Here is a 57,671-nt window from a genome sequence, read left to right as displayed (position 1 = left end):
TAGAAGCTGTCCGCAAACAGGACATTTCGCCCTTTGCAGCCTTTCTGGACTGTTTCCCTGGTGGCTCAATAACAGGTGCTCCGAAGTTGGAGTCAATGAAAGTGATTGCTGAACAAGAAAAGTATGCTCGAGGAGTGTATTGCGGAAGCATCGTTTATTTATCACGTCACGGGCGGTTTGACAGCAATATCGCAATTCGCACTATTACCGCGCGCAATAATATACTTCATTTATCGGCAGGTGGTGGAATAGTCATTGACTCCGATTGGGAAGATGAATACTGTGAATGTTTAACGAAAATTGCTGCGATAACCAATGTCCTCACCTAAATCGAAAGACAGACTAAATCAGACCGCATCTGTTCTGGTGTTACACGAATTATCAAGTGATTCTCTTGTGCTAACCGTACGCAGTTTAGATTTGAAAATGCACCCAGGAGAAGTATGTTTTCCAGGTGGGCGCTGGCAAGAGGGCGATGACAATTTGCTGGCCACAGCATTTAGAGAATTGCATGAGGAGCTGGGGATTGGCTCTTCTAGACTGGTACTCCTAAAAGCAATGCAGCCAGAATCAACTCTTACAGGGTTTATTATTCACCCCTGGCTAGCGGCGATTGACTCTTTACATCCTTATTTAGCTGATCCTAAAGAAGTTGCAGATGTTATTTTTTTACCCATAAAACAGGTTAGGGACTCGCAAAATTACCAACGTATCAAATTGAACCGCGAGGGAATTAATTTTACGAGCTGGCAATATACAGCGAGCAATCATTTCATATGGGGAGCAACGGTCCGCATTATGCGACAACTCATTGAAATTTGAGTTCAGTCAAAGAAGATTTTGCAGAACTCTAATTTTAGCGAATGAATTCAGCCAGGAAGGTACTCGAAGGTTGTACCTTCCTAGGTGATGAAGAATCGTGGTTTACGCTGCGTCTGCTTCTTCCGTCTTAAGGGCTCGCCTTAGAATTTTGCCCACATTGGTTTTCGGAAGTTCATCATAAAATTCTACTACCTTCGGAATTTTATAGGCAGTGAGATGTTCACGGCAGTGGGCGATGATTTCTTCTTCAGTTAAATTGGGATCGCGCTTGACAATGCAAGCTTTGACTCGCTCACCCGACTCACTGTCCTGAACTCCGACCACGCCAACCTCAAGGACTCCAGGATGCATGCTGATTACTTGTTCGACTTCATTGGGATAAACATTGAAACCTGAAACGTCAATCATGTCTTTCTTGCGGTCCACTAAATAGATGAATCCATTTTCATCCATTTGGGCAATATCCCCAGTTTTTAAAAAGCCATCTGCTGTAAAAACAAGTGCTGTTTCATCGGGGCGTTGCCAGTAGCCTGCCATCACTTGTGGGCCTTTAATGCAAAGTTCTCCAGGCTCACCAAAAGAAACATCCTTTCCTTCATTATCACGAATTGCAACATCGGTAGAAGGCAGGGGAAGGCCGATGCTGCCATTGTAATCATCAAGATAAAGGGGGTTAATCGTGGCTGCAGGACTTGTTTCAGTTAAACCGTAGGCTTCAAGAACCCGGGATTTGGTTTTTTCCTTCCATCTCAACGCAACGCTTTTTTGTAAGGCCATGCCGCCGGCCAAAGCAAGTTTAACCTTTGAAAAGTCGATTTCATCAAACTTGGAGCAGTTCATCATGGCATTAAACAAGGTGTTCACGCCCGTAATGGCTGTAAAACCACTGTTTTTGATTTCATCAATAAAATGAGGAATATCACGGGGATTGGTAATTAAAATATTTTTGGCACCCGCTCTTAAAAAAGTTAAGCAATTAGCGGTTAATGAGAATATATGATAGAGAGGTAATGCGGTGATGATGATGTCTTCACCATCAATCGCTAAGGGTTTAATCCAGGCAGAAGCTTGAAGCACATTGGCTATCATATTTCCATGCGTCAAAATGGCGCCTTTAGCGATACCTGTTGTACCTCCAGTGTATTGCAGGAAGGCTATGGATTGGTGATCCAGGTGATGAGACTCTAAATACCCTTGCTTCCCCTGAGTCAAAGCATCATTAAAACGAACAGCCTGGGGCAAATGATAAGAGGGGACCATCTTTTTGATGTATTTAACGACGGCATTAACTATGATTCGTTTAAATGTAGGGAATAAATCGGCTACTTCTGTGATGATGATGTGTTTGAGTTTAGTATGTGGCAAAGCCTTTTCAACTGTTTTTGCGAAATTGGCAAGCACAATAATTACTTCCGCACCTGAATCATTCATTTGATGGGCAACCTCATCCGCCGTATAAAGCGGGTTGGTATTAACCACTACATATCCGGCACGCAAAATGGCAAATAAAATCACAGGATATTGCAACAAGTTGGGCATCATAATCGCAACGCGACTGCCTTTTTTTAAACCAAGTTGCTGAAGGTAAATGGCAAATTCTCGACTGATTTTATCCAGTTCTGCGTAAGTTATGGAGCTCCCCAAATTCTCATAAGCCACTTTGGATGCAAATTTCTGGCAGGATTCCTCAAATAATGCAACCAGGGATGAGTATTCATTGGCATCAATTGTATGAGGAACATCCTTTTGATAATGCTCTAACCAAACTTTCTCCACTTCGATATCCTTCTGTTATTAATCCCCTCATGTTAGTATAAACAAAAAACAGGGTCATGGATATCGCGATTATGGTCGATAATTTATTGAAATCTCAGGCATTTAAACTTAAAGGAAGATTATATACCTTTACCGTTTTGCAATTGCTTAGTTCAGATGGCCAGCTTTTTGCTAACCAACTGACTGAAATCATTCGAAAAGCGCCAAAATTGTTCGACAGAACGCCAATCGTTTTAGACTTTGGCTGCCTGGAATCTGAACAAATTGATTTGCAATTTCTATGTCAGTGCTTGCGAGAGCATAATTTAGTTCCAGTAGGGGTTCAGAATGCAACTCCCTTGTTAACAACCCTGGCGCAATGTCAGGGGTTGGCGGTATTACACGCTTCTGCTACCCACGATAAATCACTTCTCGAGGAACAAGTTGAAACGGCCGCGGCCGAACCCATTAAAACCAAGCTGCTGACCACTCCAGTCCGCTCTGGGCAGCAAGTGGTGAGTAAGGGTGGTGATTTGATAATCACCGCGTCAGTCAGCCATGGTGCTGAGTTGCTGGCCGATGGAAATATTCATATCTATGGCACGTTGAGAGGACGAGCTTTGGCAGGAATCTCAGGCGACCAACAGGCAAGAATTTTTTGCCAGGCGCTTGAAGCGGAACTGGTTTCAATTGCGGGCTTTTATCGTCTAAGCGATGCCATTGAGCCGCACGCAGGCCCTTGCCAGATTTATTTGCAGGATGAACATATTCATATCGAACCTATATGCTAGAAGCTGTTTTTATATCTGACTTGCATTTGCATCCCAAAGACGAGGCGATTACCGCCCGTTTTATTTCATTTATCGACTGGGCTAGCACAAATACCAAGAGCCTTTATATCCTAGGTGATTTTTTTCACGCTTGGGCAGGTGATGATGATATGGATGAATGGAGTAAGACCATCGCGCAAGGTCTTAATTCACTGTCTCAAAAAGCAGTTAAAATTTATTATATCCATGGCAACAGAGATTTCCTGCTAGGCCAGTGTTTTGCAGAATTAGCTGGTATAACTATTTTGCCAGAACCCAGCATGTTTCAATGCTCTGAACCGGTAATGCTGGTGCACGGAGACAGATACTGCAGCAATGATAAAGGGCATTGCTGGTTAAGGAAAATTACCAGAAATCCAATCTTTCCTAAAATTTTCTTAAGTTTACCCCTACGTTTCCGTAAGCAAATCGTTAATACGATGAGAATGCGCAGCAAGGGAAACAGCCCTAAGGGTTTGGAGCAAATGGACGTGGTAACAGAGACAATGTTGCAACATCTGAAAGATTGTAATGCAAAAATTGTAATTCATGGGCACATACATAAGCCAGGCTTAAGGAATCATGAGTATAATAATAGTAATTACAGCCAATACGTTTTAAGTGACTGGGACAACCGACCTGAAATTCTCGGTTATGATAAAACATTGGGATTTAGGTTTATACAGCCTGTTTAGCGGGGGAATGATGGCTACTATCAAAAGAAAACTCAAAAGAACTTGGCATGAACTGACCGCAAAAGGTCCAAAGCCGCCTGAATTGACCAAACAGATTATTGAGCAGGCTGAAGACGTTTCTGATCAAAGAATCAATCAATTTAAGAAGGCAAAAAGCCAAAATGTAAAACAGCGGGAACAAGAGCATTTGCAGAAAGATTCTGATGAAAAATATAAAAAATGGCAGGAAAAGCTTGAAGAATTAAAACGAGGTGGGGCGGAAGCTTATGTAGAATGGCAAACGGGTATGGCTCGTATTATGGGGTCCCTACAAGCTTTTGTTGAGTACATGAGTACTTTATGGCCCTGGCAGACAGCTTTACATGTCCCGAGTCCATCCTGGGATAAAGCGGATAGTGACAAACTTGAGGTTACTCCTAACGTCAGTTACAAAGTTGGTCTTGATAATAATGGTTTTTTACAAACCCAGTTAAACATCAAGCATAAGCAAGCCGATGGAACGGTTCAAGACGTGCAAACCACTCCACAACAGGCTGCACTCTTTGATGAGATGTTTGAACGTTGGCTGGAAGAGAATGACCACTCCATCGTTGTTGATGCTCAAGGTCGAAAAACCATTAAAAACGATAGCACTGGCGCCACATTGGATGCGCAGGCTCTAAAAGATTTAAAAACCGATCCAGGCAATGGTTTTCAGTCCTGGTTATCTAATCTGATGGCGATGTCCGTCGATGAAGATTTAGCTCCTCCTTCTCCAGGATTGCAACCTTAATTCACTGCAAAGGCAGGTATTCCACTGTGAAAGCGGAATACCTGATCTTCAGAGGTGATCAATTTATTTTCAATATCAAGAAAAAATTCAACTCGCTCCTCAATGTGGTTTCCATATAATTTCGCAAGAAATAAGTAGTCCTGAAAATGTCTCGCCTCCGATTTAATTAAGGAGGAGTAGAATTTTCGCAGTTGGGCATCTTCAAGCACTGGGATTAAGGCATGGAAACGCTCACAGGAGCGCGCTTCAATGATAGCTCCAACAATTAATTGATCCACGATTCGCTGAACGCAACCGCCTTTTGTGACTTTTCTATGCATTTCTTGTGCGTAGTTAGAAGGAGGCAAGGGCATAAATTGAATGCCTCGTTCTTTCATCAAATCGATTACTTTTTCAAAATGCAATAACTCCTCTCGCGCCAGGGGAGACATTTTAGCGACTAATTCCCTTTTTTCAGGGTATTTACTGATAAAGTTAACCGCAGTGGCGGCTGCTTTACGTTCGCAATGAGCATGATCAATTAAAAGGGTCGGCAAGCATTGGGAAGCCATATCAAGCCATTGCTTTGCTGTGGGAACCCGAAGAAAATCAATCAAGGTTTGTACATCATCGATAACTGGTCTTGGCATCATAAATTAAACTATACTTTTTAAAAATAGAGCGTTATAACACAGACGATTGTAAAATCAAATTGGATGCATATGAGCGAAGAACAAACAGAAAATGATTTATCGGAATGGTTGTCCACCTATGGCCTTATCACTGCAGAACGAATTTTGGAGCGATACAAAATACGCCTTCAACAACAGGATTTGATTCGCGCAATAAAAAGCCCAAATACGTTTTATCACCGTGTGATAAGGATCCCTTTAAAAAATGTTCTTAATGGCATTATTTTGCAACAAGCGCATGACTACCAGGTGTATGCGCAAAAGCTGTTTATCGATTATTTATTATCAGGCGAAACGTCAAAAGGGGAAGATTCTCCAGGAGGGTTCACCCGGGATGATCTGGAAAAGGAGCGGCAAAACTTAATTCAAACTGGCGAAGAATTTCATGAACAGGAGTTATCTCATAATCAATTAATTGCTGAAACCCAAAGAGGATTAATTAAATTGTCTGAGGAATGGCATAAATTCTTGCTGGCTGCAGCTAAGCAATTAAAAACCGAGTTGCAATCGCAAAGCATTTCGACCACCGAAACGAATATCATCCAGGCGTTGAATATTCTTTTGATCATGCAGGATTTTTCAAAAAAAGAGGGGAGTTTACAAGGCGAAAGCTGGTCTCGGGTTGAGGCGATCATCGGACAGCCATTAGCAAATGCTACGCGGCAGAGCTTCATTGGACAGATTAATACATTGCGAGAATTCATCGACGAAACCACCAGTTTTCTGAACAATTATGCCGAAAAAATCAAACAAATGAGTGCAACGGTTCGTGCATTTCGAAAACAGTTTTATAATTTAATTTTGCGAGCGAATGAATTAATTAAGTTGCTGCCTGAATACCGTGTCAATGACGCACAAGTACAGGAAAATCGGGAATCCCTGCTTTTTGATACTGCTATTGGAGAGCAAAGCTAAACATTTATCGTTGATGAATTTGCTTGGATGCAGAATCTATTAGCCAGTTGCCGCATCAATCAGGTATAATGTCGCGCTTTTAATCTTTAGTATAACTGGAGTGCGCTATGGCAAATGAATTAACATTATCCATCATTAAACCCGATGCGGTTGCTAAATCCGTAATCGGTCAAATTTATTCCCGATTCGAAAACGCTGGTTTGAAAGTTGTAGCCGCCAAAATGGTTCATCTTTCTCGAGCTGAAGCTGAAGGTTTCTATGCAGTTCATAAAGAGCGTCCTTTTTTTAATGATTTAGTTTCTTTCATGATTTCAGGTCCTGTAATGATTCAGGTTTTGCAAGGCGAAAATGCCATTGCTAAAAACCGGGATTTAATGGGTGCGACCAATCCGAAAGAAGCTGCTCCTGGAACAATCCGTGCGGATTTTGCTGAAAGCATTGATGCCAATGCGGTTCATGGTTCAGACAGCGCTGAAACTGCTGCTCAAGAAATTGCGTTTTTCTTTGAACCTCATCAAATTTATAAAAGATAAGTTGTTTAGGAGTTGGGATGAGTCAAAAAATTAATCTATTGAACTTCAACCACCAGCAGATGCGCGACTTTTTTAGCGACTTGGGTGAAAAACCTTATCGTGCGCAACAGGTGATGCAATGGGTTCATCAGGCTGGATTTAATGACTTTTCCCAAATGTCCAATTTGGGTAAGACTTTGCGTGAAAAGCTTAATCAGATTGCTGAAATTCGCTTGCCCGAAATTGTAACCTGCCAAAAATCCAATGATGGAACCCATAAGTGGTTGCTTAAGCTGGATTGTGGCAATTGCATAGAGACTGTTTTTATACCTGAAGCGAATCGCGGAACCTTGTGTGTGTCTTCTCAGGTCGGTTGTGCCTTAAATTGCAGTTTTTGCTCCACGGCAAAACAAGGGTTTAACCGCAACCTGTCTACTGCTGAAATTATCGGTCAGGTTTGGCTGGCGGTGAGGGAGTTATCCCAAGAGCAGGGTGCACATGACAAACGCATCACAAACGTCGTTATGATGGGCATGGGTGAGCCACTTCTAAATTTTGATAATGTGGTCGCAGCAATGGACATCATGATGCATGATTACGCTTATGGTTTGTCCAAACGCCGCGTGACCTTAAGTACTTCTGGGGTTATACCGGAATTAAAACGTTTGCGTGAAGTAAGCCCCGTTGCCTTAGCTGTTTCTCTACATGCCCCCAACGATGCTTTGCGCAATGAGCTTGTTCCAATCAATAAAAAATATCCTCTCGCTGAGTTAATGGCTCTTTGCAAAATTTATTTCAAAGATGAGCCAAAAAGACGCGTCACATTCGAATACGTCATGCTCAAGGGAGTTAATGATCAACCTGAGCACGCAGAGCAATTGATTAAATTATTAAAAAATGTGCCAGCAAAAGTGAATCTTATTCCCTTTAATCCATTCCCCATGACACAGTACGAACGCTCTCCACGGGAAACCATTGATGCATTCCGAGAAAAACTGCTTGCCAAGGGCATCAATACGATTACACGTAAAACAAGAGGGGACGATATTGATGCAGCTTGTGGCCAGCTTGCGGGTGAGGTGAAAGACCGGACAAGCCGTTCTGCACGATGGCAAAAGCTTCATTTCGTGCCCACTGACAATAAAATAGAAAGCAAAACCTAGGCATCCCCCTCTTAGTTAAACTAATTCCAGCTCTTGGGTGCAGGCTGTTTCCTAAGTTATTCAAAGTACTCTTGGGTGCACAACATTTGCATCACTCAAGAAGCTACCTTGCAGGGCAAAAAATCTCACATGGTGGCGCAGGATTGTAACTATCAGCCAAATACTCCAATGTTCAAATGAAGCCACCGAGAATTGTAGTGCTCACTACTGATTTGCACCAGTTCAAGTTGAATCAGCTATGACAGCGAGTTATCTCATAAAATGCTTGCCGGCGTTCGCGGGCATGGCAGCTTATTGCCGAATCCAAGATTATTTATTTGAACCTGTAATTATGTTACGGTCATTGAGGTTACAATTAAATAGGAGACTGGATGAGAGCAAGCCATAAGTACTATTTACGAAAATTTAATCGGCAAAATGAGTGGCTCAATGCAAATGCAACTGGAACTTTCGAGCGTGCTCCTGACTCAGAGTTAAACGGTGTATTCGCTTACTTATCTTATAAACCAAGCAAAACATTACTCATTTCAAAACTCCAAGATTATCAAAGTTTCCATCCTGGAATAAATCAATATAATGTTGTGTTAAGACGAAGATCTCTTGGTCTATTTGGCAATTCGAACCAGCCCGCTTCGGATGCGCCGGCTTTCGGTGGGGAGCTTTTGTTACTTAATGGAGACATTATCTTCTGGAACTTCAAAAGTGGAAAATATTCTCTAATGAATCCATCCCTTCATGACGATAGCCCCAATCTTTCACAAGAAATTGATGATTCCGGATTGCCAGCAGAACGTTTTATTAGCATTGATAAAGCCAATGTTTTTGATTCGGTGTATCTAAAAACTTATTTCCTGCCCAATGGACAATTCAGAAATGCATCGGAAGAGTGTGTTCAAATCATTTGTGCAGGATTGGGTTTGAATTACCTAGATAGTCCATGTACGCCACCTTTAGAAGTTTAGACGGCTGCTAATGCATCGGTAAGTGACGTGAAAAAATCAATAACTCGTTTTAAATTGCTGCATTCATGGTTATAATGTTCCATCTTTTTTGCGCTACGTGATGATTGTGTTGAATTTATTGCGCTCAATATTTTTTTTAAGTCTTTTATTTCTTCAAGCTTGCCATGGCCATGAAGAAATAAATGGCGAGCAAGGATTTAAGACAGCAGCAAAAGCTCAAGTGGCCGCAGCGTATAACAGCCAATTAGGGATGGCATACCTGCAACAAGGCGACATTCCCCGAGCCAAGCGCAAATTACTTACTGCTTTGGACTTAAATCCAGGTTCGTCCGATGTGAATGCCTCCATGGCTTATTTCCTTGAAAAAACTGGTGATAGCAAGGGAGCTAAGACTTATTATCAAAGAGCTCTGTCACTTTCTGCTCATAGTGGTGCACAATTAAATAACTATGGAGCTTTTTTATGCCGTCAAGGAGATTATCGCAATGCAGAACGCCTTTTTCTAAAAGCAGTCCAGGATATCCATTATATTAACACTGCAGCAGCCTATGAAAATGCGGGTTTATGTGCCGCAGCCATTCCTGATTACAAGAAGGCGAAACAGTATTTTTTAAAAGCCTTAACCCAGGATCAAAAAAGGAAGCAATCTTTATTAGAATTAGTCAACATAGAATTGAAGCAAAAAAAACCAAAATTGGCTCTTTTGCACCTTCAAAACTATTCAAATCTTTTAAATACTAATTCAGAATTATTGGCTGTGGCTGTAAATGCTGCTCGCCAGACTGGAAACGTTGAACTTGCAGAACTTTATCGCAAGCGTCTTGCAACAATAAAACATTCTAGGGACTATACCGGAGCAAACAATGAATACAACAGCAGCAATGGATGAAGTTCGTAACGAGCACGAAATGCCAGGTATGCAACTGGCTCGAGTACGTGAAAAAAAAGGATATAGTCAAGAATACGTAGCAGGGAAACTTCATCTTAGAGTAAGAATTATTGAGCTATTGGAATCAGATAGCTACGATCAGATGCCTGAGCCTGTTTTCATCAAGGGCTATCTTCGAGCTTATGCAAAGTTATTAGGTATTTCTCATGAACCTTTTTTGACAGCTTTTAATAGCATGCACACTTCTGAAAGAAAGGTCGAGAAAGCATTATGGCAAAGTAAACGAGAATCACATAAAGGAGAGCGTTTACTTCGTTGGCTTACGGGGATTGTAGCTGTCGCGGCAGTGGTGGCAGTTGGTATTTGGTGGCAAAAGAATAAAGACAGCCAGCAAGTCGTTGCCACAGCCAAGAATCCAGCCCCTGAGATCACTGCAAGCAAAGCTGAAAATGACATCAACTTGACGGATATTTCAAAAATGCAAGCCATGTTTACCACAAGCAGCACTACTGGTCAGCTAACTCCATTGGAGAATCAAGGTGGTTGAAAAAATCCAAGCAATTCGAGGCATGAATGATGTACTGCCTTCAGAAACTCGCGCCTGGCGCAATTTGGAGCAAGCCTTTATTCGTTGCATGCATCAATACGGTTATCAGGAAATTCGATTTCCTCATGTAGAAAGCACACAGCTTTTTAAACGCTCCATTGGCGAAGTTACCGATATTGTTGAAAAAGAAATGTACACTTTTGTCGACCTTAATGGTGACAGCATCACCTTAAGACCCGAGGGGACAGCGGGGTGTTTGCGCGCTTGCCTGGAACATGGATTGTTGCATAATCAGCAGCAGAAACTTTGGTATTTGGGGCCTATGTTTCGCCATGAAAAGCCGCAAAAAGGACGATACAGACAATTCCACCAGTTTGGGGTTGAGGCCTTAGGCATTAGTGGAGCTGCCATTGAAATTGAGTTAATTGCACTCTGCCGACGATTATGGAAGACACTTGGTATTGAGCAGCATGTTGAATTGCAAATCAATACTTTGGGTGAGCTTAGTGAAAGGCAAAATTATCGACAACATCTGATTGCTTATTTTAAAGACCGCTTTGAGCAATTGGACGAAGACAGTAAAAGGCGTCTTGAGAGAAATCCGCTGCGTATTCTTGATAGTAAAAACCCACACATGCAGGAATTATTAAGGGAAGCTCCTCAGCTGATGGATTTTTTAGGAGTTGATAGCAAAAAACGCTTCAATGATTTGTGCGAAGGCTTAGAGCAATTAGGAATACCTTATACAATAAATCCATTTCTAGTGCGCGGCCTTGATTATTATGGGCACACCGTGTTCGAATGGGTAACCGATAAATTGGGCAGCCAAGCCACGGTTTGCGCTGGCGGACGCTATGATGTTTTGGTTGAGCAGTTGGGTGGTGAAGCTTGCCCCGCAGTGGGTTTTGCTATGGGAGAGGAACGCTTATTGCTCTTACTAGAAACTTTAAACATTTCTTTGAATGCAGAAAGTCAATTTTCTCTATTTATCATTGCAACCGGTGATGTAGCCATGCAACAGGCACTGTCATTGGCTGAAGTGTTAAGAAATGAAAACAGCAACTGGGAAGTCATTACAAATACTCTGGGCGGCAGTTTCAAAAGCCAATTTAAAAAGGCAGATAAAAGCGGTGCTCATCTAGCCCTAATTTTAGGAGAAGATGAAGTCAGAGAGAGTAAAATAGGCATTAAAAACTTGCGAAAACATGAAGATCAAGTAACTATTCAGCAAGTTGATCTAATCCAATACTTACACAACTATCTGGAAGATAGTAGGAGTTGAAAATATGTCGGTTTACATGACTGAAGAAGAACAGTTGGAAGCAATAAAAAAATGGTGGCAGAAAAACAATACCTTAATTACAGTCATTCTGTCTGTTATTTTGATTGCCATTTCGGGTTATAAGTATTGGTCTTGGCATCAGTATAAAATAAGCATGCAAGCTTCTAACACCTATGAGCAGATGATGGTGGCTTTCTCAAATCAAGATAACAAAAGTGTACGCTCTTATGCAAACCAATTGATTAAAGAATACGGTACAACGGTTTATGCTGACGCAGCCCGCCTTGCCCTAGCCAAAATATATGTCGGCTATGAAAAATATGCCAAAGCACGTGAAACTTTGGAGCAGGTAGCTCAGAATTCCAAAACGAATGCCATAAAACAGGTTGCAAAAATACGCATTGCCCGCCTGTTGGCTGCTGAAAAAGCTTACGATAAAGCTCTTGCTGAATTGACAGAGGTTAATGATGCCGCATACATGCCTATGATTAATGAGTTAAGAGGAGATATTTATGCTGCTACAGGTCAATATCAGCAGGCAATTAACTCTTATAAAGAAGCCATTACCGAAGTTAGGACAAATGGCTTGGGTAATCTTTTCCTGGAAATGAAAACCAATGAATTGGCTTCCCTTGCTCAATCAATGAGTGGGGATAGTAATAAAATCCAAGCTGCCTAGAGAGTAAAAATGAAAACAACAACATTAATTTTTAGCTCACTTATTCTGTTACTACCAGCCTGCACTCATTTAGACAATTACATGCTGGGTAAAGATAATACCCCTACACCTGCTGAATTACAGCCCATTCAGCCAAAGGTGAAACTGAAGCAAAAATGGTCTTTACCTGTAAACGGGAAAACCAGCGCTAATCATTTGAGACTGAAGCCTGAAATTGTTGGTAACAATATCTATACAGCTGATGCAAACGGTTTGGTGGAAGCAGTGAACAAAACCACTGGGAAGGTGATTTGGTCGAAAAAATTACCGAGTGGTATTGTAAGTGGACCTGCTGTATCCCCGGGGTTTATCGCATTGGCAACCGATAAGTCAACAGTACTTCTGCTGAAGCAGGAGGACGGTTCGGATCTGTGGGATGCTAAGGTTTCAAGTGAAGTATTAGCTAAACCCATCATTACCCATGGTAAAGTGATTGCCAAGACAATCGACGGCAATTTATATGCTTTGGATTTGTCTTCCGGCAAGCAATTATGGGTCTCTGAGCATGGAGCTCCAAGCTTAATTCTAAAAGCCAGCTCATCTCCCGTGGTCCTGCCCCAAAATAATATGATTCTCGTTGGTTATTCCGATGGTAAAATGGATGCTGTAGATCTTCAAACTGGGCGATTAATTTGGCAAAGAAGCATTGCCTATGCGAGTGGTGCAAGCGATGTTGAACGCTTGATTGATATCGATGCGGATCCCATTGTGCGAGGGAATATTGCCTATCTGGCCAGTTATCAAGGTTACGTAGGCGCACTTTCATTGACAGATGGTGAGTTTTTATGGCGAAAACCCGCTTCCGTCTATAAAAACATGGCTATTGATGACCATGCCTTGTATCTTACGGATAGCGAAGACGTCGTCTGGTCCATTAACCGACAAAATGGACAGGTCAACTGGAAGCAAGTGGGATTAAAGGCCCGTGGCTTAACGGAACCGGTGGTAATGGGTAGTCGTCTCATCGTGGGAGACAAGACTGGGCTTATCCATGTTCTAGCTTGCAGTACTGGTGATTTTATCTCCAGAGAACAGCTCGGTAGTGCCATAACGACCACACCTTCGATCTCCAATGGTAATATTTATGTCATGACTAGTAATGGTCGATTAAATCGTTTTTCTGTGAGTTAATGCATGATTCCTGTTATTGCCCTGGTAGGGCGCCCTAATGTGGGTAAATCGACATTATTTAATCGATTAACCCACACTCAAGATGCCTTGGTTGCTGATTTTCCTGGCCTCACTCGTGATAGACAATACGGTCAAGCATCTTATAACCAAAGATCATTTATTGTGATCGACACAGGAGGTGTGGGGGTTGATGATTTGGCTGTGGATGCCTTAATGTCAAAGCAATCCGAAATGGCTTTGGAAGAGGCTAACATTGTGCTTTTTCTAGTCGATGCAAGAGCAGGATTGACTGGAGTTGATGAAGAAATTGCAATTCGTCTTCGAAAAATCAATAAACCCATTTATCTTGTGGTCAATAAAACCGATGGATTGAATGAGGAAATTGCTTGCTCCGAATTTCAATCGCTTGGCTTTTCAGAGGTACACCCCATTTCAGCGGCCCATGGCCGGGGAATGAATTCTTTATTAGGCATTCTAACCGAAGATTTTGAGCCAGTTGCTGTTGATGAGCCAGAAGAAAAGTCGATTAAAATAGCCTTCGTTGGCCGACCTAATGTGGGTAAATCCACCTTGATCAACCGTATTCTTGGCGAAGAACGCGTGGTCGTTTATGACATGCCAGGTACAACGAGAGATAGCATCGCCATTCCATTCACGCGAGACGATAAAGCATACACGCTAATTGATACAGCAGGAATTCGCCGGAGAGCAAGGGTTGACGAAAAAATAGAAAAATTCTCGGTAATTAAAACCTTGCAATCCATTAAAGAAACACATGTATGCATGATGCTCCTGGATGCTCGTGAAGGTCTGACTGAACAAGATATGCATTTGTTAGGCTTCATTATTGAAGCAGGGAAGGCTTTGGTAATTGCAGTAAACAAATGGGATGGTCTGGATGAGGATCATAAAGAGTCTATCAAAAACGAGCTTTCTCGTCGTCTGCATTTTGTACAATTTGCCAAAATTAGATTTATTTCAGCTTTGCACGGCAGTGGAGTAGGTCTGCTATTTAAGGATATAGAGCAAGCCTATGCCTCCGCGATGCAAGCTTTTTCAACGCCTAAATTAACGCGTTTGTTGCAAGATTTAGTCGCACAGCATTCTCCGCCTTTGGTACAAGGACGAAGAATCAAGCTCAGATATGCACACGCTGGCGGACATAATCCGCCAGTCATTGTTATTCATGGTAATCAATTGGATTCTTTACCAGACAGTTACAAACGTTATCTCAACAATGCCTTTGTTCAACATTTAGGTTTGATTGGTACTCCTTTAAAGCTGGAGTTCAAAGGTGGCGTCAATCCATTTAAAGACAAAAAAAATAAGTTAACGCCAAGACAAATTCAAAAGAAGAAGCGTTTAATGAAGCGAGTAAAGAAAAAATAGCATAAGATTTTGCTACTTAATAACAGCTGCGGACTCGCTGATTTACTGCCTGATCAATCAAGCTAAAGCATCGGCTCGCAGCGTTAACACATCGCAAGGTGCATGGTGAAGCATGGCATAGGCTGTACTACCAAGAAAAGCAGGTACGGCACTCGGATTATGGCTCCCTAGGATAATTAATTGACAGCCGAGGGACTTCACTTTATCGAGAATATGCGCTTTGAGTGAACCAATTTCAACGTGCTGTTGCTCTGCAGGGATGTTAAGAGCCTCACCCAGCAAAGTCATTACCGTTTGCGCATCATCTTTTACCGGATTAGCTAACTCTGCGAAACCAAGTCCTTGAGCCAACTGTAAGCTTGCGGGAGGTTCAATGACGTGAAGTAAATGAAGTTTGGCATTAAAATGTTTGGCAATTTCAACTGCTTTTTTACATTGATTGAAATGATTTTCGCTTAGGTCCGTTGCGTGCAAAATGGTTGTGTACACGATTCCCTCTCTCAACTATTCCGATACGCTAATTGTAGTAGATAATTCGAAAAATATTAAGAACTTAGCTTCCCTGTTGCTCATTTAATCCTTAAACCCCTGTCAAAATGATTGCCTTCAGGTTTGGATTTTTGCATCATCATTTGTCAAAATTTGGGATGGATTTTTATTCAGCCTTTGATTGGCCGGAACTGGGTTTAGCCCTTTTGTAGAGGTCAGGAGCTAATTCGGACAATGGAATCATGACAAAGTCTCTGGAAAACATTCTGGGGTGGGGGATAATAAGCTGCTTTGTCCTCATTTTCAAAGAACCATAAATTAATATATCGATATCGATGGTCCGACTTCCCCATTTCTCATGTCGTACCCGTCCCTGTGCTTTTTCGATTTCATGGCATTTTTGAAGTAGCATAAAGGGGGTTAGCCTGGTTTTTATCTTGACAACAGTATTGATAAAATCAGGTTGAGCCTTTCTTCCCCAAGCTTTGTTACGATGAAATTTTGCTACTGCCAAAACGTAGGTGTAAGGTAAAGCGCGCAGCGCTTTGAGAGCTAACCTTATTTGTCGCTCTGGCGTTTTTAAGTTACTCCCTAAAGCAAGGTAGCAGAGATTCATTCTGATGAAGTTATCGTTTTGGGTTTACGTTTTTTTCGATTTTTATGAGGCAAAGTCTTTGGAGATAATGCAGCAACCATAGCTGCTTGCTCCTTGGCATCACTTTCCTGAAAAGTGGTCCACCATTGCGCCAGTTCAAGGGATTCATCACCCGCTAATGCCCGCAAGGCAAGAAAATCATAGGCTGCACGAAATCTAGGGTGTTGCAAGAGGTTAAATGCCCGCCCACCAAATCGTTTAGGAAAGCGAAATTGCAACAACCAAATTTCCCGAATAATTTGGCTAAAACGTTTGGGTATGGTAATTACCTTGTTTTGCTCAAAAATAACTTGGGACATGGCTTTTTCAAGAGCGGGTAAAGGGTCTAATCCTTCACTTTCTTGTAAAGCAAGTGCTTGGGCTTTTAATGGAAACCAGAGGAGGACAGCAAATAAGAAAGCTGGAGTGACTGGTTTTTCATCACGAATACGAGTATCTGTATTTTCTAAAGCGATGCCTAATAATGCTTTGACGGGGTACTCGCTAGCAAATAAATTGGCGGTTTGCTCAAACAGATGGGGAAATAAACCATGCTCCACCAAAAGACGTTGAACGGTTTCGGCCTCTCCGCATTGATACAGTTTAGTCATTTCATCAAATAAACGTGAGCCGGAAACATGGCGAATAAGATGACTCAATTTGGGTAGAGGGGCAGCCGTTTCTGGAGCCAGCTCAAAATGCAATTTTGCGCTAAAACGAATGGCTCGTAACATCCGCACGGGATCTTCCTGGTAGCGCTTGTCTGGATCCCCAATTATTCGAAGAAGTCGTTCATGGACGTCATTTACACCACCAGTAAAATCAACGATGGATGCATCATCTATGTTGTAATACAGTGAGTTCACAGTAAAATCGCGGCGCCATGCATCCTCATCGAGTGTGCCATATACATTGTCGCGGACCAGCATTCCTCTTTCATTCGTGTATTGGTGTTCTGCCATCAATTCATTTTCGCTTTCGCTACTTTTGCGAAAGGTCGCCACTTCAATGATGTCCCTGTGGAAAATGATATGAACCAATTTAAAACGCCGCCCAATGATTCTCGCATTTCGAAATAATTTTTTAATTTGGTTGGGGGTTGCATTCGTTGCAATGTCAAAATCTTTAGGGGCTTTTCCGAGAAGTAAATCCCGTACGCTGCCTCCAACCAAATAGGCCTGGAATCCAGCGCTATTGAGTCGGTTCAAGACTTTAAGAGCATTAATGCTAATATCGGTTTTGGAAACTTTATGCTGAGTACGTGGAATAATATAGCTTGCATCGATGGGCTGATGATTGGCCCTGGATTTACGTAACAGCTTTTTGATTAACTTAATTATTGTCGTCACCTTGTAATGGCCACCTAACGCCGCATAAGTATAGCCTAGATCCACAAGAAAGTGAATTATTTACCTTTTGCAAGTTCCGGGAGACAATAGTAATTTTACAGGAAGGCTAAAGTGTAAATATGGAGCTTTTAGATATTCTTCTCAGTCTTTCGGCATTAACCATTCTGGAAATCATTCTGGGGATTGATAACTTGGTTTTTCTATCAATCCTAACGGAGAAATTGCCGAAGGAACAACGTCGATATGCCCGCCGATGGGGATTAACCTTTGCCTGGTTAACTCGTCTTTTGTTGTTAGCATCCGCTATTATGCTTGTGAAATTGACCCATCCCTTTTTTACCTGGGGTTCTTTTTCATTGTCTGTGCGTGATTTATTTCTCTTTGCGGGTGGTACTTTTCTGATTGTTAAAGCGACTCAAGAGATTCACTATGAAGTCGCAGGTTCTGAGGAGGAAAAGGAAGCAAGTCTTTCTTTCCCTAAAAAGAGGGTTACATTTAGAAGTGTGGTGTTTCAAGTGGCTGTGATGGATATTATTTTTTCGCTGGATAGTGTTCTCACGGCTGTTGGTTTAACCAACCATTTTTTCGTCATGGCCTCAGCAATAACTTGTGCAATACTGGTCATGTTGTACGCCAGTGAACCGGTAAGTAATTTTATTGACAAACATCCGACAGTTAAAATGCTTGCTTTAAGTTTTTTAATTTTGATCGGCATGGTCCTTGTCGCTGATGGCTTCTCCTTCCATATTCCCAGGGGCTACGTTTATTTTGCAATGGGCTTTTCTTTAGGAGTCGAATCGCTTAATCTTTTGCGGCGATCTCGCCAACGTCGGCGAAAGAGGGTAAGAGATAAAGATGTTAACGATTAAAGCATTTCATATTATTGCTATGGTGGCTTGGTTTGCCGGGCTTTTCTATCTTCCAAGGTTATTCGTCTATCATGCCGATGCTCAAGACAGCATTAGCCTTGCTCGTTTTAAGGTTATGGAGCGTCGTTTGTATTATGGGATAACTTGGCCTGCAGCGCTGACAACAACCATCTTGGGTTTAAGCCTACTTCTTTTTAATCCGCAGTATTATTTAAGGGCGGGATGGATGCATGCCAAGTTAGGGTTGGTTTTGTTATTGTGGATCTATCATGGATTTTGTGGCTATTATCGAAAACGCTACGCTGAAGGAAAAAACAATAGAAGTGCGAAATTTTATCGCATTTTCAATGAATTACCTACGGTTTTACTCATCGCGATTGTTCTATTGGTGGTCGTGAGGCCTTTTTAAGCTTAATTTTTTAGAAGTTAGAGCTAAAAAGCTCTAATCCATTTCAACCATTTCGAAATCTTCTTTGCCTGCGCCACAATCGGGACAAAACCAATTTTCAGGAACATCTTCCCAACGGGTTCCTGGTTCAATACCGTCTTCTGGCCATCCCTCAGCCTCATCATAGATGAATCCACAAATGACGCAAATGTATCGCTTGTATTCTTGCATAATCTTCATTCAATTTTAAAAGGGCTTAATTTAACGATTGCTTCTTTGATTGTAAAGAGTAAAAGAGCTGCGTTTTGTCAGCTCACTAAAAAAACTGTAAAATATTAGGCTTAGTTCAATGATAGGAAAATCATGACATTTTCACAAAAGCTATTTGCTGAGGCCCAAACTCTAATTCCGGGTGGAGTAAACTCTCCTGTGCGAGCGTTTAAGGGAGTGGGCGGGGATCCCATTTTCTTTAAAAAAGGCAAGGGAGCATATCTTACTGATGTTGATGACAAATCTTACATCGATTATGTCGGTTCTTGGGGGCCCCTTATCCTTGGCCATTGCCATCCCCAAGTTATTAAAGCGGTGAGTGAGGTATTAAACAGTGGGATGAGTTTTGGTGCTCCGACCGAATTGGAAGTGAAGCTGGCTAAGAAGATCACTGAATTGATGCCAGCCATAGAAAAGGTTCGAATGGTTAACTCAGGCACTGAGGCGACGATGACGGCCATTCGTTTGGCACGGGGCTATACAGGCAAAAACAAAATTATTAAATTCAATGGTTGTTATCACGGCCATAGTGACGGATTGCTGGTTAAAGCAGGTTCTGGTTTGCTCACTTTAGGCATTCCTTCAACTCCAGGCATTCCTGCAAGCATTACCGAACATACTTTAACTGCTGATTTTAATCACTTGGAGCAAACTGCTGCTTTGTTTGAGCGTTATAAGGGAGATATTGCTGCAGTTATTTTAGAGCCTATTGCAGGAAATATGGGTTTTGTATTACCCAAACCAGAATTTCTTAAAGGACTTAGACAATTATGCACCGACAACGGATCTTTGCTCATTTTTGATGAAGTCATGACTGGTTTTCGTGTGGCTTTAGGTGGTGCGCAAGCTCTTTATAATATTATCCCCGATTTGACGACTTTGGGGAAAGTCATCGGTGGAGGTATGCCAGTTGGGGCAATTGGAGGCAAGGCTTCAATTATGAGCTGTTTGGCACCTGAAGGGGCGGTGTATCAGGCGGGTACTTTATCGGGTAATCCATTGGCCATGGCTGCTGGATTGGCCACATTGACTGAAATTGAAAAACCTGGCTTTTATGAGCAATTGGCCAATTATTCACAAGCCATGCTGCAGGGGTTGGCTGATATTGTGAATTCCTTCAAATTGCCATTCTGCTATGCTTCTCAAGGAGGAATGTTCGGTTTCTGCTTTAACAGCAAAGACCAGGTACTTGATTATCAAGACGTTGCTGATTCGGATGAGCCTTTGTTCCGACGATTTTTCCACGGCATGCTGGCGAAGGGTATTTATTTTGCACCGTCCATGTACGAGGCTGGGTTTGTTTCAATTGCCCATCAACAGGAAGAGCTTCAATCAACATTAAAGGCAGCCGAATCCGTACTGTCACAGATCCAAAAGGTGACTGCTTAATGAAAAAATATCATGTTTATGGAATCGGTAATGCTTTACTCGATCGAGATGTCAAAGTAGATGAAAATCTTTTACAAGAACTGCTCATTGAAAAAGGCGTGATGACTCTCACGGATGCAGTAAGACATCAGCAGCTCCTGAGTGCTTTAGATGGGAAATTTTGTCACAGTGGCTGCGGTGGTTCGGCAGCCAATACCCTAATTGCGCTAAATCAATTTGGCGGACGAGGATTCTACAGCTGCAAGCTTGCCAATGACGAAGCGGGGAAACTGTTTCTGCAAGAACTGTTTGCATTGGGAATCGAATGCAATTTAGCGTTTGAGGATTTGACGCCAGGTATTACCGGCCAATGTTTGGTATTGGTGACCGATGATGCCCAGCGCACGATGAACACTCATCTTGGTATTTCAGAAACTCTCTGTCCTCAGGTTCTTAATTTTCAAGCAATTGCCGAATCAGAATATCTTTATCTTGAAGGTTATCTAATTACTTCGCCAACAGCCAGAAGGGCATTACTGCAGGCAAGAAGGCATGCTAAAGAAGCTGGAACAAAAGTGGCTTTGACTTTGTCTGACCCTAATATGGTTCGTTATTTCAAACAAGAATTGCTGGCCGTGATAGAAGGGCAGGTCGATCTGTTGTTTTGTAATCAGGAAGAGGCATTGCTCTTTACTGAAAGCCATGATCTTGAAACAGCCATTGCTTTATTACAATCATTAAGCAACCACTTAATTATTACCTGTGGGGACCAAGGAGCTGTTCTGGCTATAGACGGTGAGATTCTAAGAATCCCTACGTTGCCAATTAAGGCCGTGGATACTGTTGGTGCCGGGGACATGTTCGCTGGCGCCTACCTATATGCGATTACTCATGGCTATGCACCGCAGGTAGCGACCGTCCTGGCCAATCGGGCTGCTGCTGAAGTAGTGAGTCAATATGGAGCGCGTTTAAGAGATGAACAGGTCGCGGCAATTAAACGTGAGTTCATTGCAAATAACTACAGTTTAGCCACGGAAAGACAAAGATTGGCAAAGGCCAAGGACAAAGAAACTGAGTTCTAGACTGCACATACTCCAAAAATCCATCTTATTCAGCATCTTCTGAATAAGATGGGTTCTACCAGCAAAATGTAATTAGAATAAATTCACTACAATGTTCTCGACTTTCTGAGCGATTAGTGCTTCCTCATCTCCACGAATAACAAGAATCCTCTTCCCCTTTGCGGAAATGTCAAAGCAATTGCTGTCAACCTTTTGTTGATTAACTTTGTGGTTGAGTTCAAAATCGAGGTGTGAGAGTGGATCAATGACTTTCTCACGAATGATGGACGCGTTCTCGCCCACTCCTCCCGTAAAAATCAAGGCATCAAGATCTGCAATTTGACTGCAATAAGCCCCGATTATTTTTTGTAATGAATAGACATACATATCAATGGCCAAAATAGCCGATTCGTCCTCTGCTGATGCCCGTTCAATTAGGCGACGCATATCATTTTCGTTTGCTATCCCTTTAAGGCCGCTGTTTTTATTCAAGAGGTTATCCACCTCGACAGTACTCATTCCTTGATACTGCAGATACAAGGGGATTGCAGGATCAATATCTCCGCAACGTGTTCCCATGATTAAACCCGCCAAAGGCGTCATCCCCATGGTGGTGTCAAAAGACTCTCCATTTTTTATGAGACAGGCACTTGCTCCGTTACCTAGGTGTAAACTAATAAAATTGCATGTCTCCAAGGGTTTATTTAAGAAAGCAGCAGCGCTTCTCGCGACGTATTCATGGTTAATGCCATGAAAACCATAACGTTTGATTTGATATTTCTGGGTAATCCCTCTATTGATGGCATAATTGTGTACATGAGGAGGTATGCTGTGATGAAAACCGCTATCAAATACAGCGACATGCAAAGCCTGAGGGAAATGTTGTTGGGCGAATTGTATCCCCAGGGCATTGATGGGATTGTGAATAGGAGCTAACTGCGAAAGTTTTTTAATATTTTCCAACACCTCAGGGTTAATGATTGTTGGTAAAAAATAATCATTACCACCATGAACGACCCGGTGGCCAACTCCTTGTATGGGATATTTAACTAAATCTTCTTTTAACTTGTGGGCTAAAGCAGTAAATGCTTCTTCGTGATTCGAAAAAGTGCAGGCTTTGCTTTCTTTTGTTCCTTTATTATCAGTGTGGTGCCAATGGCCACTGATTTCACCTATTCCTTCAATAAGTCCTGAAAGCAGAGAAAGAGTTTGCTCGTGATCGACTTTAAACGCTTTATATTTTATTGAGGAGCTTCCTGCATTGAGTGTTAGTACATTCATTACTTATCTCCTTTAGCCTGTATGGCTGTAACCAAAATCGTGTTTATGATGTCTTCAGGAGTGCAACCGCGGCTTAAATCATTCACAGGTTTATTTAAGCCGAGCAAAACTGGTCCTATTGCCAGAGCGCCTGTTTCTCTCTGCACCGCTTTGTATGTGTTGTTACCCGTATTGAGATCAGGAAAAATTAAAACATTGGCATCACCCAGCAATTTAGAATTAGGCAATTTTTTTCTGGCAACCTCAGGATCAACTGCCGCGTCATATTGAATTGGGCCTTCAACCACTAATTGGGGTTTCAATTGTTTTACAATGTCCAATGCTTTAGCGACTTTTTCCACGCTTTCGCCTTTGCCAGAATGCCCAGAGGAGTAGGATAGTAATGCAACTTTAGGCTTAATGCCTAGATTTTTTGCAATTTGCGCTGCTTGAATCGCAATTTCGGCAAGGGTTTGGCTATCGGGTTCAGGATTAATGGCGCAATCACCATAAATTAATACCCGCGTTGGCATACACATGATGAATACCGAAGAAACCTTATTGACATCAGGTTTTGTTTTAATAATTTCTAAAGCAGGACGAACTGTATCGGCGGTAGTATGGGCAGCACCAGACACCATGCCATCGGCATCACCACAGTAAACCATCATGGCTGCAAAATAATTCACGTCTGCCATTCGTTCAAGGGCGATTGGCAGATTGATATTTTTGTGTTTGCGAAGCTCATAGTATTTTTGAGCGTAAGTTTCTCTCAATGGGGTGGTTTCAAGATCAATGATGTTCACATCCGGCAGATCTAACCCCAAGCGCTTTGCCTGCAGTAGAATTTTTTCTGGTTTGCCGAGAATAGTTAGGTTCACAATCTGACGTTTAAGCACATAATCTGCAGCGATCAAAATGCGGGAATCATCACCTTCAGGTAATATAATATGCTGTTTTAATTTTTTCGCTTTCGAACTGATGTCATGCAAGAATACGGCCGGAGTTAACCTTGGGCTTTTTGTTTTGTCGCTTAATAATTTGAGAAGGGGTTTCACCAGAAATGGCCGCATTGATTCAATGGCTTTACTAACCTTTGCCGGATCAGTACTGCTCAGGCTGAACCTTGCAGTATATAACGTAGTAGCTGTTTCATAAGTTCTCAACTTGGTTAATAAAACCGGAAAAGTATACTCAAGCCCTGATAGAATTTCACGGATAACTGGACCTGGCATTTCACCACCAGTCAAAACAATGCCAGCAATTTTGGGGTAATTGGCTGATTGATCGGCCAGTAATGAACCCAGCAAAACATCAATTCGATCATCTGGGGTGATAATCAACATGCCATTGCGTTCCAGGCGTGATTCCAGAAAATTTCCGACTGTTTTTGCAGCGATTGTAAATTGTCGTACGGGACGATGCAGTTCTTTAGTGCCGGTAATGATTTGGGCATGCAATTTAATGGCTATGTCCCGCATGGAAGGATGGGCGAGTTCATCAAATTCGGGTAAGACTGCAATAAAGGTCAATTCAGGAAAGTTTTTTTCAAACAGTTCCTGGGCTTCTGTTTCCATGGCACTGGGGACACGATTGACAATAACCCCAGTTACTCGTGCATGACTCTTATGACTAATTTCCAAAGCATTTCTTAAAAGGGTCACACTGTGTTCTAACGTTCTGTCTTTTGCTGAAAGGACGAGAATCACATCGCAATTTAATTGCTGAGCGAGCATCAGATTAAATTGATATTCAAATAGATCGTGATCACTTTCAAAATCGGTGCCTTCAAAATAAGTGATCTGGGCATCATTATTTCTATCAGTAAACTCAAGGGCTGCCGAGATCAAATCTGCAGGAGAGTCTCGCATTAGGTCAATCGCTTGACTAATAGACATAAGATGCTTAACCGATTCCTCGTTAATTGCCTCAATCAAAGGAATTTGAGAGTTATCCGACTCTGAAAATAATTTAAAACATTTAAGCGACGTTTGTTGTTCTTTGAGCAAGGAGAGGAATCCTAAAGAAACAAAAGACTTTCCTGGTCGTTTTTCAATCCCGGTTAAATACAGTTTTTTATGCATAACAACCTCAAATTAGCCTGATTGATTACTATAGAACTCAAACACAGAACCACAAAAAATGTAAAGAAAATGCATGCTGTGTTAAGAAACTGAAGGTTTTTGTAAGAAGATTCTATTTTACAGCATTTTCCCCAAATTCGGCGTAGACAGTTAAAAATTTGCGTGTCATATTCGAAGAAACTCAGCTAACAAAGGAGGGCATCTGATGTCTAAAGTTGATAGCAAGAAAGTAGTTTGGAGTGATTTCCCACAAGGAATTGTAGCCTTATTTTTCATCCAGATTTTTTCGACTTTAAGCTTTAGTGTGCTTTACTCCACGTTAGTTCTCTATCTTACTAAAAAACTCGGTATTTCGGTACCGCACGCCAATAATATCATAGGAATTTTCGTTGCAGGTAATTTCGCATTGCATTTGCTGGGTGGTTGTTGCGGCGGACGTTTGCTTTCTAATAGAGCATTATTTTGCTTAGGTATGTTCGCGCAGGTAGTAGGTTGCATATTTTTGGCCACAGAAAGTATCTCCTATTTATACTGTGGTTTAGGGTTCTTTTTGACCGGAAGCGGGCTTAATGTAACTTGCATCAATTGTATGGTTACTCAGCGTTTCCAGGCAAAAGATAGCCGCAGGGAAACTGCATTTTTATGGAATTATGCAGGGATGAATGTTGGTTTTTTTATTGGCTTTAGTTTAAGTGGTTATTTTCAGCTGTCGCAAAATTATTCCCGCTTGTTTTTGTTAAGCAGTGTAGGAAATTTGATTGCCATCTTCATTTGTCTTTACTTTTGGCACAGTTTAACTGATCAAAATACAGCGTTGAGCCGTTTATCCAACTCAGATAAAAAGAGGGCGTCACTGGGCGGAATGATGGTTATTATTGGCCTCCCGTTTATGTTAAGTCAGCTTATTCATTATGCAGATTGGGCCAATAAATTAATTTTAGTCACCGGTGTATTGGTTCTTGCTGTTGCAATCTGCCTTGTTTTTAATCAAGAGTCAAGGTCTGCCCGTGAAAAGTTGCTGGCGTTTGTGGTTCTTATGTTAGTGAGTACCGTTTTTTGGACTCTTTATCAAATTGGACCCATGGGGTTGACCCATTTTATTGAGAATAATGTTCGCCGTAATTTGTCTGTAGCAACGATTGCCCCTCAATGGTTCCAAAATATAAATACCATTTGTATTGTCCTGGGAGGCCCTTTATTAAGCTTGGCGTTTAGCAAGATGCGCTCACGAGGTATGCAGGTGAATATACCCGCACAATTCGCCTTTGCCTTGTTGCTGATTGGCCTTGCTTTTGCACTGCTACCTCTTGGTATTCATAATGCTGATCCGCAAGGATTTGTTTCGCCCGGTTGGATTGTTTTAAGTTTTATCCTGCAAAGTGTTGGTGAAGTGCTCATTTCACCCATTGGTTATGCGATGGTTGGGGCCTTGGTTCCTAATTCCCTGCAGGGAATCATGATGGGAATGTGGATGCTTGCTACGGGCGTAGGTGCTACCTTATCGAGTTACAGCTCCAATTGGATGACTAATGGAAAAGAGAGTAATCTTCCGTTAATAACCAATAATGGGTATAGTAGTGTCTTTCTAGATTTAGGCTTGTTTGCGATTGCTGCTTCGGTGCTTCTATTTTTATTAGCCCCCAGAATTCGTAGCTGGATCAATGACAAGGCAGTGACGGTAGTGGAGGACTGTGCCTCTGTTGCCGCTTAATGAGTAGATGTGTGAGTAATCCTTTTGTCCCAGTAAAAACGGCAAATTTATCCTGGCGTGGTGATTTGCCGTTTTCCCAAGAATTTAATGACATTTACTTTTCTTTCGATGATGGCCTTAAAGAGGCTGAACACGTTTTTATTACTGGCAATCGATTGATTGATCGTTGGCATAATTTGTCTGCAGAAACCTTTGTAATTGCTGAAACGGGTTTTGGTAGTGGTTTGAATTTCCTACTGACTTGGTCTCTTTGGAAAAAGCATGCTCCTGAAAATTCCCGCCTCTATTACTTCAGTTGTGAACAATTTCCATTAACCAAAACCGATTTGGCTCGTTGCCTTAAGTTGTGGCCGCAGCTAAAAACCGAAGCTGAAACGTTATTATTAGAGTATCCAGTCCTTACCCCCGGGTTTCACTTCTTAACATTCGATGATGGCAGAATTAATCTCGTTTTAATGTTGGGTGATGCTTTATCCTGTTATCAGCAACTTGTAGTCTGTGGCGATCCTTCATTAGAGGCAAGATTACGCAATCAATTTATTGATGCCTGGTACTTAGATGGTTTTGCACCTGCTAAAAATGCCAACATGTGGTCAGAGGATTTATTTTATACCATTAGCCTATTATCTAAACCAGGAACAACATTAGCCACCTTCTCCGCGGCAGCATTGGTGAAGCAAAATCTCAGGAAGGTTGGATTTCTGATTGAAAAAATCAAAGGCTTCGGTCGCAAAAGGGATATGATTACTGCAGTATGCAATCAGGAAGCCAAGGAATGCAAAAGAAAAAATCGCATAACGCCCTGGCACCACAATGTATTGCCAAAGATTGAACAGAAAAAAGCCATTGTTTTAGGTGCGGGGTTGGCAGGCTGTTACACAGCTTATGCATTGGCCAAGCGAAATTGGCAGGTTCAATTAATGGATTCCCAATCCGAAGTAGGTCTTGGTGCATCGGGTAATAAGCAAGCTGTTCTTTATCCCATGTTATCAACATATCACTCGCCCTTGACGGCTTTTATGCTGAGTGGATTTTTATTTGCAGTTCGAGAATACAGTAAATTTCTTGGTCAATATGATGTAGGAGAACTATCAGGAATATTGCAGTTGGCCTTTAATGAGACAGAGAAAAGGGCGCATCTCGATTTGAGAGAGTGGCTGGCTAGTTATCCTGAACTAGGACAATTATTGAGTGCTCAGGAAGCATCTGAAGTCGCAGGGATTGACTTACAATGCGGCGGTTTATTTATTCCTCTTTCTGGCTGGATAAACTCTCCTAAGCTTTGCCGGATTCTCTCTGACCATGAAAATATCACTTGGTCACCAAATACTTCCATTGATGAATTAGTTTATCGAGATGGTGGATGGTGGGCCAATGGGCAGTCAGCCGAAGTTTTGGTTATTGCCAATGGCTATCAAGCCAAGCAATTTAAGGAAACCGAATTTTTGCCGCTCAAGCCTATCCGGGGACAAATGAGTTTTATTCAAGCGAGCCCTGACAGTCAACTACTAAAGCTTCCTTTATGTGGTGATGGCCACATTCTTCCTATGTTCGGGAAAGGGCATGCCTTGGGTGCAACTTATCATTTATCCCGCTTTGATTCCGAGTGTTGTCCTGAGGACGATGAGCTCAATCTTGCGAGATTGGAGAAAATTCCCTCAGGATTAACTTGGTCTAAAAAATGCAAAAGCAGTTGGGCTGGTGTGAGAGGTGCAACAACAGATTATTTGCCGATTGTAGGACCTGTTCCGAATAGTTCGGAATTTCGGCAAAGATTTGCCGGCTTGGAAAGCAATGCGAAACGATGGCTTCCTTATGCGGGCCCTTATTACAACGGTTTATATCTTTGTGCGGGGTTTGGTTCAAGAGGTTTAACAACGATACCTTTGGCTGCTGAATGGTTGGCCGCCTCAATTAATAATGAACCTTCTGTATTGCCGCGATATTTGATGCAAGCCTTGTCCCCAGCACGATTTATACGCAAATCAATCATTAGAAAATCTTAGCGAGGATTGTTTTGCTATAAAATCATTCACAATGACAAGTTTTCTTAAGAAGGATTGACTCCTCTAGAACAAAGGAGATTTTCATGGATTATAGGAAAGAGAAATTGACCATTTCATTTATCGCTCCGGAGTCAATTGATCAGGGTTTATGGGGGCAGACTTCACAACGATGTTCTATGTTTCTTGAAAAAGTAAATCGGTTGACAGAGGAGTTTAAGGGTTTAAAGTTGGCTGAGTTTGTTCTTGCCGCGCTACAAGACAGCCACAGGAACTTAGAAATCTCTAATGATATGACGGTAACCAGGCCCTCAAATACTCTTAATTTGGCTTTTAGACAATCAGTGAATCGGCGGGATTCCCCACTTATTAAATGGTCACCTGAAATTCACGGCTCTATAAATTTATAATGCTTAAGCCTTCATCCGGCTAACTTAGGTAAATAAAACTTGCTTATCATCATCTAGACCGTTACTCTTCGCCCAGCTTGAAAATGACGAAGAGGTAGGCTGTGCACGATCTTGCTATTTATCAAATTGACGCTTTTACGGATAAGGTCTTTCATGGAAATCCCGCTGCAGTTTGTTTATTGAATGACTGGTTGAATGATGAACTGATGCAGGCTATTGCCGTTGAAAATAATCTCTCTGAGACCGCATTCGTCATCGAGGATGGCAATGGTTTTCATATTCGTTGGTTCACTCCGAAAGGGGAAATAAGCTTGTGTGGCCATGCAACTTTGGCTGCCGGGTTTGTTTTACATGAACTAAAGAAAACCAAGGAAACGGTCATTTTTTCGAGTTTGAGCGGTGCTTTAGCAGTGCATAAACAAGGAGAGCGCTATACCCTTGATTTCCCGCGCTTAACCTTTCAAGACAGTCGAACCCCAGAAGCCATCATGCAGTGTTTGGATCAACCTTGCGTTGAAATTTATGACAGTGAATTGGATTATCTGGTTGTATTAGCTAATGAATCCCAAGTGTTGCAAACTCAAGTTGACCTTAAAATATTGTCGAGCCTGACAAAGCGCGGGTTAATTATCACTGCGAAATCTACAGAAGCTGATTTCTATTCCCGATGCTTTTATCCCAAGCATAATATTCCTGAGGATCCTGTTACAGGTTCGGCCCATTGTGTTTTGGCACCTTACTGGTCTTCCAAGCTTAATAAAAAGGAATTACATGGAATCCAGGGATCTTTGCGCAAAGGCGAAGTGTTTTGTGAAGTGCTTGAGAATAGGGTTAATCTTTCAGGTAACTGCAGATGGTACATGAAAGGCCATATTATTATTTAACCTCATTGCTCAGGAAAATAGAGTTGCCAGTAAAGAGAGGCTACGTGGCCAATGTGTAAGGGATGGCTAAAGACAGTCTGAAAAATGTATCCTGCGCCAACAGTCAGTCTGTCTGAAGCTTGCTGATCCAGGCTGATAAGAACACGATTTTGAGCGATGGTGGGCGTTATTTCCCAATCTGGTTTATTTAGATTAACAAATATTTCATCAAAAACAACCAAACTGAGTTTATCAATAAGAGGCTTTTTTATTAGCAGTCGCTCACGCAAACGATAACTTATTTCATTTGAATCCTGGCGTGTTCGCTGCTCTAAGCGGGAGCGAAGTAACCACAATGAACCCGGATGGCTATAAGTGCCTTGTTCCCAAAGCCTCATCTCGTGAAGCATGGGTCCTCCCAACGGTTTGGCATTGATTGATGTGGTGCCTAGTGAAAATTGCCAGGACGAGGACCATTGATAGCTGCCACTGAAATTAGTAAGGAATTCTCCAAAAAGGTTATTACGTACAGCTTGCCGTAATTGCGGTTCAAGTTGATAAGAAAATTTACCCATAGTGGTATTTAAACCCAATACCGTCCATATCTTTTCAGTGGTTTGTGCGGCATACAAGGATTTAGGCAAAAAAAATGCAATGCATATTAAAAAATAAACGCTTCTCACGCACACCAATCCTAAATTAGAAAAAATATTCGCTTAACAAAAAAATTGAAACATATAGAACATTAAATTGCTAGTGATTGTTATTTTTGAGATTTTTTAAATTAAACAATTGCAAATTATCATTGCGATCATCCTAACAGCGTGTTAAAAAAGCTGTTCGCAATATCAAGGAGTGAGCTCATGTCTTCCATGGGAAAGCGGTTTAGATCTCTTGTTAAAACTAACTCACCTCTCCAAGTTGTAGGCACAATTAACGCCTATTCTGCAATGCTAGCCGAATCCGTGGGGTGTGAAGCCATTTATTTATCAGGTGCTGGTGTGGCTAATGCTTCCTATGGCTTACCGGATTTGGGAATGACGAGCCTTCCTGATGTCCTTGAGGATGCCCGAAGAATTACCGATGCTTGCTCACTTCCTTTGCTGGTTGATGTCGATACGGCCTGGGGACACGCATTTAATATCGCCAGAACCGTTAAGCTCATGGAGCGAGCCTCTGTGGCGGCCATTCACATTGAGGATCAGGTGCTTGCCAAACGCTGTGGACATCGGCCCAATAAAGCCATCGTTTCAAAACAGGAGATGGGGGATCGGATCAAAGCAGCTGTTGATGCCCGTTGTGACGACAATTTCGTCATCATGGCTCGTACTGATGCCTATGCTGTTGAGGGAATGGCAGCGGCCGTGGAGAGAGCGCAGCTTTGCGTAGAATTAGGGGCAGATATGTTGTTTCCTGAGGCAATGACCACTCTGGAAGAGTATAAAGAATTCTGCTCCCATTTCACTGTACCTGTTTTGGCAAACATTACAGAATTTGGCAAAACCCCCTTATTCTCAAGAGAAGAATTGAAAGAGGCAGGTATTCAATTGATTTTATATCCTCTGAGTGCCTTTAGAGCGATGTCGCAAGCGGCTTTAACGGTGTATCGCAGCATCATGCAAACCGGCAGCCAAAAAGATGTTGTGAATATGATGCAAACTCGAAATGATTTATACAACGTTTTGGGTTACCAGGAGTATGAAAAAAAACTAGACCAATTAATGGAGGTTGAGGATGGTCAATAAATCAGGAGCGGGATTAGCTGGTGTGGTTGCTGGGCAATCCGCTATTGCTACGGTAGGACAAGAGGGTAAGGGGTTAAATTACCGTGGTTATTCAATCTATGATTTAGCAGAACATGCTACTTTTGAGGAAGTGGCTTATTTACTTCATTACGGCCATTTGCCCACGCAAGCAGACCTGGATAACTATGTAAAAAAATTAATGGGGCTTAGAAATCTGCCTGAAGATTTAAAAAAAGTATTAAAGTTAATTCCAAAAAATACCCATCCTATGGATGTATTACGCACAGGCTGTTCAATGTTAGGAACTCTCGAACCCGAAGAGCAATTCTCTCAACAGTATGATATCGCTGATCGGTTGCTGGCTTTATTTCCTGGCATGATGTGTTATTGGTATGCCTATCATTTTCAAGGGAAAGAAATTTCAGGCCTAAGCGATGAGCCCAGTACCGGTGGCCATTTTCTAGCTCTTTTGCATGGCAAGAAACCCAGTGAACTGGAATGCGATATGATGAATGTTTCCTTAATCCTTTATGCGGAACATGAATTTAATGCTTCTACATTTGCTGCTCGTGTAACGGCTGCAACCTTGTCCGATTTTTATTCTGCAATCACCACTGCCATTGGGACATTACGTGGCCCATTGCACGGAGGTGCAAACGAAGCCGCCATGGAACTCATAGAACAATTCAAAAGCCCCGATGAAGCTGAGAAAGAATTGATGAGCATGCTGGCAAACAAAGCCAAGATCATGGGTTTCGGCCATCGCGTCTACACAGTATCTGATCCCCGGTCCGATATTATTAAAGCCTGGTCAAAAAAATTAGCTGAAGCTAAAAACGACAGTTTATTGTTTGACGTCTCGGAACGAATTGAGGCTGTAATGAGGCGAGAGAAAAAACTCTTTCCCAACCTGGATTTTTATAGCGCCTCAGCCTATCATTTTTGCGGAATTCCAACTCATTTATTTACCCCAATTTTTGTCATGTCACGCATAACAGGATGGTCTGCACATGTTTTTGAGCAGAGAGCGGACAACCGCTTAATTCGACCCACTTCTGAATATACAGGGCCTGAACCACAACAATTTATTGCCATTGATAGGAGAGGCTAAAATGCATTCTGCTGTGGAAGATAATATTAAACCAGATTACGACAGCGTATTAACGGATATCGCTGACTATGTTTTAAATAGCAACATTGATAGCGTTGAAGCTTATGAGACCGCCCGCCTTTGTTTAATGGATACCTTAGGCTGTGGAATGCTGGCTTTAAACTTTCCAGAATGCAGCAAACTTCTGGGACCTGTTGTTAAAGGCGCCACTCTGCCAGGTGGCGCGCGCGTTCCTGGAACCAATTATGAACTGGATCCTGTGCAAGCTGCTTTCAATATAGGAACGATGGTTCGTTGGCTTGATTTTAATGACACCTGGTTGGCGGCAGAATGGGGACATCCCTCCGATAATCTGGGCGCTATTCTTGCAGTCGCTGATTATGTAAGTCGACAAAATCTTAAAAATGGTAAACCCTCCTTAAAAATGCATACTGTGCTTACAGCAATGATTAAAGCGCATGAAATCCAGGGCTGCATGGCTTTGGAAAACAGCTTTAATCGTGTGGGCCTGGATCATGTCATTTTGGTGAAGCTGGCCAGTGCGGCTGTCGCAGCCCATTTGCTGGGTGCCGATAGAGATGGTTTACTTCGTACTTTATCCCAGGTCTTTGTCGATGGACAAAGCTTAAGAACTTACAGACACGCCCCAAATGCTGGTTCTCGCAAATCATGGGCAGCGGGCGATGCAACTGCCAGGGCCGTGCGGCTTGCACTGATTTCCATGACTGGTGAAATGGGTTACCCGAGTTGTTTAACAGCCCCCAAGTGGGGATTTTACGATGTGTTGTTTGAAGGCAAGCCATTTAAATTCCAGCGACCTTATGAAAGTTATGTTATGGAACATGTCCTCTTTAAGCTGTCTTATCCAGCTGAATTTCATGCACAAACTGCGGTAGAATGTGCAGTGGCTTTGCATCCGATAGTGCGAGATCGATTCGATGATATTGTTCGCATTGAATTGATTACTCATGAATCCGCCATTCGCATCATCAGCAAACAAGGCCCTTTGCACAACCCGGCTGATCGTGACCATTGTCTGCAATATATGGTCGCAATAGGGCTTTTGCATGGTGATTTGCGGGCTGAGCATTATGAAGACATGACTGCTAAAGATCCTCGAATTGATGAGTTACGTGCCAAAATGCATGTATCGGAAAATAAGCAATTTTCTCTGGATTACCATGATCCACAAAAACGCTCAATTGCCAATAGCATTAAATTAATCTTTAAAGACGGCACCGAATCAAGATTGGTAACGGTTGAATATCCAATTGGGCACAAGCGCCGTAGAGAAGAGGGTATTCCAGTCTTAATGGCAAAATTCAAGCACAATATGGCTACTCGTTTTGTCCCATCTCAGGTCGATACAATCGCTCAAGCCATGAGTGACACCAATACACTTGCTGCAATGTCTGTGGTTGATTTTATGGACTTGTGGAAATCCTAATCCGTCATTCCTTGGGACTCTGAGGCATTCCAAAGAGTCCATCTTTCAATTTAATCGAGCCACTCCTGCCAAGGAGCTGCTTGATTTGTGCTCATATATCCATCCAATAAATTATTGTTTTTAGACGTTGATCATACAACGACAAAAATTATTCAGATTGACAATACCTTGTCAAAAACAATAAAATTTATTCTTTTTGTTCGAATTATAGATAACTGAGGTCATCTTGAAAGAGAAAATTTTCTATTGGCAAGGCATATTAGGCGATAAAGAATTATTAAGTACTTACGAAGACACAATCAATAAATTGCTAACGGGTAATTATCAAGCGGCAGATTTGGATTTAAAAAAATTATCGGGTCATCGCGTTTACAGTATTCGGGTCAATTCAACTGATAGATTGCTGTTTACAACCATAACTAAAGATAGCAATTCATATTTACTACTTCTGGAAGTCATTAAAAATCATGACTACCAAAAATCACGTTTTTTAAAGTCTTCAGTTCTTTCTCATTATCTCGAGACCCATGCTCAAGCTTTGTGTGAGCAGATAAGGGAAGAACATTTCACTACCCCGGACGAACAGCCAACGCTGAGTAATTTTAAAGAGTCCAGTTTGCATTATGCAGCTGTAGAATTTTATAACCAAAAGTTAATTGAGTTTAATACGGTCCAACAACAGGCGCTAAGCGTTAAAAAACCTCTTCTTATCAGTGGGGCTGCAGGTTCTGGTAAATCTTGTCTGGCATTATCTCTATTGACACGAGCGGTCGAAGAAGCTCCAGAAAAAGCTGAAGAAGCATTTATTTATGTTACCCAGTCAGACCTTCTTGCAAGAAACATGAAAAGCCTTTGGGAACAATCACCTTCTTATCAGCAATTGAATGGCAAGAAAGTACAATTTAAAACCTATACTCAGTTAATGCTGGATTTAGATCCAAAACTTAAAGATAAAACTCTCGTTGACGAGGCCCATTGCTTAAGCTGGTTAAGTGAAAATCTGAAAAAAAACGCAAAGAATTCAAAACAACTTAAAGAATTTTACGCAGCTCTGAGCGAAAGACGAGAAGAAGTGTATCAAGAGTTTCGAATCATTTCAGGCTATAGCAAAGAAGAGTATTTGTCTTTAGGCAATCGTCAGTCTTTGTTTGCCGAACGTTCTCAAAAAGAATGGCTGTTTAATTTGTATCAACTTTACCTGAAACATTTGCAGGGCAATAATCAAGTTCACCCTGAGTTTTACCGCTTTGAGCAAAAGGAACTGTATTCTGTCGTAGTGGTCGATGAATCACAAGATTTCTCCATGTTGCAACTTAAGCAATTGCATCAACTGTCACGAAAATCTGAGATATGTTACTGCATGGACAGTCATCAAAGCTTGAAAGACAATCGTTCGAAACGCCCGCATTTGCTAAACTTTTTACGCTCGGTTGCATTTAATCTGACGCATCTTGTGCTCCCTTTCTCCTACCGTTGCCCTGCAAAGGTGGTAAAAACAGCCAATGCCATGTTAAAGATTAAATTTCAATTGACAGGGGGGTTAGCCGACAAAGATGAACAACAAGAAATCAGTGTGTCTCAGGAAAACCTTGATAATCAGGGAGAGGTGCATTGGTTTTCAAATACTGAACAACTCAAAGATCTTAAACCACTTGCCAATGGAACAAACTTTGCCATCGTTACCTCGAAAGAATTTAAAAACGAAGTGATGGCTTTGTTTAACACCCCTTTGGTCTTCACTCCCGATGAGATCAAAGGATTAGAGTATGACAATGTACTTTGTTTCCGTCTGTTTGATAACCCGCTATGTCACGAAGCAAATGCCAAACTGGCTTCAAACAGCGCGAAAGGGAGGGAGCAAATCCATCGTGCCAAACAGGGAAGCGGTGAAGATAAATACGGTCCTTATTGCAACCAGGTTTTTACTGCTTTTACTCGGGCGATACAGCGTCTGTTCATCTATCAACCTCCAAATCATGGGATACAACTATTAACTTCACAATTGCAGCAAAGCATTGCACAAGAATCCGCTTCAGTATCTACGTTAAGCAATACCACCACCACTGAAGAAGAGGAAAGCAAACAAAATGAGAAATGGCTTTTAGAAGCTCGACGTTTGCTCTTAAGTGGTCATGAAGAGCAGGCAAAAAATATTTATCTCCATAAACTTGGGAAAAATCTATCCTCTTTTGAGCAAGATAAGAAATCTATGCTACACACGAGTTCAGATAGCGCACAAAAGGCAGAACCGGCAAAGACAGAATTAGTCTCTCAGTCCAAAAATTCGACAAGAGCAAGGAAATCTACCGATGCTGTTTCAGAACCAAAAATATCGTCTGGTGAGGCAGACAAAAAGCAGACCGTCACAAGAAGTGAACAGAAAAATCCTCCGACTAAAGAAGGGACAAAAAATTCGCAGATGGCTGTTAGTACTCAGTACGTCACGAATCTATTCGCTAATTTTACCGAACAAAATTTAATCAATCTATTTAAAAATAAAAATCTCGAAAAACTTCTATTTGAAACACCGTTCTATTTAAATGGACCGACTCTCTTTAAGAAAATTCTTTTTAGTTCAGTCTCAGGTAAGGTGTTTCAGCAATTCCTGTTAAAAAATCCTGATCTAGCCAAAAAAATCACAGCCGAGCGGCTTTGTAAAGCAGTGGATGGCGGTGTTTCTGAGCTATTCTGGCTTGTTTATCTGGATAAAAGTGATGTGTTTAAAACCTTGCTTCAGATTAATCCACAGATTGCTCATTCCATTTCTCAAGATGCTTTGTGTCGTCCTTGTAAATTAGTGCATGACACGAATTCTTCGCCTTTATTCTTACTGATAGCTCGTAATGAATTAAGCAATTTGATGGAGTTTAATCCTCAACTGCCTCAGCTGATTACAGCAGAAGCTCTTTATCGTGTAGCCAGCAATACCAAAGACGTTGATGACACCACCCCTTTCTATTGGTTAACAACAACAGCTATAAATCGCACCATTCTTAAAATCATTTACCTGCAAAACCCCGGCCTAGCAAAAGAAATGCGAGTCAAATCCTTGTATCAAGGGGGCAGACGCTCCGCATTTTATTGGTTGGCAGCGACTGCAGACGGTCAGGGCATCTTAAGATTATTATTGGAGTTAAACCCAACGCTTGCAGAGGAAATGTCAGCAACCGAATTGTGCCGTCCAGTCATATCCGGTGAGCCTGATGATAATATCTCTCCTTTTTGCAGGTTGGCTAGTACAGAAGAGGGCAGGGATATTTTATTGCATTTATTGGAGAAAAATCCAAACCTGGCTAGAGAAATTACAGTCAAAGACCTGTGTAGGACATTAACCAAAAAAGCAGGGCCCAGCCAAATTCAATCGCCAATATATTTGTTAGCTTTATCCAATAAAGGGATGGATGTTTTAAATAAATTGTTCAAAATAAACCCCAGTTTAGTACAAGAGATAACCCTGAATGATGTCTTAGGTTTCAAACCGAAGGAAGCCATGATCAATGGTGCTTACCACACCTTATACAACATGAGCAGTTCCGATGAGAGGTGCAAGGTTTTATATAATTTGATTAGTCAAAACCCCAGGATTGCTCAAGATTTAATTGCAGAGCTCTTATACGCGCCTCTGCCTGGAGTCGAGCATACAACATTACGTAATTTGTGCTTTTATGAACACGGTCGAGCTGTGCTTAGGCTATTATTGGCACTTAATCCTGATTTGATAAATACTATTCCTTTTGTGCAATGGTCTCGACCCATCTCTGAATATAAACATGAGCCGGGAGTGCCTGCTATGTATTGGCTCAGTACTACGGATGATGGAATTGACATTTTTTGTACTCTAATTTTTGGAAATGAAAAAATAGCTCAAGCAATTACTCCTGAGTGGTTCGGTAGGCCTGTTAAATTCAATAACACGAATTGTCCATCAATGTTTTATTTATTAAGCTTGAATGAGAAAAGAAGAGAAATTCTTTATACTCTTTTGGAGCAAAATTTAACAATAGTTAAATACCTCTCCACTGAAGCTCTGTACGAATCGGACTTGGATAAAACCCGCACTTTACTCTTTTCTCCATTTTATAAACTGGCTCTTCAACCTGATGGACTGGAATTTCTTAAGATGATAATGGAAGTCAATCCTAATTTGGTGCAGGGCATGACAGCGGAATACTTGTGTAAATACTCTCGACAATCCGAGGAGAAAAAAATTGTACCTATTCTCTACACGATGACTTTTTCCTCAGCTGGCAGAGAAATTCTAAATAGAATATTCGCTGAAAACCTGGCTGTGGCTAAAGGCTTAACGGGTGAAGATCTTTGCAGGCGTTTCCCCAGTTTTTTGGGTGTTCACAATAATCTCTCTCCCCTGTTTAAAATGGCCATGTTCCCCGCCTTGCTTGATAATTTACTCAAACACAACCCCCAACTGGCTGGACAAATTTCGGCAGATGCTTTGTGCGCGCCTCTGCTTGAAGAAAATGATATCCAGAACAGTTCTGCTTTCTATTGGCTGACTACAAGTGTAGAGGGTTTATCCATTCTTGAAAAACTATTAAGCGCTAATCCAAAATTAGCGATGGCAATTCCAGTGGATGCATTGATTCGCACACGAACTCAAAAGGCAGGTCCATATGAAAACTGCACGGCTCTTTATCATTTATTACAAACCAAACAGGGCCGGTCTGTACTGAAATCAATCTTTAGCTTAAATCCCCAACTAGCCAAAGATATTCCAGTGAGCGCGTGGAAATTAAAAGTGGTGAATACGGATGAAGCAGAAAAGATCAGCCCAGTTGAATTATTATCTCCCTATTGGAGTGAGTTCAAAGAGTTGCTGCCTTCAAGTGTTCAGAAAGAAGTAGTGGCTAAAAGATATGGCTTTTTTGACTCAGTTGTTACCGCTGGGGCTCAACGTTCTCCATTAGAGGACTTGGAATCCAGTACAATGTCGTTGAGATAACCATTAAAACAATCCGCTCTCAATAGAAGCTTCCAATTGAAATGTTCTACAATTGGAAGCTCTGAGCTAAAGGGTATTTAGAATTTACGCTTCAAGCCAGCTATTGATAAAACCTTCGTAGAGATTTCCTCAACTGAATAGCGCGTTGAATTCAAATAGGGAATTTTTTCCCGCTGATACATCGACTCAACCTCTTTTACTTCAAGTCGGCATTGCTCTAAAGAAGCGTATTTACTATTAGGTCGGCGCTCAGTACGGATGTGCTGTAGTCTTTCTGGGTCAATCGTTAAACCAAATAGCTTTTGTTTGAAAGGTCTTAAAGAGTCAGGCAATTTGAAAAAAGTAAGATCTTCTTCAGTAAACGGGTAATTTGCAGCCAATACACCGAAATGCAGAGCCATGTAAATGCAGCTTGGCGTTTTACCGCACCGAGATACACCTATTAAAATAATATCGGCTTTATCATAATCACGTATTTTAATGCCGTCGTCATGAGATAAGGCATAATCCACCGCTTCAATCCGCTGGCTATACATCTGACTGTTAGCAACGCCATGAGTTCGGCCAACAGTATAAGAGGATTTTGAATTTAAAGTGTCTTCCAGCGGACCCAGAAAGGTGTGAAATAAATCGAAAATATTGGCTTTCGCTTGTTTGATAGTATTGACAATTTCTGGATTGATAAGGGTGATGAATACTAAGGGCATAACGTTCGTTTCTTCATAGCAAGCATTAATTCTCTCAACCACCATCTGCGCTTTGTCCACTGTGTCCACATAAGGAATGGTTTGTTTTTCAAATTGAATATTTTCAAATTGTGAGATCAAGCTATTGCCTAAATTTTCGGCGGTAATTCCAGTGCCATCGGAAAGCATAAAAACATGACGCTTCATATTTTGAAATCTCCAGTGATTTTGCTAAGTTTACTCAATAATTTATCCCATCCACCAGAACTGATTTGATGAACATTGTCCTGCTTGGAAATTTCTCAGGCTTCTGCTATGGTTTCAAAGTAACTTCAAATCGTGGGAATTAAAGCCGCTGATATTTTTCAGTGAATTATTATACACTTCCCGCACACGCACCTTGGATTGGATTTCTTTTTGCAAGGGATTTGTTAATTCTGAATAGAAGTAAACTATGGAATATGATCGTTTTCAACAAAACCATACATTATTTATAATTGGCATCATAGCTCTGTTAATCAGCTTAAGCCTCTTTGCCTTTAGCTTTTATTTGATGCCCTTTCTTTTATTCAATTGGATTTATGATGTTCCTCAATTTGTTTTAGTATGGCGTGAATGGTTGAGGGATGATTTCCATTTTACTGTTATGGGCGCCTCCTGGATAATTCTTTTATTGCTCATCATTCCTGCTCTTGTTTGCGGCTACATTTCTTATTTTGCCTCAAATTACATTGATAATCGCATTTACCACTTGGTTCCCGAGAAAAAAGAACCTCAACAAAGAGAAAAGATAAAAAGAGACATGCAGGAAACGTTGGTATTTCTGTTAAAAATATTAGGCTTGGTGGTTCTGGTTCTGATCGCAATTTCCGTGCTTCAATGGATTCTTGCAATTCCCCCAGCTGCTGTTTAAGGAGCAATGATGAAGTTTTTAAAACGTTATCGAATTAAACGTCTTACCAAAAAGCTAAAAGCAATGCAACAAAATCGCATTCATAATCAGCCGTCTGATGAGGTTTTAGCTAAAGAGATTGCTTATTATCATGAGCTAAAGGAAATATATCAAAATTTAGTGGGGAATAAAAAATATCCTTTTGCAGCGGATATGGTCCAGGCTTGCCTGCGTGCTGCCGGAGCTTTGGATGATGCCAATGCTCAATACGATTTAGCCAAGACTTTATTGGATGAAGCAAAATTTAGAGAGCGATTGCAGTTGGAAGGCCTTTTTGCAAGCTCCAGCAATGAGCGCCAAATGAAACAGCTTTATGAGGAAGCGCATATTTATTTGCAAAATGCAGAAAAGCTCAGGCATGTATTGGCTAAAAGGCTTCGGGGGTTATGCTACATCAATGGCTGGGGAGTGCCTGCGGACAAAGAAAAAGGATTTGAATTGGTCGTAGCCAGCATTGAGCAAGAAAACAGTTGGGATAGGGTGCCGCAGATTTTTGCTGCCATAGGCTTAAACAAGCCTGAATTCTTTGCTGCAATCATGAAGCGCCGAAAAACTGCTTGATAGGAGCTCTGATTCATACAATTTAGGCAGCAATGACAGCGGTGTTGCATTTCTCCCCTAGTATAAGATGATTATGGTTAGAAGATTTATCAAGTGCTAAGGCACTGTTAATACCATAAGTGTCCAATAAACTCTCGCTATATTATTGCTATAGCTATAGTAGGTATTTTTAAATCATTAGCACACTTATTGATTTAGCCATTAAATTGATTAATTAACTGAAATTCAAATTGATGTTGTATCTATTATGGCTAATGATAAAGAAGTAATTTGGTAAAACTATTATACTATTCGGCATTTCATGCTGGCATCGCAATTTTAATGGGCATTGCACCTTATTTTTGCAGTCCTCCCAAAGAGCAATCCTCTTGCGAAACTGGATGAGTAGCAGTATGAAGTGCTGAGACTGCACCAATAATTTCCTTCTCTTCGTTAGAAACGAGGGGCTTTGTCCCTTCTTTGTCAAGAACATAGGAGCTTAAGATAGAATATTGAGTTATAAGTATTTTGTAAGCGCTGGATTCGTATAATCCAACTTTTTCTACTCCATCTTTATCTTTAAATTTTACTTTTAAGGCTTTATACGCTGAGTTAGCTACTGGAGGTTCCGATAAAAAGAAAGTTAATTTTTTTTTAGGTACAGGCACAACCTCGTTCCTTAACTTGTAAGTAGCAAAAAGTTAGTTGGATATTAACAGCCCTGTTAATATTCCTCAAGAAAGAAGAATTAGCTCTTTAAATACATTTAAACAATTCAAATAATCTTAAACGACCTGCTCTTTAATTAGCATCAGGTAACTATTATCCATTTGTTGATGTGACCCTAAATTCAGTCACTAATAACGCTCAATAACGATTTGTTTTTTTACACAGAGAAATGGGTTCATACGCTTTAAAGTGTGTTAGGTCAGTTGTTTAAAAACAATTGCAAATACCACTGCATGATTTCCTTACCCCAAAAAATTGATATTAGCCCCGCAAAACAGAGATAGGGACCAAAAGGAATGGTGGTTTCCATTGATTTTCGCTGAAATTTTAAATAGCTAAAGCCAATTATTGCGCCGGAGAAAGAGGCGAGTAACAAGATAAGTGGTAATTGCGACCAACCAAACCAGGCTCCAAAAGCAGCAAACAATTTAAAATCACCATTCCCCATACCAATTTTACCGGTTATAAGATAGAACAGCTGAATAAATATCCATAGAGCTAAAAATGCGGCGGCGCTGCTTAACACGGCATCTGGCAAACTGGTAAATAAGGAAAAACTGTTGGCGATAAGGCCCAACCATAGCAAACTCAACGTTAAGCCATCGGGAAGGAGGCCATGCTCCAAATCAATAAAGAATAAACAAATATTTAGGAATATAAACGAAAGGACAAACAGCAGAGTTAAATTAAATCCAAAATGCCAGGCAGCAAACAAAGCCAAGGCAGAGCTCAATCCCTCGACAAGAGGATATCTCCAGGCAATTCGTTCACCGCATTGTTTACAACGCCCTCTAAGAACGATGAAGCTCAGCAAGGGGATGTTATGCCATGCCGAAATTTTATTTTTACAATGCACACAGAACGAACGAGGAAGAAATAAGTTTATTGCAGCTTCTTCCATAGGTTGCAAATTGAAATGCTCGCAGCAATCCTTTTCCAAGTCTTGAAAAAGCATTTTGGGTAAACGATAAATTATAACATTTAGCAAGCTCCCAATAGCCAATGAAAATAAGGCAAGCAAGATATATGCAGCCGGTGAAGGTAAGATTTCAAAGTTCGTCATATTAAATTACTGTACCAAGTCTAAAAATTGGAACATACATGGCCAGCAGTATAATTCCAATAGCCAAACCTATTATTGACATGATGAGGGGCTCCAAAAAAGTATTTAGGCTTTGTATATTAAATTCGATTTCAGCCTTGTAATAGTCAGTCAGCTTTTGAAAACTTTGATCTAATGTTGCCGATTCTTCCGCTATAGCCAACATCTCAATAAGCATTACTGGAAATACATTGCCTTCTTTAAACGCCTCTGACAACGGTTCCCCCTGAGAAATATCTCTAATTATGCCATCAATCACCCGCTTAAAGGTTAAATTTTCAATCGCAGCGGCAGCTAACTGAAGGGCTTCTATCAATGGCAAACCGGATGGCAGGGTAATCGCTAAACTTTGCGTAAGTTGAGCAATAAGCAGCTTACGGCGAAAGGAGCCTAACCAAGGCAATTTTAATTCCCAATAATCGCAACGCTTGCTAAAACCTGGCGAGAATTGCTTCAAAGAACAATAAATTAAAAAAGATATGAAAAAAAATCCAAGAAAATAAAGACCATACAGTCTGCAAAATTCGGACAAAAAAATTATTTGTTTGGTTATGCCCGGCAATTCAGCATGAAACGATTGGAAAATACGAGCAAATTCAGGGATTACAATAATTAACATAGCAATCAAAATTAGAACAGCCATGAAAAATACAGTTAACGGATAGGCGAGGGTTTTTCTAATAGCTCTTTTCGTCTCCATAATTTTTTCTTGATAATGAGCAAGGTGTTGGAGTGTCATGGCCAGTGCTCCTGCTTTTTCACCCGCATTAAGCAAACCACAGTAAAGATCATTAAAACAATTGCCTTGCTTTGCGAGAGATTCTGACAAGTTGTAACCGCTTTCCAAATCTTTTTGAATGGAAATGAGTAAGGTTTTCATGGCTGGTTTGATTTGTCCTTTTTGCATAATTCTAAGACTCGCCAACAAGGGAATTCCCGCTTGCAGTAAAGTAGCCAACTGTTGGCTGAAGACTGCGCTATCCTTTAAATGTATGTTTAGCCATAAAAAATATTTTTTTGAGAGTTTTGTAACTGCAATTTCTTGCTGAAATAATTGATATTTGGCCTCTAAGGCATTTTGTGCCTTAATCCACCCCTGACACCTGTTTCCTGATTTGTCCCATCCACGCCAACGATAATTGTTAATCTTGCTTGTTTTATTCATTGTTGCACCGCTACTCGTCTTATTTCTTCAAAGCTTGTTAATCCAGCCTTTATTTTTTCCAGTCCTGACTCAAACAGAGTTATCATGCCTTCCTTTTGAGCTTGCTTATGGATCTCTACTGAGGTTCCTCCTGATACCATGAGTTCGGCAATCGATGCAGATAGGGGCATTACTTCAAATAAGCCAATGCGGCCATGGTATCCTTGATTACACTGGTTGCAGCCGACTGCACGATAAATAGCAGTTTGCAGGTGTTTACCGATATTTTGGGGCCATTCAGAAAGAGCCCGATAAGAAACCTTGCAGTGATCACAAAGACGCCTCGCAAGCCTCTGGGCAACAATTAAACTCACCGAATTGGCGATATTGAAGTTTGAAATCCCTAGCGTATTAAGACGTGTCAAACTTTCTGCAGCACTATTGGTATGCAGTGTTGAAAAGACTAAATGTCCGGTTTGAGCTGCTTTCATCGCAATTTCCGCTGTTTCAAAATCGCGGATTTCGCCAATCATGATGATGTCTGGGTCTTGGCGTAATAGGGCACGTAAAATGCTGGCGAATGTCAGACCTGCCTTGGCATGCACTTGCACTTGGTTTATTCCATACATTTTTAATTCGACTGGATCCTCAGCCGTAGAGATGTTTTTATCTTCGCAATTTAATTGATGTAAGGCGCTGTAAAGCGTTACGGTTTTACCGCTTCCAGTTGGCCCTGTGACTAAAATCATTCCTTGTGGTTTTTGAATTGCCTCTAGAAAATTTTGTTTTTGCACTGCGTTAAACCCCAATTCTTCAACAGGGATCTTTGGAGTTTTTTGATCAAGAATACGAATTACCATTTTCTCCCCGTGGATGGTAGGGCAGATGCTAATTCGAAAATCAACCGTTTCTTCATTGCCTTCATACTCTAGCTGAAAGCGGCCATCTTGGGGGACGCGCTTTTCAGAAATATCAAGATTAGCAAGGATTTTGATACGCCCGAGCAATTTTTGCGCTAAATCCCGAGTATATTTCCCAACTTCAACTAAAATGCCGTCATAGCGGCAACGAATTCTTAAAATTTCCTCATAAAGTTCAAAATGTATATCGGAAGCTTTTTTTCTGACAGCATCGATAAGAAGCTGATCTAGAAACTGAATCACTGATGCATCCTGGTTCAAACCAAACTCATTCAATTTATTTTGAATTTCTAAGTGATTATTTCTTTTTAAGATCTGGTGTTTGAGCCATTTATCTAATTTATCCGTTTCCACGATCACTGGAATAAAATCATGACAACTTGTAAATCGAAGTTCACTAAGAAGTGAGGGGCTAACCGGGCTGTCACTTGCCAGAATAAGATGTGATTTATGGGCAATAGGCAGCAATCGATGTTGAACCATCAACTCAAAATCAATGAATTGCTCTGATAGGTCTTTCAGTTGAATTTCATCCAGATCTATATAAGTCAAGCCGAAATGTTCTGATATTAATAAAGCCAACTGTTTTGCGGAAACGGACTTGGTATTAATTAAATACTGTAAGAGTGTGCAGCCCGATGTTGGGGCATCACATTGATAATGGATAAGTTCATCCTCAGTCAACAGATTACATTGAATGAAGAGGTGAGCAATGGACTCAAAATCTTGTTCTTGTTTATTGTATTCCATATTAGGACTTTGCTGCGGTTCCAAGCACACTATAACTTAAAACCAAAACCTCCGCAGCACAAAAATGTCAATGTGCTAAAATTAATATAGAAGATAAAAAAATATTGTAGAAACAAGGAGGAGAAGACATGTTAGAGCATGGTGAACGTATTGCAAATCCGCCACGTTACTATTGTCAACCTTCCTCTATCTTGGCTGATGGAGAATTGACGGTAGAAGAGCAAATTATTGCTTTAAAAAACTGGCGTGATGATATCAATTTAAGATTGATTGCTGCTGAAGAAAATATGGGTAGTGGGACTTCCGATGTTACGCTTGTATCAGAAATTGATAATTTGCTCTGCTTTCTAGAAAGCACAGAAACCGATAAAATTTGATTGTTTTAAGCAGAGACCTCTTCGGGGTCTCTATCTTGCTGGTTGCTATAACTATATGGTACAAAAGATCATTTGTTCCAATTGAGTCATAACTTGTCGGTTGATCAAAAAAACAAATTTGAAGCTCTTCGAGACTGGTTTGCCAACCATCAAGGTCTTCATGTTGGGCAGGCTTTTCTTAAGGAGATTTCGCCTCTTTCAGAATTTCTCTATGGAGATACACTCTTACAACTGGGGACTTGTGCTAATAATCCCTGGCTTGATGTATTACACTATCGCTATAAGTGGATAGCAAGTCCTTATTCGGCCCCCACAAGTAATATTGTGACATCTTTTAACGCCATGCCCTTAGATAGACACAGCATCGATTGCATCATCGCCCCTTTGACTTTGCAAGCTTTCACTCATCAAATCAATCCAATTGATGAATTAGACAGAATTTTAAAGCCCATGGGTTATATTCTTTTTCTTGGCATCAATCCTTTAAGCCTGTGGAACTTATTCATGCACGTAGGGCGCCACTCTTGTTTTGGTGCTGCTTCACCGAACTCCATGTCATTTTACTTTATCAAAAGAGCCATGCAGCATAGGGGTTACATTCAATGCAGCTTATCCAGTTTTTATTTTATTCCACCTGTTTACAGTGAAACCTGGATTCATCGTCTTGAGTTTCTCAATGAAGTAGGCAAAATGATGTGGCCTTACCCGGCTGGTTTTTATTGTTTGTTGATGCAAAAATACGAAAAGGCTCATACGGATTTTTTGCCTGAAATTCTCGAGGATGAATTATTGGAACGAGAACAGCTGCCGGTACAAACCATCTGCCCACATGATCGCTCTCAGTCCTGATTAGTAAAATGAACCGATTTTTGTGGATGAGCAGCTAATTGCTGCAATTATACAAAGAGCTTTGCTATACTATGGCCGGCTTTACTTTTGGGTTTGTCTCATGTCAAAAAAATCACTCTTTCGAATTACCTTCGCAAATCAGGATGCGATTTACGAAATTTATGCGCGTAAGGTTTGTGAAAGTGAAATGTTCGGATTCTTGGAAGTTGAAGATTTTGTCTTCGGTGAACACACGTCATTAGTGGTTGATCCTTCTGAAGAGCGTTTAAAGGTGGAATTTAATAGTGTGAAGCGGACTTACATCCCCATGCATGCCATTTTCCGCATTGATGAAGTCGATAAAGAAGGGATTGCAAAGGTTCATGATAAAGTAAGGGATGACAGTAAAGTCAGTATGTTTCCTTTACCCAGCAAACGTAAAGATTAATTCTTAACTTTAGGAATTTTAATGTCTATCCCAAACAAAATTAAAGAAGTTTACGAGAAATCAACTTGTCTGTTTACAACCAAAGAGGTTGAGGCTGCTTTAGATCGTATGGCAATTAATATTCATGAACGCCTGCACGATAAAAATCCTGTTATTTTGTGCGTCATGATAGGGGGCATGGTACCAATGGGAAATTTACTGCCCCGATTGGATTTTCCATTAGAGGTTGACTACGTCCATGCGACTCGATATCGCGGCGAAATTAAAGGTGGGAATTTGCACTGGAAAGTAAAACCAAGCGCAAATTTACAAGGTAGAACGGTATTGGTCGTCGATGACATACTCGATGGCGGAGTTACCTTGGCTGCAATTATAGAAGAAATCAAAACCATGGGCGCCAGTGAAGTGTATAGCGCCGTTTTAGTGGATAAACATCATAAGCGAGTACCCAATGGCTTGAAAGAAGCTGATTTTGTCGGTTTGCGAGTTGATGACCATTATATTTTTGGTTACGGCATGGACTACAATGAATACCTACGTAACGCTCCTGGCATTTTTGTTGTGGCCCCTGAACACGAATAATGCGGGATGTCTTTAGCAGGAAGTGTCCGTGAACAGCCTTCCTGTTTTTCTTACTCATTGAAGGAATATAACAGCTAACTAGGGACAGTTATGCCTCATGATATATTCGAACTCTCGCAAATGAGTGCCGAGATGGCTCTCCAGTTTCTTCACAGTTCATGGGGAGGTTTATCAGCTGAGGAAGCACAAAACCGCTTGGAAGGGTATGGAACAAACGAAATCAAATCCAAGCGCTATCGCTCCATTATTCTGGAAGCGCTCTCACACTCCACAAATCCCTTAGTGGCAATTTTAATGTTTGCTGCTGTTGTTTCGGCATTTACAGGAAATCTTGCAAATGCAGTTATTATCATTCTTGTCATTACAGTGAGTATTTTTCTGGATTTTTTTCAAAGCCATCGTTCGCTGTTGGTTGCTGAAAAATTACAAAATACAGTAGCGCAGTTATCAAAAGTGTTTAGAGATGGTAAGGAAATTAATCTTCCTTCAAAGGAGCTGGTTCAAGGTGATGTCATCAAATTGGTTGCGGGTGATATGGTGCCAGCAGATTGCCGCTTGTTGAATGCCAAAGATTTACATGTTCAACAAGCCGTCCTAACCGGAGAATCCTTAGCTGTTGAAAAAGACTTCGCGCCTCTTCCTGTAATTCCTACAAATCCTGCAGCTGCAAACAATGCTGTCTTTGCAGGCTCCTCAATAGTAAGCGGCTATGCAATTGCTTTAGTTGTATCTACTGGATTAAACAGTTTGGTAGGGCAAATTGCCAAAGAGCTCACAAAAACTTCAGTACAGACCGAATTTGAAAGAGGAATGTTGAATTTTGGCCTGTTTATAATGAAGACCATTTTTTTTCTCGTGCTTTTTGTGTTTGTCATAAATTTTTGGTTTGGTCATTCACCAATAGAATCATTATTGTTTGCTATGGCCTTGGCTGTTGGACTCACACCTGAGTTTTTGCCCATGATTACCACCGTGACTCTAGCAACAGGTGCGCTGCGGATGTCCAAACAAAAAGTGGTTGTTAAACATTTAACAGCAATTCAAAATTTTGGCAGCATTGATATTTTATGCTGCGATAAAACCGGTACTTTAACTGAAAACAAGATGACTTTAGAGCAATCGATTGATTTGACCGGTAACAACTCAGAACAAGTTATGTTATTGGCCTATCTAAACAGTTTATATGGAACTGGAATAAAAAATCCCATAGATATAGCCATATTAGAAAATACCAAGCTCAATCCTCTGGATGAAGCCATTTTGCGCCATCATCATCCGGATATAACTTCTTACAATAAAGTGGACGAAATACCTTTCGATTTTGAAAGACGTCGTTCCAGCGTGGTCGTTGACAAGGGGGATGTTCATTGGTTAATAACGAAGGGGGCACCTGAGCAGATACTCCAGCTTTGCACGTTCTATATGATGCAAGAAGAGATCCATCCCTTAAAAGATTCCAGCATTAAAAAATATAGGTCTTTATTTAATACCTTAAGTCAAGACGGTTATCGAGTGCTTGCAGTAGCCTATCGGCAACTTAAAAAACAGCAGATTTATCAGGTAGATGATGAAAAAGATTTAGTCTTAGCCGGTTTTTTGACTTTCCTAGATCCGCCTTTAAAAGATTCTAGTCAGATGATTAATGATCTTAAGAGAGCAGGAATTCAAATTAAAATTTTGACAGGAGATAATGAATTAGTAACTCGCCATGTGTGCAGTGAAGTTGGTTTATCTTGCCAGGACATTTTAGTTGGAGAGCAGATGGAACATATTTCTTCTTCTGCTCTAACGACAATTGCCGAACAAACCCATGTATTTGCCCGCCTTTCTCCCCAGCAGAAGTTAATGATCATACAAGCTCTACGTGCTAAAGGACATGTCGTGGGATTTCTCGGCGATGGCATTAACGATGCACCTTCCTTGCGTGCTTCGGATGTGGGAATCTCAGTAGCTGATGCGGTTGATGTAGCGAAAGAAGCTGCTGACATTATTTTACTTGAGCATAACTTAAAAGTTTTACTGAATGGTATTTTTGAAGGAAGGAAATCATTTGGAAACGTAATGAAATATCTGATGATGGGAACCAGCTCCAATTTTGGCAATATGCTAAGCATGGCATTTATAGCACCATTTTTGCCATTTTTCCCTATGAGGCCCACACAGATATTGATTAATAATCTTTTGTATGATGTATCTCAGCTGACCATTCCTACCGATAAAGTGGATGACAGTTTTCTCCAAAAACCAAAAAAATGGAACATCACGATTGTAAAACGTTTTATGTTTTACATTGGTCCAATCAGTTCTTTGTTTGATTTTGTTACATTTTTTGTAATGCTTAAAGTATTCCATGCTTCTGAGTCGCTGTTTCAAAGCGGATGGTTTCTAGAATCTCTGGCAACGCAGATTTTAGTAATCTTTATCATTCGCACCGCAAAAAATCCCTTTAAAAGCCCACCCAGCCTGCCTTTGACAATGAGTGTTTTGGCTGCGTTAACCCTCGCAATTGTTTTACCTTTTAGCCCAATAGCCCCATACCTCGGATTGGTTCCCTTGCCATGGGGCTTCTTTGTTTTTTTAGTTCTTGCAACTGCAAGTTATTTACTACTCGTAGAATTAGTTAAAAGAAAATTAATGTGGAATTGGTTTCAAGATTTAGTTTAGTGCTGTAAACGACTCTTAACTATTTCGATGGAGTGGCAACTTGTTAACTTTTCATATGCACAGGTCGAAAAAGATGGTTGAGTATTTTGAAATTTCTGAAAATCATAACGTGCTGGGTTAAGTTCTCATGAAGCAATTTCAAACTGCAGCTTCAGGTTATGGATAAACAGCAGCTAAAATTACTTGCGCGTCATAATAGCGTTAAAGATAAGCAAAAATTTTAAATACATTAATTATCAAAATAGCCTGCAGTTAAATCTTTACATAATTGAGCAGGCCATGATGAGGAAAACTGATAGTTCTTGCTTTTTTTACTATCATTTTTAATCACTAATAACTCTGCTTCTATAAGGAAAATATCTGGTTGGGTTATTGACCTATCCGTATAGTCCCAAGTAAAATCCTTAGGATTATAGCCTGCATCAGTAATGGTACGTACGAGCAGATTATCTACAATTTGTTTTCTATGCATAGAAATTTTCCTCCAATAATAAATCCATTTTAATAATAATTTATATATAATTATTATAGGGCGACCCCCCTTAAACGAACACAGAAATCTTTAACATAGATAATAATTTTTGCAGATGAGAGGGTAAAAAGATTAGAAATGATCCTTGGGTATAATTAACCAAAGTTGTGCTTATCTTCTAATACTTAATTCCCTACATTCTTTCTATATGGCTGCAGAACACTAACTTATTATTCAGCGTCTGTATGTATAAAAACACAGTTAAGCATCGATACCTAACTAGTTAAATGGAAATGATAGTTGTTTTGCTCTTGTAATTAGCCGAGCAGCTAATGTTATTTAAATGATTTCTCAAAGGCTTGCAGTTTTGATGGCTACTTGGAACAGCAGAGAGTAATTTTTTGCAGTTCAAAACTTAAATAATTAGGATGAAAAATATCATGGTCACGCAATCTTTAAAAATTTGCGAGGGCTGAAATAGAGTAGAAAACAAAAAATTATTTATTCGCAATAAGTATTTTTTTCTGTGCTGGTGGGAATTGGTTCAAAGCCGTTGAGATTTGCTTATACAACTCAGGCAACCATCGCGGTTGGGCAAAATTGGAGGTTGCTGGTTTTGCCACTCGTAAATCATTGGGGGCTATGATGACTTTGACATGCCTTAAACCCACCCGTCTTGCCAGTAAAAAAAGTTGATCAATTGCTCGATCCCCCACGGCTAAACAGCCTACGGAGAGGGATTTTCCATGAAGAAAAATATTATTCCCAAGTTGCTTGCGTCCATCTTTAATCGCTTGTAAACGATCAAAATTATTGGGGTAATCAATCATCATTGATAAGTGCATTGAACTGAAAGGATTAAACGTAATTAAGCGATAAATACCTTCAGGGATTTGTCCATCCCTTTCTTTCAATTTTGGTCCTAATCGTCCACTAAATGCTGTAAGGGGGTAGGTATGAATGAACTGCCAGGTTTGATTGTCATCTTTAGCCCAAAGCTCTAGCTGTCTTTCTTTTTTAAAGGCCAAAAGCGCAACATCGTTCGGTGGGTAGGCAACGTGTGCATTCGCAAAAAAACGTTTTAATTCGGGTTCTGTTCTTAAACCATATTTGGCAATTGCTTTATCAACAGCCTGTTCCCAATTAAGTTTTGGGGCCATGCTGAAGGTGAATGAAGAAAACAAAAATGCAATGAATAAAAGCAAACTGCGCATAATTGATTTGGCAAAAAATTTTCGGTATGTTAACAAAAAATATTTGATAGAACAAATTGATAACACGACTTCAACTCCTTACTAAGCAATACAATAATTCACTTATGTAGGTTGCTGAAACCTCGCTCTCACCTCTGTAGGCAGCTGTTTTATTACAAAGGTGGGGGCTGCATTTAATTCGCCAATTGATGGTAAAAGGCCATAGTGATTTGGGCACATGAATTTCACCTTGTTGTTGTCACTGATTTTATAAAAAACATATTTATAATCGCAATAAGGTGGTTTGTTGAAGGTAGCTACTTGCAGTATTGGTGTGCCTGCCAGGCGATGCTCAATAAAAATGGCATTAACCCACAAATTAATTAATAAAAAAACCACTCCAATTGTTAATGCAGCTGAGACTAAACTGGAGACAGAGCGGATTAGATAGTGATTGATTCGAGCTACGGCAGTTAATAAGAGATACAGGAAAGAGACCAAAAGGATTATTAAATTTAAAGAATAGGTTGAGGCATGAAGATAGTTAAAATAACTTCCTAAAATTTCACCGCCTGAGGCTCGGTACGCCAGCAATAAGGTAATTAAACTTACCCATAAGGCAATTAGGATATAATTACTGCGCTTAAATTTAAGTCCTAAAACCAAAACAATAAGCGCCAAGAATGGAAGTATGATGTGAATCAAGTCCGCAATGTTAATCATTAAAGTATCCTTTCCTGGAACAATGACTAATTGGAATTTAGTGTACCTCAGACTAAAGCTTCTGTCTCGAGAATACCAAGGCTAAAGACGAATTGCAAAGTACCAGTATGAAAAATAGGCTAGGGCTCTTGCGAAACAGAGGGCTCTTTTATCAATAGCAAAATCGGCTCTACTTCTACAGGTAATTTAAATTTAATGGGCAGGGAAACTTGTCTCTGCATGTATTGCGATAAAGCAGCACTTACGTAATAAATGGATGCTGGTCTATTTTTTACATTGCTTATTGGCTGATTCTTAATTTGATTTTTAGGTAACCTTCTCGGATGAACGCTACCAAGCCAGATAGGTTGTTTCATACTTTTCAAGTGAAAATTGGATCGCCAAATGCGTAAAACCTGTACTGGATTTCCATCGTTGGGTTGAAAAATCATCATCAACATAGGTTTTTTGTTTAGATACAGCTGCGCCATTAAAGGCAAATCTTGTGCAGCCGGTTGACCGCTCACCCGAGAAATAAGGGAATTGAAAAAAGAATCATCTACTTTTCGCCAGCCGTAGGAGCTAAGAGATTGCTCAAGATTATTCAATGAGCCAGCATATTGTATATTAAACACACTGATGCGGTTGCCAATTCGGTTAGTACGATAAATAGGCAAAAGGGGTTTACTTTGATCCCACCATAAATCATCGGTGAAGAGGTATTGTGCTAAATAAGGTTGATGATTATGCAGTTCCTGTCGATAAAAGGGGATGGCTTCCATAAAGCTAAAAATAATCAGGACAAGGCTTAAGGAAAGAGGACCATAAGCTGAGCAGTGGATGACTGGCTTCTGTTGGCGATAAAAAAGCCAATGAATTAAACTAAGACTGAAACCACAAAGGTAAGCCCCCAAGACGTCAGTCAACCAGTTATCTCCGAGATAAACTGGAGCAAATCCAGCTAAAAATAAACTAATGGAGAGAATGATTTTCACAAACCGGTTGATTAAATTAACGCAATAGGCATTTAAGAAAAACATAAATGCTGTAAAAAGAGATGCAGCATAAGTCAAACCAATCAATGGGAAAGAATTACCAGTTTGAACCTCCAACAATCCACGTGGCCTTGGGTAGTGTATGAATCCATATAAAAACAACAATACAATGGTGGTTGTGAGACAAAGACTAAGCCAATAGGAAAGTGAGCGCCAATCCCGAAAATAAATGGCAATGGACGCAACAGCAATGATTAGCGTAACAACAGCAACTGATCCGGATAGCTCTGAAACCACGATAAAAAATGAATCAAATGGTTTTGTTCGTAAGCTTTGTAAAAATAAGTGAACCGGTTCATTAATGTCTGTTATCCAGCTTTGGTGGATAACGAGTATGGATAACAGGCAAAATAGAACCGAACTTAAGATAAACAGAATAACGATGGCCGCTGTGGGATAATAATTAATTTCATCGACGGGAGTAACCTTTATAAACAGCCTGGCCAGATAAGGGTGTTCGCGGGACCAGGACCAGAAACTGTGTAAACCCTTCCGCAGGATGTGGTTTAAACGAATAAATAGCCATTTCAAACCCACACTTAAAAGCCAAAGTCCAGCAAGTAAAAATAAAACAAGCAAAAACAGGCGAGTTGCACTCTCAGGGGATAACTCACTGCTTGCGGCACCAATTAAAACACCGGGTAATACATAAAGGATTGACCAACCCAGTGCAGATATGAAATTGGCTAGGAAGAAACGCCAATGACTCATTCCCATCATTCCGGCAATAACAGGAATTATTGAGCGCAAAGGACCTACAAAGCGTCCTACGACAACACTTTTTCCTCCATGCTTTGAAAAATAATCTTTACCAAGCGATAACCAGTTTGGATAACGGCTAAAGGGCCAAACGTTAATGAGTCGGTCTCTGAAAATGTAGCCAAGTGCGTAACTTGCTCCATCCCCGGCCACTGCTCCAAGAGTGGCAGCTACAAAGGTTAAATCAATTCTCATGACGCCAGATCCAGCCAAAATTCCAACCGCAGTCATAGTTACTGAGCCAGGCACTATGCTGCCAATAATGGCTAAAGATTCAGCAAAAGAAATGAAGAACGTGATCAATAATGCCCAATTGGGATGGTCATGAAGCCAAAGTACAAGTGGTTGAAGATAATTAGAGAAAAAATGCATAATTAGCGTTCAAAATAGGTTAAAAAAGTGTCAGCAAAATCTTTGCTGACAGTTGAAACACTAACAGGGTGAAAGTAATCACTAATCTGCGTCATTCTTAATTTGGCAAATCCACAGGGGTTAATTCCATTAAAAGGTTCTAAATCCATTGCCACATTTAAAGCAATCCCATGATAAGTACGGCCATTTTTTACCCTCAGTCCTATTGAAGCAATTTTTTTATCGTCGACATATACACCTGGCGCCCCAGGTTGAATATTGGCTACGATGCCGTATTTACCTAGTAAATCCATTAGAATGTGTTCGAGTTTTGCCACCAGGGTCCTTACCCCAAGATTTCGTCTGCTGATATCCATTAGAACATAAGCAACCAATTGTCCAGGTCCATGATAGGTAACCTGCCCACCGCGGTCGGTTTGCACCACCGGAATTGAAGAAGGATTTAAAATATGCTCTGCTTTCCCGGCCTGTCCCTGAGTGTATACGGCTGGATGTTCAAGAAGCCATAATTCATCATCCGTATTTTCATCTCTTGAAGACGTGAATCGCTTCATATCATCCCAAACACTCAGATAGGGTTGCACCCCTAAATATTTTATTTGAAGCATCATAATACCCATTTAATATCAGGATGCTGTGTTAATTCAAGATAAAGAGCATCCAAAGCAAGTTGACTATGAGCATAGATTATTACTGTGATGGCAAGATAATTTCCTTGCCCACTCTCCTTGGCACTAATTGCATCATCAAGCGTGTCAGGAAAATGTTTTTTTGCAATTCCACAAATCTCTTTGAATAAGTCATCGTTATTCCTGCCGATAATTTTTACAGGAAAATTACAGGGGAATTCTATTAATGATTTTTTATCAGTCATAATTGCTTTGGATTAATTGTTTAAAATTTCGATGAATTTTATCCCAGTATGAACCTCCACGGCCCTCGGCTATCATCACATCATCAATATAAGTTATAGGATAAATTTCCTTGGTTGTGCTGGTAAGCCAAATTTCCTGAGCTTGATACAAACGCCCTATAGGAATCTTTTCTTCTCGAAATGGCCAGGACATAGATCGAAGCAGTTCAATGGTAATTTGACGCGTGATACCTGCCAAACATAAATTATCCAGGGGAGGGGTTAGCACAATTCCTTCCTCATCCACCATGAAAATATTGCTTGCACTTCCCTCAGTTAAAAAGCCATCGCGAGATAAAATTGCAGTATGAGCGCCATTCGACACGGCAGCATCATTGAGCAGAATGTTAGCAAGCAAAGAAGTGGTTTTGATGTCGCAGCGTAACCAACGGATGTCTTCAATCACATTGGCCCTTAGACCTTTTGCCTTGGTTTCGAAGGAGGCATAAGGGGTGTGAATGGTAAATGCAATCACCGAGGGGCGCAGCCCATCTGGAATGTCGTGTTTACGAACCCCTTGGTTTCCACGTGTAACCTGTACATAAATCTGCAGGTCTCCTCCGCCATTTAATTCAATCAATTGCTGAAACAGGTTTAACCAATCTAGATTTGGCTTTGGAATTCTGGCATTGTCAAGACTGGTTTCCAATCGTTTCATATGCCGGGCGACGAAAAAAGGGCGGCTTTGATAGACTGGAATTACCTCATATATGGCATCTGCAAATAAGAAGCCACGATCAAAAATGGAAATTTTTGCGTCTGCAGCTTCAACAAACTCACCATTAAGATAGACAATGCCCATCATATAAATCCCTTTTAACCAAACCAGCTTCTAAATGCCAAACGGATAGAGTCCTTCATGCATGTAAACATGCCTCCTTTAGGCACGGCTTGTAGTGCATACAAATTGTAGCTGGAGAGAATATTGTTATCAAATTGGACAACTAATTCGCCCACTTTTTGGCCTTTTTCGATAGGAGCCTGCAAATTAGGAGGTATCTTTGTATTGATGCTCAAACGTTGGTACTGACCACTGGGTATGGTTACAAATTGATCGGTTTGCAAACCTACGTTTAATTTATCCACAGCCCCTTTATAAATCGGGATTTCACTAATGGTTTGACCCGCTTTGTAAAGTTGATGAGTTTCAAAGAAACGAAATCCATAATTTAACAGTCGCTCACTATCATCCGCACGTGCAGCGTCGGTTGGCGATCCCATAACAACAGCCAGTAAACGCATGTTATCGCGTTTAGCAGAAGAGACGAGGCAGAAACCTGCTTCGTTGGTATGCCCGGTTTTTATTCCATCCACCTGGTTGTCTCTCCAAAGGAGACGATTGCGGTTTGGCTGCCTGATACCATTATAAGTAAACCATTTTTGTTTGTACCATTCATAGTATTGGGGGAAATTAAGAATTAGAGCTCGC

The 57,671-nt window shown here is 40.8% G+C and carries 56 protein-coding genes (2 of these 56 cut by a window edge); 34 read left to right on the top strand and 22 right to left on the bottom strand.

What is annotated here, in order from left to right:
- Positions 1-329, top strand: partial view of an aminodeoxychorismate synthase component I gene (gene pabB / locus EL203_RS07245; RefSeq protein WP_082647210.1) — the end only. The gene continues 922 nt to the left of window position 1, outside the view; 329 of the gene's 1,251 nt are visible here — the last part of the coding sequence; its start codon lies beyond the left edge, outside the window; its stop codon occupies positions 327-329.
- Positions 316-822, top strand: a complete 507-nt coding sequence (locus tag EL203_RS07240) for an NUDIX hydrolase (RefSeq protein ID WP_058470955.1) — start codon at positions 316-318, stop codon at positions 820-822. Before pabB ends, EL203_RS07240 begins: the two co-directional genes overlap by 14 nt.
- Before the next feature lie 102 nt (positions 823-924).
- On the opposite strand, the gene EL203_RS07235 is transcribed toward EL203_RS07240, so the two are convergent.
- Positions 925-2,598 (bottom strand): AMP-binding protein, encoded by a 1,674-nt coding sequence (locus EL203_RS07235; RefSeq protein WP_058470956.1) that lies wholly within the window; start codon positions 2,596-2,598, stop codon positions 925-927.
- 71 nt (positions 2,599-2,669) lie between these two features.
- Here EL203_RS07235 and minC point away from each other — a divergent pair, with 71 nt between their 5' ends.
- From minC to EL203_RS07220, 3 genes are read left to right on the top strand one after another with little or no spacing between them, the layout of a single operon-like run.
- Entirely contained in the window at positions 2,670-3,368 is a 699-nt protein-coding gene (gene minC / locus EL203_RS07230) for a septum site-determining protein MinC (RefSeq protein ID WP_058470957.1), read from the top strand.
- Complete coding sequence (locus EL203_RS07225; protein WP_058470958.1) at positions 3,362-4,081, top strand: UDP-2,3-diacylglucosamine diphosphatase; 720 nt, start codon at positions 3,362-3,364, stop codon at positions 4,079-4,081. The genes minC and EL203_RS07225 overlap by 7 nt, the downstream gene beginning before the upstream one ends.
- Positions 4,041-4,853: a hypothetical protein gene (locus EL203_RS07220; protein ID WP_058470959.1), complete on the top strand. Its 813-nt coding sequence runs from the start codon at positions 4,041-4,043 to the stop codon at positions 4,851-4,853. Before EL203_RS07225 ends, EL203_RS07220 begins: the two co-directional genes overlap by 41 nt.
- Here the strand turns inward: EL203_RS07220 and miaE are convergent.
- Positions 4,850-5,482 (bottom strand): tRNA-(ms[2]io[6]A)-hydroxylase, encoded by a 633-nt coding sequence (gene miaE / locus EL203_RS07215; RefSeq protein ID WP_058472200.1) that lies wholly within the window; start codon positions 5,480-5,482, stop codon positions 4,850-4,852. The two genes, EL203_RS07220 and miaE, sit on opposite strands and share 4 nt — an antisense overlap.
- A gap of 72 nt (positions 5,483-5,554) precedes the next feature.
- On the opposite strand from miaE, the gene EL203_RS07210 reads away from it, so the two are divergent.
- The 10 genes from EL203_RS07210 to der all read left to right on the top strand — a co-directional run bounded on the left by EL203_RS07210 (position 5,555) and on the right by der (position 15,032).
- Complete coding sequence (locus EL203_RS07210) at positions 5,555-6,439, top strand: hypothetical protein (RefSeq protein WP_058470960.1); 885 nt, start codon at positions 5,555-5,557, stop codon at positions 6,437-6,439.
- Positions 6,440-6,546: 107 nt separating this feature from the next.
- Positions 6,547-6,972, top strand: a complete 426-nt coding sequence (gene ndk, locus EL203_RS07205) for a nucleoside-diphosphate kinase (protein WP_058470961.1) — start codon at positions 6,547-6,549, stop codon at positions 6,970-6,972.
- Between the two features lie 17 nt (positions 6,973-6,989).
- On the top strand, positions 6,990-8,114 hold the full coding sequence (gene rlmN, locus EL203_RS07200) for a 23S rRNA (adenine(2503)-C(2))-methyltransferase RlmN (RefSeq protein WP_058470962.1): 1,125 nt from the start codon (positions 6,990-6,992) through the stop codon (positions 8,112-8,114).
- Positions 8,115-8,485: 371 nt separating this feature from the next.
- Positions 8,486-9,076: a hypothetical protein gene (locus EL203_RS07195; RefSeq protein WP_058470963.1), complete on the top strand. Its 591-nt coding sequence runs from the start codon at positions 8,486-8,488 to the stop codon at positions 9,074-9,076.
- Between the two features lie 106 nt (positions 9,077-9,182).
- On the top strand, positions 9,183-9,965 hold the full coding sequence (gene pilW, locus EL203_RS07190) for a type IV pilus biogenesis/stability protein PilW (RefSeq protein WP_082647211.1): 783 nt from the start codon (positions 9,183-9,185) through the stop codon (positions 9,963-9,965).
- Positions 9,940-10,512: a helix-turn-helix domain-containing protein gene (locus EL203_RS07185; RefSeq protein WP_058470964.1), complete on the top strand. Its 573-nt coding sequence runs from the start codon at positions 9,940-9,942 to the stop codon at positions 10,510-10,512. Before pilW ends, EL203_RS07185 begins: the two co-directional genes overlap by 26 nt.
- 22 nt (positions 10,513-10,534) lie before the next feature.
- The gene (gene hisS / locus EL203_RS07180; protein ID WP_232004070.1) at positions 10,535-11,794 is read left to right on the top strand and encodes a histidine--tRNA ligase; all 1,260 of its coding nucleotides are present in this window, start codon (positions 10,535-10,537) and stop codon (positions 11,792-11,794) included.
- Positions 11,795-11,798: 4 nt separating this feature from the next.
- Positions 11,799-12,473, top strand: a complete 675-nt coding sequence (locus tag EL203_RS07175; protein ID WP_058470966.1) for a YfgM family protein — start codon at positions 11,799-11,801, stop codon at positions 12,471-12,473.
- A 9-nt stretch (positions 12,474-12,482) separates the two neighbouring features.
- Entirely contained in the window at positions 12,483-13,643 is a 1,161-nt protein-coding gene (gene bamB, locus EL203_RS07170; protein ID WP_058470967.1) for an outer membrane protein assembly factor BamB, read from the top strand.
- A gap of 3 nt (positions 13,644-13,646) precedes the next feature.
- Positions 13,647-15,032, top strand: coding sequence for a ribosome biogenesis GTPase Der (gene der, locus EL203_RS07165; protein ID WP_058470968.1), 1,386 nt, complete (start codon positions 13,647-13,649; stop codon positions 15,030-15,032).
- Between the two features lie 57 nt (positions 15,033-15,089).
- Here der and EL203_RS07160 read toward each other — a convergent pair whose 3' ends face one another.
- From EL203_RS07160 to pcnB, 3 genes are all read right to left on the bottom strand, one after another.
- On the bottom strand, positions 15,090-15,521 hold the full coding sequence (locus tag EL203_RS07160; protein WP_058470969.1) for a universal stress protein: 432 nt from the start codon (positions 15,519-15,521) through the stop codon (positions 15,090-15,092).
- 166 nt (positions 15,522-15,687) lie between these two features.
- The gene (folK, locus tag EL203_RS07155) at positions 15,688-16,137 is read right to left on the bottom strand and encodes a 2-amino-4-hydroxy-6-hydroxymethyldihydropteridine diphosphokinase (RefSeq protein WP_058470970.1); all 450 of its coding nucleotides are present in this window, start codon (positions 16,135-16,137) and stop codon (positions 15,688-15,690) included.
- On the bottom strand, positions 16,134-17,474 hold the full coding sequence (pcnB, locus tag EL203_RS07150) for a polynucleotide adenylyltransferase PcnB (RefSeq protein ID WP_058472201.1): 1,341 nt from the start codon (positions 17,472-17,474) through the stop codon (positions 16,134-16,136). Before pcnB ends, folK begins: the two co-directional genes overlap by 4 nt.
- A 149-nt stretch (positions 17,475-17,623) precedes the next feature.
- On the opposite strand from pcnB, the gene EL203_RS07145 reads away from it, so the two are divergent.
- Entirely contained in the window at positions 17,624-18,373 is a 750-nt protein-coding gene (locus EL203_RS07145) for a TerC family protein (protein WP_058470971.1), read from the top strand.
- Complete coding sequence (hemJ, locus tag EL203_RS07140; protein WP_058470972.1) at positions 18,360-18,782, top strand: protoporphyrinogen oxidase HemJ; 423 nt, start codon at positions 18,360-18,362, stop codon at positions 18,780-18,782. Before EL203_RS07145 ends, hemJ begins: the two co-directional genes overlap by 14 nt.
- A gap of 33 nt (positions 18,783-18,815) precedes the next feature.
- On the opposite strand, the gene EL203_RS07135 is transcribed toward hemJ, so the two are convergent.
- Positions 18,816-18,992: a rubredoxin gene (locus EL203_RS07135; RefSeq protein ID WP_010947264.1), complete on the bottom strand. Its 177-nt coding sequence runs from the start codon at positions 18,990-18,992 to the stop codon at positions 18,816-18,818.
- A 132-nt stretch (positions 18,993-19,124) separates the two neighbouring features.
- Here EL203_RS07135 and hemL point away from each other — a divergent pair, with 132 nt between their 5' ends.
- Positions 19,125-20,420: a glutamate-1-semialdehyde 2,1-aminomutase gene (gene hemL, locus EL203_RS07130; protein WP_058470973.1), complete on the top strand. Its 1,296-nt coding sequence runs from the start codon at positions 19,125-19,127 to the stop codon at positions 20,418-20,420.
- Positions 20,420-21,481 (top strand): adenosine kinase, encoded by a 1,062-nt coding sequence (locus EL203_RS07125; protein WP_064108398.1) that lies wholly within the window; start codon positions 20,420-20,422, stop codon positions 21,479-21,481. Before hemL ends, EL203_RS07125 begins: the two co-directional genes overlap by 1 nt.
- A 72-nt stretch (positions 21,482-21,553) precedes the next feature.
- Here the strand turns inward: EL203_RS07125 and EL203_RS07120 are convergent, their stop codons facing one another.
- On the bottom strand, positions 21,554-22,741 hold the full coding sequence (locus EL203_RS07120; RefSeq protein ID WP_058470974.1) for an acetate/propionate family kinase: 1,188 nt from the start codon (positions 22,739-22,741) through the stop codon (positions 21,554-21,556).
- Positions 22,741-24,804, bottom strand: a complete 2,064-nt coding sequence (gene pta / locus EL203_RS07115) for a phosphate acetyltransferase (protein ID WP_058470975.1) — start codon at positions 24,802-24,804, stop codon at positions 22,741-22,743. Before pta ends, EL203_RS07120 begins: the two co-directional genes overlap by 1 nt.
- Positions 24,805-25,009: 205 nt before the next feature.
- On the opposite strand from pta, the gene EL203_RS07110 reads away from it, so the two are divergent.
- The 4 genes from EL203_RS07110 (at position 25,010) to EL203_RS07095 (ending at position 29,812) form a co-directional block, all read left to right on the top strand.
- On the top strand, positions 25,010-26,515 hold the full coding sequence (locus tag EL203_RS07110; protein ID WP_058470976.1) for a peptide MFS transporter: 1,506 nt from the start codon (positions 25,010-25,012) through the stop codon (positions 26,513-26,515).
- A gap of 11 nt (positions 26,516-26,526) precedes the next feature.
- On the top strand, positions 26,527-28,521 hold the full coding sequence (gene mnmC / locus EL203_RS07105) for a bifunctional tRNA (5-methylaminomethyl-2-thiouridine)(34)-methyltransferase MnmD/FAD-dependent 5-carboxymethylaminomethyl-2-thiouridine(34) oxidoreductase MnmC (RefSeq protein WP_058470977.1): 1,995 nt from the start codon (positions 26,527-26,529) through the stop codon (positions 28,519-28,521).
- A gap of 83 nt (positions 28,522-28,604) precedes the next feature.
- A complete protein-coding gene (locus EL203_RS07100; RefSeq protein WP_058470978.1) occupies positions 28,605-28,928 on the top strand; it encodes a hypothetical protein in 324 nt (107 codons plus the stop codon).
- 101 nt (positions 28,929-29,029) lie between these two features.
- A complete protein-coding gene (locus EL203_RS07095; RefSeq protein ID WP_058470979.1) occupies positions 29,030-29,812 on the top strand; it encodes a PhzF family phenazine biosynthesis protein in 783 nt (260 codons plus the stop codon).
- Positions 29,813-29,814: 2 nt separating this feature from the next.
- On the opposite strand, the gene EL203_RS07090 is transcribed toward EL203_RS07095, so the two are convergent.
- Entirely contained in the window at positions 29,815-30,474 is a 660-nt protein-coding gene (locus EL203_RS07090) for a DUF2490 domain-containing protein (RefSeq protein WP_058470980.1), read from the bottom strand.
- A 180-nt stretch (positions 30,475-30,654) separates the two neighbouring features.
- Between EL203_RS07090 and prpB the strand changes: the two genes are divergently transcribed.
- The 4 genes from prpB to EL203_RS07070 all read left to right on the top strand — a co-directional run bounded on the left by prpB (position 30,655) and on the right by EL203_RS07070 (position 39,054).
- Positions 30,655-31,536 (top strand): methylisocitrate lyase, encoded by an 882-nt coding sequence (gene prpB, locus EL203_RS07085; protein WP_058470981.1) that lies wholly within the window; start codon positions 30,655-30,657, stop codon positions 31,534-31,536.
- Positions 31,526-32,647, top strand: coding sequence for a bifunctional 2-methylcitrate synthase/citrate synthase (prpC, locus tag EL203_RS07080; RefSeq protein ID WP_058470982.1), 1,122 nt, complete (start codon positions 31,526-31,528; stop codon positions 32,645-32,647). The genes prpB and prpC overlap by 11 nt, the downstream gene beginning before the upstream one ends.
- Position 32,648: 1 nt before the next feature.
- The gene (locus EL203_RS07075) at positions 32,649-34,094 is read left to right on the top strand and encodes a bifunctional 2-methylcitrate dehydratase/aconitate hydratase (RefSeq protein ID WP_058470983.1); all 1,446 of its coding nucleotides are present in this window, start codon (positions 32,649-32,651) and stop codon (positions 34,092-34,094) included.
- A gap of 226 nt (positions 34,095-34,320) precedes the next feature.
- Positions 34,321-39,054 carry a DNA/RNA helicase domain-containing protein gene (locus tag EL203_RS07070; protein WP_058470984.1) on the top strand — a complete coding sequence of 1,578 codons (4,734 nt, stop codon included), beginning with the start codon at positions 34,321-34,323 and terminating at the stop codon, positions 39,052-39,054.
- 77 nt (positions 39,055-39,131) lie between these two features.
- On the opposite strand, the gene ppsR is transcribed toward EL203_RS07070, so the two are convergent.
- The gene (gene ppsR / locus EL203_RS07065) at positions 39,132-39,947 is read right to left on the bottom strand and encodes a posphoenolpyruvate synthetase regulatory kinase/phosphorylase PpsR (RefSeq protein ID WP_058470985.1); all 816 of its coding nucleotides are present in this window, start codon (positions 39,945-39,947) and stop codon (positions 39,132-39,134) included.
- Between the two features lie 247 nt (positions 39,948-40,194).
- Here ppsR and EL203_RS07060 point away from each other — a divergent pair, with 247 nt between their 5' ends.
- Together EL203_RS07060 and EL203_RS07055 are read left to right on the top strand one after the other, a co-directional pair.
- Complete coding sequence (locus EL203_RS07060) at positions 40,195-40,653, top strand: hypothetical protein (protein WP_058470986.1); 459 nt, start codon at positions 40,195-40,197, stop codon at positions 40,651-40,653.
- A 9-nt stretch (positions 40,654-40,662) separates the two neighbouring features.
- Positions 40,663-41,253, top strand: coding sequence for an SEL1-like repeat protein (locus tag EL203_RS07055; RefSeq protein ID WP_058470987.1), 591 nt, complete (start codon positions 40,663-40,665; stop codon positions 41,251-41,253).
- A gap of 335 nt (positions 41,254-41,588) precedes the next feature.
- Here the strand turns inward: EL203_RS07055 and EL203_RS07050 are convergent, their stop codons facing one another.
- The 4 genes from EL203_RS07050 to EL203_RS07035 form a co-directional block, all read right to left on the bottom strand.
- Positions 41,589-41,900, bottom strand: a complete 312-nt coding sequence (locus EL203_RS07050; RefSeq protein ID WP_058470988.1) for a hypothetical protein — start codon at positions 41,898-41,900, stop codon at positions 41,589-41,591.
- 260 nt (positions 41,901-42,160) lie between these two features.
- Positions 42,161-43,024, bottom strand: coding sequence for a prepilin peptidase (locus tag EL203_RS07045; protein ID WP_058470989.1), 864 nt, complete (start codon positions 43,022-43,024; stop codon positions 42,161-42,163).
- 1 nt (position 43,025) lies between these two features.
- Positions 43,026-44,228 carry a type II secretion system F family protein gene (locus EL203_RS07040; RefSeq protein ID WP_058470990.1) on the bottom strand — a complete coding sequence of 401 codons (1,203 nt, stop codon included), beginning with the start codon at positions 44,226-44,228 and terminating at the stop codon, positions 43,026-43,028.
- Positions 44,225-45,877: a GspE/PulE family protein gene (locus tag EL203_RS07035; RefSeq protein ID WP_058470991.1), complete on the bottom strand. Its 1,653-nt coding sequence runs from the start codon at positions 45,875-45,877 to the stop codon at positions 44,225-44,227. Before EL203_RS07035 ends, EL203_RS07040 begins: the two co-directional genes overlap by 4 nt.
- 128 nt (positions 45,878-46,005) lie before the next feature.
- On the opposite strand from EL203_RS07035, the gene EL203_RS07030 reads away from it, so the two are divergent.
- From EL203_RS07030 to mgtA, 5 genes are all read left to right on the top strand, one after another.
- On the top strand, positions 46,006-46,254 hold the full coding sequence (locus tag EL203_RS07030; RefSeq protein ID WP_058470992.1) for a hypothetical protein: 249 nt from the start codon (positions 46,006-46,008) through the stop codon (positions 46,252-46,254).
- Between the two features lie 93 nt (positions 46,255-46,347).
- Positions 46,348-47,103, top strand: coding sequence for a methyltransferase domain-containing protein (locus EL203_RS07025; RefSeq protein WP_058470993.1), 756 nt, complete (start codon positions 46,348-46,350; stop codon positions 47,101-47,103).
- 100 nt (positions 47,104-47,203) lie between these two features.
- A complete protein-coding gene (locus tag EL203_RS07020; protein WP_058472202.1) occupies positions 47,204-47,530 on the top strand; it encodes a DUF1820 family protein in 327 nt (108 codons plus the stop codon).
- A 21-nt stretch (positions 47,531-47,551) separates the two neighbouring features.
- Positions 47,552-48,112, top strand: a complete 561-nt coding sequence (locus tag EL203_RS07015; protein ID WP_058470994.1) for a hypoxanthine-guanine phosphoribosyltransferase — start codon at positions 47,552-47,554, stop codon at positions 48,110-48,112.
- Positions 48,113-48,202: 90 nt separating this feature from the next.
- Positions 48,203-50,776 carry a magnesium-translocating P-type ATPase gene (gene mgtA, locus EL203_RS07010; RefSeq protein WP_082647161.1) on the top strand — a complete coding sequence of 858 codons (2,574 nt, stop codon included), beginning with the start codon at positions 48,203-48,205 and terminating at the stop codon, positions 50,774-50,776.
- A 229-nt stretch (positions 50,777-51,005) separates the two neighbouring features.
- On the opposite strand, the gene EL203_RS07005 is transcribed toward mgtA, so the two are convergent.
- The 8 genes from EL203_RS07005 to EL203_RS06970 all read right to left on the bottom strand — a co-directional run.
- The gene (locus EL203_RS07005; protein ID WP_058470995.1) at positions 51,006-51,248 is read right to left on the bottom strand and encodes a hypothetical protein; all 243 of its coding nucleotides are present in this window, start codon (positions 51,246-51,248) and stop codon (positions 51,006-51,008) included.
- A gap of 497 nt (positions 51,249-51,745) precedes the next feature.
- The gene (locus EL203_RS07000; RefSeq protein WP_058472204.1) at positions 51,746-52,408 is read right to left on the bottom strand and encodes a L,D-transpeptidase family protein; all 663 of its coding nucleotides are present in this window, start codon (positions 52,406-52,408) and stop codon (positions 51,746-51,748) included.
- Between the two features lie 156 nt (positions 52,409-52,564).
- Positions 52,565-53,164: a hypothetical protein gene (locus EL203_RS06995; protein WP_058470996.1), complete on the bottom strand. Its 600-nt coding sequence runs from the start codon at positions 53,162-53,164 to the stop codon at positions 52,565-52,567.
- A gap of 119 nt (positions 53,165-53,283) precedes the next feature.
- Positions 53,284-55,329 (bottom strand): VTT domain-containing protein, encoded by a 2,046-nt coding sequence (locus EL203_RS06990; protein ID WP_058470997.1) that lies wholly within the window; start codon positions 55,327-55,329, stop codon positions 53,284-53,286.
- Positions 55,330-55,331: 2 nt separating this feature from the next.
- A complete protein-coding gene (gene lipB, locus EL203_RS06985; RefSeq protein WP_122224930.1) occupies positions 55,332-55,937 on the bottom strand; it encodes a lipoyl(octanoyl) transferase LipB in 606 nt (201 codons plus the stop codon).
- Positions 55,937-56,203 carry a YbeD family protein gene (locus tag EL203_RS06980; protein ID WP_058470999.1) on the bottom strand — a complete coding sequence of 89 codons (267 nt, stop codon included), beginning with the start codon at positions 56,201-56,203 and terminating at the stop codon, positions 55,937-55,939. Before EL203_RS06980 ends, lipB begins: the two co-directional genes overlap by 1 nt.
- Positions 56,196-57,047: an aminotransferase class IV gene (locus EL203_RS06975; RefSeq protein WP_232003913.1), complete on the bottom strand. Its 852-nt coding sequence runs from the start codon at positions 57,045-57,047 to the stop codon at positions 56,196-56,198. Before EL203_RS06975 ends, EL203_RS06980 begins: the two co-directional genes overlap by 8 nt.
- An 11-nt stretch (positions 57,048-57,058) precedes the next feature.
- On the bottom strand, positions 57,059-57,671 hold the end of the coding sequence (locus EL203_RS06970; protein WP_082647162.1) for a D-alanyl-D-alanine carboxypeptidase family protein. Its footprint extends 617 nt past the window's final position; only the last 613 of its 1,230 coding nucleotides appear in the window; its start codon lies beyond the right edge, outside the window; the stop codon is at positions 57,059-57,061.

The organism is Legionella jordanis, from assembly GCF_900637635.1.
GTDB lineage: Bacteria > Pseudomonadota > Gammaproteobacteria > Legionellales > Legionellaceae > Tatlockia > Tatlockia jordanis.
The sequence above is the reverse complement of the archived record's forward strand: the minus strand, read 5'-3'. Positions and strand labels throughout refer to the sequence as shown.

Coding starts and splice junctions, on each gene's coding strand:
- EL203_RS07240 (WP_058470955.1), top strand. CDS start 316: ATGTCCTCACCTAAATCGAAAGACAGACTAAATCAGACCGCATCTGTT.
- minC (WP_058470957.1), top strand. CDS start 2,670: ATGGTCGATAATTTATTGAAATCTCAGGCATTTAAACTTAAAGGAAGA.
- EL203_RS07225 (WP_058470958.1), top strand. CDS start 3,362: ATGCTAGAAGCTGTTTTTATATCTGACTTGCATTTGCATCCCAAAGAC.
- EL203_RS07220 (WP_058470959.1), top strand. CDS start 4,041: ATGATAAAACATTGGGATTTAGGTTTATACAGCCTGTTTAGCGGGGGA.
- miaE (WP_058472200.1), bottom strand. CDS start 5,482: ATGCCAAGACCAGTTATCGATGATGTACAAACCTTGATTGATTTTCTT.
- EL203_RS07210 (WP_058470960.1), top strand. CDS start 5,555: ATGAGCGAAGAACAAACAGAAAATGATTTATCGGAATGGTTGTCCACC.
- ndk (WP_058470961.1), top strand. CDS start 6,547: ATGGCAAATGAATTAACATTATCCATCATTAAACCCGATGCGGTTGCT.
- rlmN (WP_058470962.1), top strand. CDS start 6,990: ATGAGTCAAAAAATTAATCTATTGAACTTCAACCACCAGCAGATGCGC.
- EL203_RS07195 (WP_058470963.1), top strand. CDS start 8,486: ATGAGAGCAAGCCATAAGTACTATTTACGAAAATTTAATCGGCAAAAT.
- EL203_RS07185 (WP_058470964.1), top strand. CDS start 9,940: ATGAATACAACAGCAGCAATGGATGAAGTTCGTAACGAGCACGAAATG.
- hisS (WP_232004070.1), top strand. CDS start 10,535: ATGAATGATGTACTGCCTTCAGAAACTCGCGCCTGGCGCAATTTGGAG.
- EL203_RS07175 (WP_058470966.1), top strand. CDS start 11,799: ATGTCGGTTTACATGACTGAAGAAGAACAGTTGGAAGCAATAAAAAAA.
- bamB (WP_058470967.1), top strand. CDS start 12,483: ATGAAAACAACAACATTAATTTTTAGCTCACTTATTCTGTTACTACCA.
- der (WP_058470968.1), top strand. CDS start 13,647: ATGATTCCTGTTATTGCCCTGGTAGGGCGCCCTAATGTGGGTAAATCG.
- folK (WP_058470970.1), bottom strand. CDS start 16,137: ATGAATCTCTGCTACCTTGCTTTAGGGAGTAACTTAAAAACGCCAGAG.
- EL203_RS07145 (WP_058470971.1), top strand. CDS start 17,624: ATGGAGCTTTTAGATATTCTTCTCAGTCTTTCGGCATTAACCATTCTG.
- hemJ (WP_058470972.1), top strand. CDS start 18,360: ATGTTAACGATTAAAGCATTTCATATTATTGCTATGGTGGCTTGGTTT.
- EL203_RS07135 (WP_010947264.1), bottom strand. CDS start 18,992: ATGCAAGAATACAAGCGATACATTTGCGTCATTTGTGGATTCATCTAT.
- hemL (WP_058470973.1), top strand. CDS start 19,125: ATGACATTTTCACAAAAGCTATTTGCTGAGGCCCAAACTCTAATTCCG.
- EL203_RS07125 (WP_064108398.1), top strand. CDS start 20,420: ATGAAAAAATATCATGTTTATGGAATCGGTAATGCTTTACTCGATCGA.
- EL203_RS07120 (WP_058470974.1), bottom strand. CDS start 22,741: ATGAATGTACTAACACTCAATGCAGGAAGCTCCTCAATAAAATATAAA.
- pta (WP_058470975.1), bottom strand. CDS start 24,804: ATGCATAAAAAACTGTATTTAACCGGGATTGAAAAACGACCAGGAAAG.
- EL203_RS07110 (WP_058470976.1), top strand. CDS start 25,010: ATGTCTAAAGTTGATAGCAAGAAAGTAGTTTGGAGTGATTTCCCACAA.
- EL203_RS07100 (WP_058470978.1), top strand. CDS start 28,605: ATGGATTATAGGAAAGAGAAATTGACCATTTCATTTATCGCTCCGGAG.
- prpB (WP_058470981.1), top strand. CDS start 30,655: ATGTCTTCCATGGGAAAGCGGTTTAGATCTCTTGTTAAAACTAACTCA.
- prpC (WP_058470982.1), top strand. CDS start 31,526: ATGGTCAATAAATCAGGAGCGGGATTAGCTGGTGTGGTTGCTGGGCAA.
- EL203_RS07075 (WP_058470983.1), top strand. CDS start 32,649: ATGCATTCTGCTGTGGAAGATAATATTAAACCAGATTACGACAGCGTA.
- ppsR (WP_058470985.1), bottom strand. CDS start 39,947: ATGAAGCGTCATGTTTTTATGCTTTCCGATGGCACTGGAATTACCGCC.
- EL203_RS07060 (WP_058470986.1), top strand. CDS start 40,195: ATGGAATATGATCGTTTTCAACAAAACCATACATTATTTATAATTGGC.
- EL203_RS07055 (WP_058470987.1), top strand. CDS start 40,663: ATGAAGTTTTTAAAACGTTATCGAATTAAACGTCTTACCAAAAAGCTA.
- EL203_RS07045 (WP_058470989.1), bottom strand. CDS start 43,024: ATGACGAACTTTGAAATCTTACCTTCACCGGCTGCATATATCTTGCTT.
- EL203_RS07040 (WP_058470990.1), bottom strand. CDS start 44,228: ATGAATAAAACAAGCAAGATTAACAATTATCGTTGGCGTGGATGGGAC.
- EL203_RS07035 (WP_058470991.1), bottom strand. CDS start 45,877: ATGGAATACAATAAACAAGAACAAGATTTTGAGTCCATTGCTCACCTC.
- EL203_RS07030 (WP_058470992.1), top strand. CDS start 46,006: ATGTTAGAGCATGGTGAACGTATTGCAAATCCGCCACGTTACTATTGT.
- EL203_RS07020 (WP_058472202.1), top strand. CDS start 47,204: ATGTCAAAAAAATCACTCTTTCGAATTACCTTCGCAAATCAGGATGCG.
- EL203_RS07015 (WP_058470994.1), top strand. CDS start 47,552: ATGTCTATCCCAAACAAAATTAAAGAAGTTTACGAGAAATCAACTTGT.
- mgtA (WP_082647161.1), top strand. CDS start 48,203: ATGCCTCATGATATATTCGAACTCTCGCAAATGAGTGCCGAGATGGCT.
- EL203_RS07005 (WP_058470995.1), bottom strand. CDS start 51,248: ATGCATAGAAAACAAATTGTAGATAATCTGCTCGTACGTACCATTACT.
- EL203_RS07000 (WP_058472204.1), bottom strand. CDS start 52,408: ATGGCCCCAAAACTTAATTGGGAACAGGCTGTTGATAAAGCAATTGCC.
- EL203_RS06995 (WP_058470996.1), bottom strand. CDS start 53,164: ATGATTAACATTGCGGACTTGATTCACATCATACTTCCATTCTTGGCG.
- EL203_RS06990 (WP_058470997.1), bottom strand. CDS start 55,329: ATGCATTTTTTCTCTAATTATCTTCAACCACTTGTACTTTGGCTTCAT.
- lipB (WP_122224930.1), bottom strand. CDS start 55,937: ATGCTTCAAATAAAATATTTAGGGGTGCAACCCTATCTGAGTGTTTGG.
- EL203_RS06980 (WP_058470999.1), bottom strand. CDS start 56,203: ATGACTGATAAAAAATCATTAATAGAATTCCCCTGTAATTTTCCTGTA.
- EL203_RS06975 (WP_232003913.1), bottom strand. CDS start 57,047: ATGATGGGCATTGTCTATCTTAATGGTGAGTTTGTTGAAGCTGCAGAC.